The following is a 57,671-nucleotide window of genomic DNA, read 5'->3' as shown; positions in this document are numbered from 1 at the left end:
ACAATATACAATCGTATTAATAAACGTGTTGACATCATGATAGCCGAAGGACAGCTTGAGGAAGCAAAATCTCTTATAGACAAGCAACATCTTAACGCTTTAAATACTGTTGGTTATAAAGAACTCTTTAATTATTTTAAAGGCGAATGGACACTTGATTTTGCTATTGCAGAAATGAAAAAAAACTCACGTCGTTTTGCTAAACGCCAGTTAACTTGGTTTAAGCGTAATGAAAACACCTTGTGGTTTGATTACAAAACAAATGTTACTGAAATACTTACTACCTTAGAAAGTAAATTTGAATAAGCTTTAGATAAACTAATATTATATTAGTAGTGATTACACTTTTTCTGAAAGATAAAACTATTCAACTCTTTAGGTTAATTTATAGATTTAAACTAAAAAGCTACTGCAAATGCAGTAGCTTTTTTTATATTATATAGTCTTAAAAACTATTCTGGGTTTACAACTAATCTAAAGCCTTCACCGTGAATATTTAGTATTTCGACTTTATCATCAACTTTTAAATACTTACGTAATTTTGCAATGTAAACATCCATACTTCTTGACGTAAAGTAATTATCGTCTCTCCATATTTTTGTTAATGCTAATTCTCTTGGCATTAAATCGTTTTCATGTAAAGCTAATAAACGTAATAACTCGTTTTCTTTTGGCGATAACTTAGTAGCCTCTCCTCCTTTATAAGTAAGAAATCTTAATTTAGAATTTAAATCGAAATTACCTATTTTAAATTCAAACTGCTTACTATCTGCAACTGTATCTGTTGCCTTTCTAGTCATAATTGCTTTAATTTTCATTAAAAGCACTTCACTATCAAAAGGTTTGTTAAGATAATCGTCTGCCCCTACTTTATATCCTTTAAGTACATCTTCTTTCATTGCTTTTGCAGTAAGAAAGATAATTGGCACTTCGGCATTTTTCTCTCTAATCTCTTTGGCTAAAGTGAAACCATCTTTATAAGGCATCATAACATCTAGGATACAAAGATCATAATCGTCTTTTTTAAACTTTTCGAAGCCTTCCATACCATTTTTAGCATGAACAACCTCGTAGTCATTCATCATTAAATAATCTTTTAAAACTGTTCCAAAGTTTGGATCGTCTTCTACTAATAATATTTTCTTTTCTTGTTCGTCCATAATGTTATGATATTAACGGAAGTTTTATCGTGAAAACACTTCCTTTTCCTTTTTCACTTGTTACTGATATATGACCACTATGGTCTTCTACAATTCTTTTTACATAAGATAAGCCTAATCCATGGCCTTTTACGTTATGTATATTTCCTGTGTGTTCTCTATAAAATTTTTCAAAAACACGTTTTACAGCGGCTTTACTCATTCCGCTACCTTCGTCTTTTATACTTACTAGTATGTTATTTCCAACATTTACTGTTTCTACAGTAATTTTTGGAGCATCTGGTGAGTATTTAATTGCATTGTCTAATATGTTAACTAAAACATTAATAAAATGCGTCTCGTTAGCTAATACAGAAGACTTACTTGCCTTAAGTTCTGTTTCTATATGTCCTTGTCTATCTTCTACTATTAACTCTACATGAGATATAGCGTCTTCTATTAAGTCGTGTAAACTAGTACCTTCCTTACTAATGTTTAATTCGTTTTTTTCTAGTTTAGATATTCTAAGTACGTTTTCTACTTGTGCATGCATACGTTTGTTTTCTTCTCGTATCATACCTAAGTAACGCTTTACTTTTTCTTTATCGTTTATTATTTTAGGATTTTTAATCGAATCTAAAGCCAAGTTTATTGTTGCTATTGGCGTTTTAAATTCGTGCGTCATATTATTAATAAAATCTGTTTTTATTTCTGCTATTTGACGTTGCCTCATTATTTGTGTTAATGCTGTAACAAAAGCAATAAGTATAATAGATGTAAATAAAATAGATAAGCCCAACATACCTATTACAGAAGACCATATAAATTTATTACTATCGGGAAAATTGACTAATAAACGGTAGTTGTAATTTCCATTGTCTTCAGAAAAAATAGGAACCTGCATTGTTGCTTGATCTTCCAATTCAAAATCTTCTGTCTGTATTTTTGTTGCCAAATCGTTACTATAAATAGCAAACTCATAATCAATATTAATATCATATTGATGTAGTTTAAGCTCTAGCTGTCTGTTTAGCTTTTCTTTGGTAGTACGTTGATGTATTGGTGTTCTATAAGCAAAATCACGGTAATAATCATCTATTAATATTTTATCAGTCATACCATAATTAGCAAAAACCTCATTATTACTAACTTTACCGTCTATTTCGTTTGTTTTAAAAACCTTTGTTTGCTTTTTACTAATAATTTTTTTTATACTAATAGTATCTAAACCGATGTCAAAGAGCGCAGGAGATAATTTGTAGTTTTCTTCTAATATTCCATAACTATAAACAAACGTTTCGTTTATAGCGTCGTTTTCTTGTTTAACATAAAGATTACGTATTGCTGTAGTATCTTTAATAATATTGACGTCTTTAATCACTAAAGGTCTTAACTTATTAACATAGTCTCTAAACTCCTCAGTTTCAATATCTTTAGCAACCCTACTTAAGGCTTGTTTAACATTAAAATTAAAGTTTTCTTCCTTATTGCTAATAGAATTAGAAATGTAATAGCTCTGCACAAATATAATACCTATCAAAGACAGGCTCATTAGGATAACTAGTACAAAAAACACTTTTTTACTCATCCATTCAAAATTAATATTTTAACATTTAGTAAGCCTTGCTTTTAACCTTACATTAACAAAAATGTTAAATCCTTAATCTTATATACTTTTTTTTAAGAGTTTATTATGTATTTTCAAAACCTCAGCTTTTGTGTTTTCGAGATTAGTATTTACTATTACAAAGTCCGATAAGCGAACCTTTACATCATCTTGCCATTGGTTAGCAATAATTGCTTTCACCTTTTCAATACTCGCGTTATCACGTTTTAGTACACGATCTATTCGAGTTTTCTCAGGTGCAGTAACTGTAATAATATAATCGTAGTTTTTGTAACTTCCGTTTTCAAAAAGAATAGCAGCTTCTTTTATAACGTATGGTGCCTTTTGTTTATTTTTCCATTTAATAAAATGCTTACCTACTTTTGGGTGTACAATAGCATTCATTTTTTTTAATAAACTTTTATCATTAAAAATAGCTTTTGCTATATAAGGCCTATTTAACTCATTATCTTTATAAGCAACTTCTCCAAAAAGCGCTATTAGTTTTCTCTTAAGAACTTTAGAGGTATTCATTAGTTTTTTAGCTTCATCATCGGCTATATATATTGGTATTCCTAAAGTTTCAAAAGCTTTAGCAACTGTAGTTTTACCACTACCTATTCCACCTGTAAGTCCTACTGTTATCATTCTGAAATTATATACTCTATTTTTTGTTCGTGTAAACGAGAGGTTTTAATTGTTGTTGGCGCTTTTACTAATTTAGGTGTTAAGTACGAATACTTACTATTATGTTCGTTAAAATCGCAAACCACTTCAAAATCATTAATATCAATTGTATTATATATTTCTAAACTTGTATAATATGATAAGTTTATAGTTTTAGGAAAATAGTTAACCTTAACATTTTTTGGAACATTAATTATATTTACTGGTAAACTAAGAGTGCCTTCAGTAAATTTTTCTACATTAACATTAACAGTAACTGTATTAGTTTTTACTTTAATTTGAGAATTTTTAGTCTCTGAGATTAAAGCCAACTGCGTACTAAAAGGTTTGAAAACCTCTTTTCTATTTAGCACTTCTGTTTCAATTTTATCAATTTTTGAAAGTAAAGATTCTGGACCGATTATTTTTACCGAATCTGGTACCGTAACTATAGTATTTAAAACATTATAACCAGGGCTATAACTAATATTTAAATTAGGTTTAACAGGTATCATTTTTACCGCATTGATATCTACTTTAAATAAAAGAGTATCTGGATTAATTGTTTTTACAACAACGTCTTTATTAAACTGACTATTAATTCCTGCAAAACCTCGAGATAGAGACCAAACATATAGAGAATCGGCTTTTTTAACTTCATTATTAAAATCGATTCCTATGGATGGTGTTTTTAGATAATATCTCATCCATTCAAAACCATCTGCGGTCATTGTAAAGTTTAATTTATTAGTAGAATCGTTAAGTACAATCATTTCGTCTGGAATGTTTTTTAACTCTACCTTAAACTCAACTGTATTTGTATAACTAGCAGAAAGTCTAGCAAGCACTAAAATAAAAAATGCAAGTAAAAAAAAGATAAGAAACACATTAAGCCTCCTACTTTTTACAACGTTTTTTAATTTACTTATTACTATTGACATTATTTAGATTTAAAAAATAGATTTGGAAATTGCTTTTCCGGATTTCGGTTTAAAAAACCAATATAAAATGTGCTTTTTAAGAATCCAATACCATATCCAAAAAATTGAATTGTTATTGCTATTAAAGATTGAAAGGCTACTGTAATATTTTTAGTTTGAATTACAGCTAAACTAAATGCTAACATATAATATCCTAATATAAGATATATTGGAAGCATAATATTAAAAGAAGCTAATATTATTGAAAGTATAATCCCTAAAACAAATACTGTAGGAAACCAATATGTGACTTTTTTTGTTGAAGGATGCCATTTGTTAAGAATAGGCCTTACCATTCCAAATTTATTAACTTGTGTATAAAACTTAGACCACGAGATTCTTCTTTTATGATAGACATAAGCGGTTTCAAAAAAAGCTGTTTTAAAACCTAAATTCCATAAACGTATAGATAAATCTGGATCTTCTCCCGGATGTATGCGCCCAAAACCTTTTGTAGATTCAAATGCTTTTTTAGATAAACCCATATTAAAACTCCTAGGCTGAAATTTATCTACACTATTTTTATTACCTCTAATACCTCCAGTAGTGATAAACGAAGTCATACTAAAATTTATAGCCTTTTGCAAGTTTGAGAATGTAGCATGTGCCGCATCTGGACCTCCAAAACAATCTACGTAATTAGCTTTAAGATTATTTACTACTTGATTCAAGTATTCTTTAGGCAAAATACAATCGCTATCTAAAATAATAAAATAATTACCTTTTGCTTTTTGCATACCGAAATTTCTAGAATCCCCAGGTCCTGAATTTTCTTTAAAATAGTATGATATATTTAATTGCGAATTATAATTATTTACAATTTTATCTGAGGGATCTGTAGAGCCATCCTCAACAATAACAATTTCAAATTCTGTTGTAGTTTCTAGCTTAGCAAAGCTTTGTAAGAGCTCTTCTATTTCGTTAGGACGATTATAAACAGGAATAATAAATGATAATGATAATTGCATAACACAAATGTACAGTAATACAATAAAAAAAGCCACTCTAAAAAGAGTGGCTTTCAAAATATTTATGTTGTACTAATTTTTAGTAAAACATATAATAAGTAATTATTAGTTTTTAATAACTCTTACTGTTTCTACTGTTGTTCCTACAGTTACTTTTACAAAGTAAGCTCCAGATTGTAAGTTAGACATATCGATAGCTTTAGATACTGCATTTGGAGCAGATTTAATAACTTCTTGACCTAACATATTAAATATAGATACATTGTTAATCGCTTGTTGTGCGTTTAATGTTAATGTATTATTCACTGGGTTTGGATAGTAAGAGAATAATGATACTCTATTAAAATCTTCTACATCTAAACTTGTTGCTAATACAGCTGTATCTGGAGAACTAATGTCTATAGCAAAAGGTCCTTCAGCGTTATCTGTAGTTCCACTATAATGACCAACATTTACCCAATACTGAGTATCTGCTTCGGCTACAAAAGAAACGCTTTCGTCTCCATCTGATCCTCCTCCATCAGCATTATCAACACATGTAAAAGTTCCACAACCTCCAGATAAAACAGTTATTTCTGGATCCCAACCTACTACTGCAGTAACATCTACATTAATAGTACCAGCAATAGCAACTTCAAAAGTATACCATACACCATCATTTGCAGATCCACATCCTGTAATAAATCCATCATTATTTGTTGCTCCAAAAGCATCTTGCATGTCTCCATTATTAAAACCAGCTATAAAAGTAGCATCTACACAAGCATCGTTAGCAGGAGGCAATGGTGCAGGGAAAACACATAAATCGAAATCTACATAACCTGTAGAAGATGAACTTCTTACATTAATAGAATAAACATTACCGGCAACCGTTGAAATTATTAGATTTGCTGTGTTAAAACAACTAGTACTATTACCTATTTGTGTAAGAGATCCACAATCTCCTTCGTAAGCAGTAACATAAGTTGATATAAAACTGCTAGACTCAAAAGTTTCAGTTACACCAACAACATAGTCACCATCTGTTGGAGACGTAAAACTGTACCAAACATCTCTTCCTGAAGTACTACAACTATCTGAACTAATAGCTGCACCACTTGTTGTTCCAGATACACTTTCATTACAAGTTCCATCTGTAGAATCAAGTATTGGTAATGCATCTACACAAGTATCGTTAGCAGGAGGCAATGGTGCAGGATAAACACATAAATCAAAATCTACATATCCTGTAGAAGATGAACTTCTTACATTAATAGAATAAACATTACCTGCAACTGTTGAGATTATTAAATCTGCAGTATTAAAACAACTAGTACTATTACCTATTTGTGTAAGAGATCCACAATCTCCTTCGTAAGCAGTAACATAAGTTGATGAAAAACTAGAATCAAAAGTTTCTGTAGCACCAATAATATAGTCACCATCTACTGTAGAAGTAAAGCTATACCAAACATCTCTTCCTGAAGTACTACAACTATCTGAGCTAATAGATGCATTATTTGTTGTTCCAGAAACACTTTCGTTACAAGTTCCATCTTCAGATGCAACTATAGGTAATGAACTTGAACAATCATTGTTAGAAGGAGGACAAGTATTTGTAAAACTCCCTAAACTTAAATCGCAAACAGTATCAGATCCATGCTCTATAACTAATGATACTGCTGTACCATCTGCAAAAGGACCAACAGTAATTAAACCTACTGCAGTTATTGGTGTTGTTGTAGTACCATCGAATATAGCAGGAGTTCCACTACCTAAATCTGTAACATCAACATCGACAGAAAATTGTGCATTTGCACAATCTGTTACAAGTGTAGCTGTTGCTACAGGAGCTGTACATGAAACTGCAATAATATTAACATCTACATCCATAGTTACACCATAAGTTGAACTATTACAAGGATTTGTTGCATTTGAATTAGTGTCATCAGTTACTATACGCATTCTGTGATTTCCTAAAGTAGCAGTCGTTGGCATTAAAAAAGATGCGTCTAAAATATCAGTTCCTGTATTAGAATCTGGAGATTCTCCAGTATATAGTAATTCAGAATCATCAAAAGTAAAGTTATCATTAAAATCAATCCAAATATTAGTTCCATAGGTATAATTAGTCATAAATGTTATTACAACATTAGCATTTACACCTTGTCCTAAATCTATTGGTGTTCCTGTAAAATCTTCATAAGTAATGTCTCCTCCACTTACGAAATCTGTTGTTCCTACTTGTAAATTACCTATCCCATCGTTATCATTACTAGATGGTATTGAATCACAGTAACATCCAGTAGAAAAACTCGTAAATGAACCTTCAGTACATCCTGAAGAAGTTCCTGCACTATTTACTGCATTTACAGTATAATAATAAGTAGTAGCTATTGTTGACACAAAATCGTAAGTAAGAACAGAACCTACATCTACACTATCTGCAATATCTGTAGCTCCAGCACTTGTTCCAACAGAAACTGTATAAGAATCTGCTCCTGTAATTGCAGTCCAAGATAAATTAGAATCAAAATTACCACATGCAGCATCTGGAGTTCCTGTAACTACAGGGCACTCAGGTATATCTACAGTCGTGAAAGATACTTCTGTACAACCAGTTGAATCTCCATTAGCATTGTAAGGTACAATTGTTGCAAAGTAAGTTGTGCCTGCTATTAATGTAACAGCATATGTTAAATCTGCACCAACATCAACTGCATTAGCTATATCATTAGCTCCTGTAGAAGTACCCAAGGTTACTTTGTACCCATCAGGAGAACCTGTTGCTGCAGACCATGCAAGACCTGCATTTAAATCTGCATTCATTTCTCCATCAACGGGAGTAGTAAGCGCAGCATCGCAATTAGGTGGTAATGAAGCTGTTAATCCTCCAAAAACAGTGTTTGCATAATACGCTCCTACTCCTGTAGCAGTTGGAGGACTAGCTGGATCTGGATTAGTACTATCGCTACGGTAGTATATACTTCTATTTTCAGCAGTATCAGTTTTCTGCCAATTAATAGTACAATCCCAACCTGTTTGATTTTCATCAATAGCTACAATTAAATTGTCAGTATTATTATAAGCAAAAGGAGTATCAAATGTAATGGTCATCCAATTACCAGCTTCTGGGTAAGTAACTGTTCCTGTATATACTTCAGTTAAACTACTAGCTTCTTCCCAATCTGCTGTATCTGCAAATTCTGTTTTTGTCGAATGTCCCATAGATATAGTCCAATCTGTACTTTCATCATTTGTTGCTGGTACAGAAGACACATAAAAAGCAACAGATGTAATATTTCCGACTGAATTAATTTCTGCTTGTGGATATAGTTGTTGAGAATAAGTGTATCCGAAACAACTAACAATTGGCACGTTTGACTGTGTTCCGGTACCAGAACCAACAGTAATTTGAGCATTAGCTTGATACGAAAATGCCATAAGCATTAGACCAAGGAATAAAGTAATTTTTTTCATATTTAGGTTTTTTGGTAATTATTAATTTTCTAAAATATTGTTTTTTTAACAATTAAACACTAAAAACAACAACAAACCGTCAATATGCTTCCATATACCGTTTAAACACTATTTCGTGATTAAGATTCGGTATGGGTTTTATTATCCTTTTTAATAAAACATTTAAAGAAAAATATGACACTTTTATATAACAAGACTCTACCTATACTATCTTATCTTTTATAAAACCTATTTTTAAAACTTAGTTAATTCAGTCCTTATATTATTTAGTTTTTAAGACTTAAAAATAATACAATAACATCTCTACTCTCATTATATAGATTAAAGAACAGATAATTTTTAAGTAAAAAAGCCACTCAAAAGAGTGGCTTTCAATACATATGTTTTACTAATCTTTAGTAAAAGATTATATAAGTATTTATTAGTTTTTAATAATTCTTACAGTTTCTACACTTGTTCCAACTGTTACTTGCACAAAGTAAGCTCCAGATTGTAAGTTAGACATATCTAAGGTTTTAGTTACTGCATTTGGTACATTTCTAAGAACTTGTTGACCTAACATATTAAATACAGATACATTAGTAATCGCTTGTTGTGCGTTTAATGTTAATGTATTATTTACTGGGTTTGGATAATAAGAAAATATTGATTTAGCATCAAAACCTGCAGTAGATAAAGATCCTTCTTGCAATGTAATCTCTATTGGTCCTGCTACTTTAGCTGTACCACTGTTATAAGCTCTTACAATATAAGTTACTCCACTTGTTAAAGCAGAAGTATTTTCTCCAGTTGCTAGACAAGCGACCTCTGAAGCAGCAGTACAATCTGCGTAAACCATTAAATGATCTGCCGTTGTTGTAAATGAAGCTCCTTCTGTAGCCATAGCTGCAGTTGCCGTAAATGAATACCATATATCCTGATCTGCACCTGCTGCTCCACAAGAACTTGCTGCTACACCAGAATCTGTAGCATAAGTAGTATCTCCAGAAACCATAGTACCAACAGTTAATACATCAGCATTTGCACATTCATCATTAGATGGAGCAGAAGGTAATATACTAAAACCTCCTACATGAAAATCATAATCTTCAGAATCATTTACACTACCATCACTTGCCCATAAAGCAAATTGAATATTACCGCTAACCGCCGACAAATCTTCTTCATACTCAGTACCTGTAACGGCTGGTTGGTTACTAGCATTCCAAGTTGTAATATTTGTCCAGGTAACTCCAGCATCTACAGACTGTAAAAGCTGTACTTGATCATCACTACCCATAGTATCCGTATTAGAAGCTATACTTGTACCTGAATATTTATAATCAGTCAAAGCAACATTGATTACCAAGCTATGAGATAAACCTACTGGAATATTATAAATTGGAGACATTAACCATTCTCTATCATCATCATCATATAAATTAATTACATTACTATTAATTACATTACCAGATCCATCTGTATATGCTCTTCCTGATTTCCAATCTGAAGTTGTTCCTGTTGGTCCATCTACTACTTCTCCAGCTCCAGCTTCAGTCCAACAAGTTGGTGGATTTGAAGAAAAGTCTGTTGTTGAAGGGAAGATAGTTACACTACCACATAAAGTTGTAAAAGATACAGGTCCTTGAACTGCAGTAGTTGCTACTCCGCATTGACCAGTTACATAAACATCATAATCTGTATTGCTTAATAATCCATTAGCAGTATCCATACCACCTGTTGCAGAAGCATTTGTATAAATTGGAGTATCAGAATTTGCTGCACTATCACCATCAAGATAAACTTCTACTAGTGCCGAATCATTTGCAAACCCAGCTGTCCAAGAAATATCCATACTAGTATCAGTTATGTTAGAAACAGAAACTCCGCTAACCTCAATACATGATGCTATAGTAGAAAAACTATAAGGTCCGACCCAATCACTTAAATCTCCGCCACCACAATCTGCTTTAACATAAAAATCGTAAGCAGTAGAAGGCATTAAACCTGTTAACGTTTCTGGGTTATTTGAAGTACTAGAAATTATTGTTCCAGAACCTTGAGTAAAACCATCAATCCCCCATTCTAAATTCCAAGTAGTTTCTATACCTTCAGCAGTCCAACCTAATTTGGCAGAGACATCTGTAATTTCTGTAGCAACTCCCGCGCTTGGGTTAGGACAAGTAGGAGCATAAGCAGATACTTGAAAATTAATTTGAGCATTACCTCCATATTCAAAAACACGAATGTAAATTGTTTGTCCTGCCAATGTAATATTATCTAATTCGATTAAAGAATAAGCTCCATCAAGACTGTCATCATCATCACATTCTAATGCCGTAAAAGCACCACAAGACCCAGTGTAAACTTGCATTCCAGAATCTCCACCATCACCAGCTGGATCTCCATTAACTTCTATACTCAATTTTCCATGAGCTGGTACAACTGCTGTATACCATAAATCTCCTCCATATCCACTTGTATCTACTGGGTCATAAGAAGAACAACTTGGTAAAGGTGTTTCTCCAGAGCCAGTTGCTAAAAGATTAGATTGTCCTATCAGTGCATTATCTGTAAAAATCTCACCTACAATTAAAGCTGTAGCATTTGAACAATCGTTATTACTTGGTGTACTTCCCGTTGTAAAGTTATACTCGGTACAACTAGTAGCATTGCCAACAACATTATAAGGTACTATGCTTACATAATATGTAGTTGCTTCTACCAAGCCAATAAGTGTATAAGTAGTAACATCACCTACATCTGTAGTTGTTAAAACCTCAGAACCTCCACTTGTTGTTCCTACAGTTAAATTATAACCAGTAGGCACCCCTGTTGCAGCACTCCAAGATATATCTCCAGAAAGAGATACGTTTATAGCTCCATTAGAAGGGCTTGTTAAAACTACATCACAGTTTGGAGGATCAGTTACAACTTGATTTGCAATAAAATTATCTATATAAAAATAGTAATCACCACTAGCCCATACATTAGATATTCTAAGTTTAACATCTCCACCATTTGGCAAAGAAGCAGCAGGAACAATAGCCGATACATTTACACAAGTTGTGGCAACAACATGATTAGAATCATCGATAAGTAATATGGTAGACCAATTTGTGCCATCATCTGTAGAATATTGTAATTCAGCAGTTCCCCAACCAGCAGAAGTAGCAACAGTGGGCGTTCCATAAGCAAACTCCATAATTTTGTAATCAAAAGAAACAGTTAAATCAGTTGCATTAGACAAAGCTATCTGATTAGGTGTAGTTAAATTTCCAGTTGCACTAGCAGAGTATATATTATCTCTTTCAGATTTTCCGGCACAAGAACTACTTGTTGTATTTGAATAAGTATTAGTCCAACCGGAAGGTGCACCAGCGTCAAAGTTTTCATTAATAATAACCTGTGAAAAGGTGAAAACAAATGAAAACATCATTAAAAATAATAATGTAATTTTCTTCATAATTAGATTGTTTTTTGTTAATAGATTTCTGAAAATATTAATAAAAACACATGTTTTACCTAATAAATGTGTTAAATCGTTTATATGCGTGTTTACTCCGTTAAAAGGTTAATAATTTGTTAATTTACTTCTCAAAATATTTACTATCAAGCAAAAAAAAAAACCATGCATATAAGTATGCATGGTTTTAAATTCTATTAAATAATAAATACTTAGAACTTATTCCTTTAATTTTTCTCCTTCTACAAAAGCTTCCATTACAGCATCACTTACTCCCATATTACTAAATCCACCATCATTGTAAAGGTTTTGTAATGTTACACGCTTTGTTAAATCACTAAATAAAGTTACGGTGTAATTTGCACAATCCATTGCCGTAGCATTTCCTAAAGGCGACATTTTTTCGGCATAAGCTATAAAACCATCAAATCCTTTAACGCCACTTCCTGCGGTTGTAGGTGTTGGGGATTGAGAAATAGTGTTTACTCTTACCTTTTTATCTCTACCAAAGAAATAACCAAAACTGCGTGCTACACTTTCTAAATAGGCTTTATTATCTGCCATATCGTTATAGTCTGGAAAAACACGTTGTGCGGCCATGTATGTTAAAGCAACAATACTTCCCCACTCGTTCATTGCGTCTTTCTTGTAAAGTGTTTGCATGACTTTATGAAAAGACATTGCAGAAACGTCTGTTCCTTTTTGTGTCCAAGCGTAATTTTGATCTGTATACGATTTGCCTTTTCTTACATTTATAGACATACCTATAGAATGTAAAACGAAATCTATTTTACCTCCAAGAATCTCCATAGATTTCTCTATAAGATTTTGAATATCTTCTTCGCTAGTTGCATCTGCAGGAATAATTTGAGAACCTGTCATTTTTGCAAGCTCATCAATTTGCCCCATTCTCATTGCAACAGGTGCATTGGTAAGTACAAATGTTCCTCCTTCTTCATTTACACGAATAGCAGTTTTCCAAGCAATAGAATTTTCATCTAGCGCTCCAAATATGATTCCTCTTTTTCCTTTTAGTAAATTATATGACATACTATTATTTGTTTAGTTGTTTGTTGATTAGTTGTGTTTATAGCTCAAAGATAACATAAAAAAACATTTGATTTTATGTGTTAAATTCCGCCTTTACAATCTTAAATAGCACCTTAATTTAAAAGTTCTTTAGCATGAGCTAAAGCAGAATTAGAAACTTCTATCCCTCCCAGCATTTGTGCTATTTCTACTATTCGTTCATCGTGATTAAGCTCTACAAGATTAGTTGTTGTAACCTCGTTTACATCTTCTTTATAAACCTTAAAATGCGTATGCCCTTTGGCGGCAATTTGCGGTAAATGTGTAATACTAAACACTTGCATTGTTGTGCTCATTCCTGCCATTATATCTGCCATTTTATTCGATATTTCTCCAGACACTCCTGTATCTATTTCATCGAACATAATAGTTGGCAACTTAATGTATTGTGTAAGAATAGATTTTATTGCTAGCATTATACGAGATAATTCTCCCCCAGAAGCTGCCTTTTTTAAAGCTTTAAAATCGCCTCCTTTATTTGCAGAAAACAAAAATGCCAATTCATCTTTACCATTAGCATAGTAAACATCGGAAACTGTTAGTTCTATATTAAATTGTGCATTTGGCATTCCTAATTGAGCCAAAATAGCCTCTAACTTCTTCTTTAAAGATGGTATTGCTTTTTTTCTTTTATTATGAATAACTAAAGCAACAGCATCTAACTCTTGTTTTATTTTTAGAATTTCAGCTTTCTTTTTATCGATATCTTCCTCAACATTTAGTGTTGCTAAAACTTTATCAGACAGTTCTGTTTCAATAGCAATTAATTCTTCGATTGAATTTACCACATGTTTTTGAAACATGTTATTAATTGTTGCCAATCTACTATTTACTTCTGCTAGCCTATTCGGATCTGCTTCTAACTCGTCTTGAAATGTTTCTAGTTCACTAAATACATCGTCTAATTCTATTAAACTACTATTTGCTCTATTATAAAGGTCTTCGTATTTATTAGAAAAACCAGACAACTGTTTTAGTGTGTTTTTTAGCTCGGTTAAGTTAGATAAAACGCCTGTTTGCTCATCGCTTAATAACTGATTTGAAGCTGTTAGCTTTTCTTGAATAGCATCAATATTACTTAATGTTTCAAGTTCTTCTTCTAAAGTATCTAACTCACCTGTTTTTAGCTTGGCTTCGGTTAATTCATTTAACAAAAAAGAATTGTAGTCGTGCTCTTTTATTGCTTCCGTTTGAAAAACAACAAGTTGATCGAGTTCTTTATTTAGTTTTTTATATTCTAATCTTTTATCTGAATACTTACTAATTTCATCTTGCGTATTTGCTAAAGCATCGATAACCTGAAATTGAAAAGCATCGTCTACCAACTGAAGCGTTTCGTTTTGCGAATGAATATCTATTAATCGTGATCCTAAAAGTTGTAAACTAGAAAGTTTTACTGGAGAATCGTTTACAAAAGCTCTAGACTTACCACTAGGTAAAATCTCACGTCTAATAATAGTATGAGGCTCGAAATCTATGTCTTCTGCTTTAAATAATTTTTCTAATTTATAATTTGTAACATCAAAATTAGCTTCAATAATACATTTGGTTTCTTTATCACGAAGGCTAGTTAAGTCTGCTCGTTTTCCAAGAATTAAAGATAAGCCGCCTAAAAGAATAGATTTACCAGCTCCAGTTTCTCCTGTAATTATGGTAAATCCATTATTGAAATCGACTTGTAAATGGTCGATTAATGCGTAGTTTTTAATAGATAACGAAGTTAGCATAAGAGTTTAAGATTAGGCTTTTAAAAATTGCTACTTACTTATTTTGTAACGAAGGTAATAAAGAAACTTAAAACTTAATATTTCTCCATTTACTAGCGTGTGTTGGTGCTACTCTATTTAACAAATCTATTAAAGTAGTAACATCTACACTTGGTCCTGAAGAAAAAATTTGTTCAATCTCTTCGGCTTTAGCATCGAAAAACACTCTTGTAAGATAAGAATTTGGTCTATTGGCATTCATTTTTCTAAAGTATGCTAGAGATAAAGCAATTTCGTTTTTAGCGTCTTTATCATTAGTACTCATAATGTCCATACCTTTTCTGTGGTAATTGTACATTACTGTTCTAAAATCGCTAAATGTAGGTGATAAAATATTGTCGATAAGTGCAAACTTACTTTGCAATCCATCTTCTAATTTCCAGCCTTTAAAATTTTCTTGTTGAGAGTAGTTTACAATACGCTGTGCTTGTTTAAAATAAGGGTCACCACCTTCTTTAGAAAAAGATTCGGCATCTAAACCTAATACCATATTAATATGAAATGCTAATACAGAAATTAAGTTAGATTCGTATTGGTTTTCATTATATGTTAAATTCTGAAACTCTAAGTAATTAAAAGAAAAGTCCTTATCGTTTACATTATAAACAGGTGTTGTATAAGTAGAACCAAATACTGGTCTAGACGACTGTACTTGAACGGAAGCTTCAAAATTCTCTCCACTTTGTCCAGTAACGTTAATTACAATATTACAATCTATACGTTCTTGAGGCTTAAATTTTCTTTTAGTCCACTGTGTTTTATTTACAAACTCTGTTAATTGTTTTTCTAACGTTTTATAAATTTGAAGATTCTCGTTACCAGTTAACTGCGCATTCACAACTACATTACAATTAAGCTCTTGAGAAAAGCCAAAACTTGTTGCAAAAAAGACTAAAAGTATAAGTAGATTACGCATTTAATTTTTGTGTTATAACACTTAAAATATCTATTGCTACTTCTGCTTTAGACTTTAATTGATAAGCGTTTATGTTGTTCTTATTGTCTATAATAGTTACTTTGTTAGTATCGGTTTTAAAACCTGCACCTTTATCTCTTAACGAATTTAAAACAATTAAGTCTAAATTCTTCTTTTTAAGTTTTCCTTTTGCATATTCCAACTCATTGTCTGTTTCTAAAGCAAAACCAACTAACAATTGATTTGTTTTTATAGCTCCTAAAGATGCTAAAATGTCTTTAGTTTTCTCTAGCTCTAATGTTAACGTTTCACCTTTCTTTTTTATTTTACTAGTAGAGATTTCTTTTGGTCTATAATCTGCTACTGCTGCAGAAAGTATAGCAACATCTACCGTTTTAAAAAACTGATGAGCTGCATCGTACATATCTTGAGCACTAAAAACAGGAATAATTTGTATAAGGCTATGTTTTACTTTTTGATGTGTTGGCCCAGTAATTAATATAACTTCAGCACCTAAATTAGCAGCTGCCTTAGCAATTTCAAAACCCATTTTACCGCTAGAATGATTACCTATAAATCTTACAGGATCTAAAGCTTCGTAAGTTGGACCAGCTGTAATAAGCACTTTCTGACCTTTTAAAGGTAAGTTTTTAAGAATATCCGCTTCTATAAAAGCAACTATATCTTCAGGTTCTGCAAGACGACCTTGTCCGACAAGACCGCTAGCTAATTCTCCAGAGGTTGAAGGAATTATAATATTCCCAAAACTTTCTAATTTAGAAAATGTGCTTGTTGTAGAGGGATGAATGTACATATCTAAATCCATTGCAGGCGCAAAATAAACAGGACATTTAGCAGATAAATATGTTGCTAACAACAAATTATCGCAAGTACCATTTGCCATTTTAGACAATGTATTTGCAGTGGCTGGAGCAACTAGAAAATAGTCTGCCCATAAACCTAACTCTACGTGATTGTTCCATTCTGCATTCTCATCGTCTTCATTATAAAACGAAGAATGCACAGGATTTTTAGATAGTGTGGAAAGTGTAAGAGGTGTTACAAAGTCTTTAGAAGCAGGCGTCATTACAACTTTTACGTTTGCACCTGCTTTTATAAACACTCTTACTAATGTCGCTGTTTTATAAGCAGCAATACCAGCACTTATGCCTAAAAGTATATTTTTGCCACTTAAAATAGACATAGTAATTAGTCTTGGTTTTCTTCTGTACTTCTATGGTACACTTTATCGTCTAACCACTCTTTAACTGCTAAAGCATGTGGCTTAGGTAGTTTTTCGTAGAATTTAGACACTTCTATTTGCTCTTTGTTTTCAAAGATTTCTTCTAAAGAATCGTTATAAGTTGCAAATTCCTCCAACTTCTCGATTAATTCTTTTTTAATTTCAGAATTAATTTGATCTGCTCTTTTTGCAATTATTGAAATTGCTTCGTAGATGTTTTCTGTTGGTGCATCAACTTTATTTCTATCGTAAGTTGTTGTACTTAAAGGAGCATCGATTTTTTTTAAATCCATAGTTGTTATATTAACTTTTTGTATTGTACTGTTCTAATTGTTTTAAAGCATCTTCATACTTTTCTGTTGCATCTTCTAAATACTCTGAAGTTGCATACGTTTTTTTAAACGTGTTATAGTTTGCTATTGCTGCTTCTAAACGCGCTTTCTTTTTATACTCAACACTTTTTGTCCCTAGTTGATAAGCCGAATCGAATTTAATGTATAAGGCTTCCTCACGAAGTGAAGACCCAGGAAAATCGATTACAAAATTATCTATTGAAGAAATTGAAGCTTTGTAGTCTAAAATTCTATTGTATTGCTTTGCTGTTTCGAAAGCCTTTTTTTCTAGTTTAAAACTTAATTCTTTTACTAGAGCATTAACTTCGGTTGCGTTTTCAGATTCTGGATATACATTAATGTATTCCTGCAATTTTTGTAACGCTGTGAATGTATCTTCCTGATCTTTAGAAAAAACAGGCGAAAGTTCATAATAACTTTTAGCTGCTTTAAAAAGAGCTTCTTCTTTTTTAGAACTCTTTGGGTATGCCGAAGCAAAACGCTCAAAATGATAACCTGCAACAAAATAATCCTCCATTTGGTATGAAGCATCAGCATTTAAATACATTAGCCTTTCTGCCTGTGGCTTACCTCTATATTGAGGAATGGCTTGCTCGAATAAACGATTAGCTTTAGAAAACTTTCCGGCATCGTAAAGCGTTTCTCCAACTTTATATTTTGTAGCTGCGTCTTCAGACTTTAAAGCCTTTTGATATTCGTTACAAGATGTAAAAGTTAAAGCTAGAATTAGTATATAAAATATGTTTTTCATCAGGTCTTTTTAATGTTTTTTCATCTGTTTTAATGCAATTTGCTAGTGCTTCTAACATAGATTTTTAAACAAGATGCAAAAATACGCTATTAATATGGATTTTAAAAATATAATTTCATTGCTAAAATAAGAGTTGAAATTAAGCTACCACACGCTTTTAAGTATTATTTAACGATTATAACTTATTTATTAAAATTTGATAAATAGTTTTTAATTTTCTCTTTTAATTCATCAGTTGCAACAACAAGAGGCAAACGCACAGTATCATTACATAATTCTAAAGCTTGCAAAACAGCTTTAATTCCTGCTGGATTATTTTCAGAAAAAATAAGACTTGTTATCTCCATTAAATCAAAATGAATTTTATAAGCCTCCTTTGCTTCTCCTGCTCTTCCTAGCGCTATCATTTTAGAAAATGCTTTTGGTAAAGCTTGACCAATTACAGATATTACACCATCTCCTCCAGCTAAAGCAACACTTAAAGCTAAATCATCGTCTCCAGAAATCACTCCGAAACCTTCAGGTTTATCTTTTAATAAATTTAAATATTGCGCTACATTGTTTCCAGCCTCCTTTACTGCTACAATATTTTCGAAATCATTTGCCAATCTCAACGTTGTTTCTGGCGACATGTTAGATGCTGTTCTTCCTGGAACATTATACAAGATAATTGGCACAGGACATGCATTTGAAACTGCTTTAAAATGTTGATAAATTCCTTCTTGAGTTGGCTTACTATAATATGGAGATACTGATAGAATTCCTGCAAATTGAGACAAATCTGTACCTTCAATTTCTTTAACAACCTCAACAGTATTATTCCCTCCAATTCCTAAAACTAAAGGTAATCGTCCTTTATTAGCTTTACTAATTATTGCAATAACATCTAACTTCTCTTGCTTTGTAATGGTTACGCTTTCTCCTGTTGTACCGCATATAACAATATAATTTGTACCATTATCAATATTGAATTCTACAATATTAGCTAAAGCTTCTTCATCTATACTACCATTAGTTTTAAATGGTGTTACTATTGCTATTCCTGTTCCTAAAAAAGGGTTTTTCATTTTATCTATATTTTATTTAGAATATTGAGATATTTTTTTAATTCCGAAGTAAATGTTTTAAAATCATTTATTTCAGTTTTAATTATTAAATCGTTTATACGTTCATCTGTTTCTAAAATACCAACTTTAAATTTTGATTTTGATGCAACCGTTAACACTTTTAACGGTGTGGTATCATTTTTATAATAACTAATTAAAAGGTCGAATTTTGTATTTAAAAACTGCTTTAATGTCGCTTCTTTAATTGCGCCTCTCCACCCTAAATGCTTCATTGTATAAGTTGGACTAAATACGTCTTCTTCTTTTTCAATTTGAGATTTGAAAGCAATTATTTCTATATTTTCTTTCTTAATATTTAATACTTCGGCTAAACCATTAAAAATAGGAACATTAATTAGCTCCTCGGCATTAAATAGAACTCCAATACGTTTAACTTTAGTATTAGATGGCGAAATAACTCTATTTTTTGACTGAGAATCAATATAGTTTTTATTAGATTTTTCTTTAAATCCTTTTAAAATCATTTATCTTTATGCTTTGTACAAAAGTAGGAAAACCAACTAAATGTTTTCTAAAAAAATCTAAGTATTACAAATGAAAAAATACCACTTACTAATTTCTATTTGCTTTCTAATATGCATATTCTCTTGTAAGCAAGAGCCGCTTGTACTTTCTAAAATTGAAGGTAAGCAAATTGGCATAAAAGATAGCTTAGAAATAGACCAAGATTATGATGCTATAATTGCTCCATACAGAGATAGGCTAACAGATGACATGAATGCAGTACTATCTTATGCACCGGAAACCTACAACAAATCTGATGGACACTTAAATACAGCTATTGGAAATTTAATGGCTGATATTGTTTTTAAAGAAGGTGATTATGTTTTTAATAAAAGAACAAATAAACACATTGATGCTGTTATATTAAATCATGGCGGTATTCGCTCTATAATTTCCAAAGGAGATATAACTACAGAAACTGCTTTTCAAGTGATGCCTTTTGAAAACAGCATCGTTGTTATTGCTTTAAAAGGCCAACAAATAGATAGTATGATGCAGTATTTAAGCCAAGCAAAAAGAGCGCATCCTGTACAAGGTATAAAACTTACTTTGGACAGAGACTATAAAATTTCTGAAGCTTTAATTAGTGGAAAACCAATTATTAAAGACAAAACATATTATGTAGCAACTAATGACTATTTATACGATGGTGGAGATGGTATGCGTTTTTTTAAACCTAATGACTCTATTTACCATATAGATTATAAAATTAGAAATGCTATGATTGACTACTTTAAAAAAGTAGACACTATAAACCCAAAGATTGATAACAGATTTACCCAAACCAAATAATAGAAATGAAACGTAGAACATTTATACAACAATCATCAGCAGCAACAGCCCTGGTTACTCTTGGCGGATTTGGGTTTCAATCTTGTAATGCATCTGTAAAAACTAAAAAAATCACCATACTACATACTAACGATGTACATAGTCACATTGATCCATTTGGTCCCGATGATGCTAGAAATGCAAACCAAGGTGGAGTTGCAAGACGTGCTAGTTTAGTGGAGTCTATTAGAAACGAGAATCCAAACACTTTACTATTAGATGCTGGAGACATTTTTCAAGGCACACCATATTTTAATTATTACGGTGGTGAACTCGAGTTTAAACTTATGTCTAAAATGAAATATGATGCAGCAACTATTGGTAATCATGATTTCGACAATGGTATAGATGGTTTATACGCACAATTACCACATGCTAGTTTTCAGTTTTTATCTGCCAATTACGATTTTAAAAATACTGTAATGGATACACATGTTAAGTCATATCAAGTATTTGTAAAAGATGGTTTAAAAATTGGTGTTTTTGGAGTTGGAATTAAACTAGATGGTTTAGTTAACAAAAACATGTACAAAGAAACAAACTACCTAGATCCTATTGAGATAGCTACAGATATGTCTAGAATTCTTAAGGAGGAAGAACAGTGCGACCTTATTATATGTTTATCTCATTTAGGTTACTACTACTCTAAAAGCCCAAGTAAAATATGTGACCTTACTCTTGCGAAATCTACAAAGAATATAGACTTAATTATAGGAGGACATACGCATACTTTTTTACCAAAACCAACTGTTGCACAAAACAGCGAAGGTAAAAATGTACTAGTAAACCAAGTAGGTTGTTATGGCATAAATTTAGGGAAAATTGATTTTTATTTTGATGCCGAAAAAAACAAAACAGCAGATGGAACTTCTATAATAGTGTAATACAAAGTTTAATTTTTCGACCAAGGTTATAATTATTCACTTTTTATAACCAAAATCAAAAATTATGAAAACCAAAATACTTTTAGGATTACGAATTATTATAGCTCTTATTTTAATACAAACGCTACGTTTTAAATTTACTGGTCATCCAGACAGTATTTATATTTTTGAACAGGTTGGCATGGAACCTTATGGACGTATCGGTATAGGTATATTAGAGCTTATTGCCGGCATCTTGCTACTAATACCTAAAACAGTATGGATTGGTGCCTCTTTAACAATTGGCGTTATTGGAGGCGCACTATTTATGCATTTAACCAAATTAGGTATAGCAGTTAATGAAGATGGAGGTATTTTATTTTTTACAGCACTTACAACCTTTATACTCGCTTCTATTGTTTTATTTTACTACAAGAGAGACATTCCATTTTTTAAATAAAACTTTATAGAATATATTAATTTCAGAGACTATGTACTCGTAAATTAGATAAAATCTTGTTATTAAAAATACTACATAGGCTACATTTAAAGTATACTCTGAAGACACAATATAAACACTAGCAAACAAAAGGATTAATCCTTTTGTTTGCTATATATAGATGAGCAAATTCACGCAGCCAAAAATTCGCCCAATATTACTAATATTGGGCAAAGCATAAACATCTAGAACATTATAGATTTTATACTGCATAGAAAGCTCTAAAAATTAAAACATTGCAAAGTGCTTATTTAATGTTTTGAATGCTTCAAAAACACAAATAAACCAAGAGCAATAGAATAAATACTTTAGAAAATTAAATAGTACTTCTAAATTAAAAAGCACGTCTAGCAGAAAATAGCGATAAACAAACTCTTTATTAAACGCAGATTAATAATTTTTAGGTGATTACCTTATGTAAAAAAAGCTAAGCTAAGTATCCTCTTTTAACGTCTACAAACGAATGGAAAAATAACATAATTATTCCACAAATAAATAATACTGAAGAAGTATAGCTTATACTAATATCATCTACAATATAGTAATAACCTATTAAAATTAATTCTGAAAACGCTATCATAACGCAAGAAATAAATAGCAAAAGATACTTTTTATTTGCATTTTGAATATAGTTTAAAAAAGAAAAAGACAAAACGATAATAACCATCAAACTATAAAAGAACTCTACAGCTTGCACTAATTCAATAAAATTAGATTCAAAATTTATAGGGTTAATGATATTGATTAGAACATAAACCATATATAAATCTAGTGTAAGTAAGACAAAAAACTCCAATAGGTACTTTTTTAATACTAACCTAAAACTAAAGCTTTTAGTAATGTAGAGTATTAAAAAAAGATAAGCCAATATATATGCGACATTACAAACATAATAAGACCAGTTCGACTCTTCTCTAAAATCTAAAATATTAGCAATATCACCTATTGTATAAATTACAAAAAAGGCCGTTAAAAATTTGTCTTTATTTTTATTAAAAAACAAATACACTAAAGATGTTAAAGGTACTACAGATAACTCTAATGTAGAAGATAGCACTTCCAAATCAAAATAATCTAAAGCTATTACAACAGTAAAAATAGCAATTGCTGCTAGGATTAAAAAAAGAGGTCTAGACATTAAACATTCAAGGGATTATCAACTTCCCAAAATAACAACTTCCAAGTTTAGGAAACAAATATTTATAATGGATAAATGAAAAAACATTTACTCGTATTCAATTTAAAAGCCTAAAACACAAATACAAGCCTATTTCAACATATCTAAAAACTCAGTTTCAGAAAGCAAAGGCACATTTAATTTCTCTGCTTTTTCCTTTTTACTTGGTCCCATTTTATCTCCTGCAACTACAAAATCTGTTTTAGAAGAAATAGAACTTACATTCTTCCCACCATTGTCTTCAATTAGTTTTTTTAGTTCTGTTCTAGAAACTTGAGTAAATACACCAGAAACCACAAAAGCTTTTCCTTCAAGTCTATTTGTTTGGTTTGCTAACTTATCTGCTGAAATCTCCAACTGAACACCACAATCTTTTAAACGCTGAATAGCATTTACATTGTCTTCCGAAGCAAAAAAAGCAACAACACTTTGGGCTATTTTAATTCCTATTTCATCTACTTTTTCTAAATCTTCAATTGAAGCACTCGCTAAAGCATCTATACTTTTGTAATGCTTAGCTAACTTTTTAGCAACAGTTTCACCAACAAAACGGATACCTATTCCAAAAAGTACACGCTCGAACGGTATTTGCTTTGAAGCCTCGATACCATTTATCAAGTTATCTGCGCTTTTTTCTGCCATACGTTCTAAAGGCATCACTTGCTCTTTAGTTAGCGTATACAAATCTGCATAATTAGTAATAAGCTTTTCTGTTACTAAAAGCGCTACAGTTTCACCACCTAAACCTTCAATATCCATAGCTTTTCTAGAAATGTAATGCTGAATTCTCCCAACAACCTGTGGGTGGCATCCATTATAATTCGGACAAAAATGTTTAGCCTCACCTTCCAATCTCTCTAAAGGTGTTTGGCATTCTGGACATTCGGTAATGTATTGTGTTGGTTGAGAATCTAACGGTCTTTCAGATAAATCTACAGCTATAATTTTAGGTATAATTTCTCCTCCTTTTTCTACAAAAACAGTATCATTTATTCTAATATCTAATTTTTCAATCTGATCTGCATTATGTAAAGAAGCACGCTTTACAATAGTTCCTGCTAACTCTACAGGTTCTAAATTAGCAACTGGAGTAATAGCTCCTGTTCTTCCTACTTGATAGGTGATTTCTTTTAACACTGTAGACACCTGCTCCGCCTTAAACTTGTAAGCCATTGCCCAACGTGGCGCTTTAGAGGTGTAACCTAATTCTTCTTGCTGGTATAAATTATTCACCTTTACTACTACTCCATCAGTTTCGTAAGGTAAATCGTGTCTTGCTTTATCCCAATGGTTTATAAATTTAAAAACTTCTTCTATAGAATGGCATAATTGTGCTTCATTTGGCACTTTAAATCCCATTTGTCTAGCTTTTTCTAAACCTTCAAATTGATCTTGAACACCTAAATTCTCACCAGTTAAATTGTATAATAAACATTCTAAAGGCCTTTTAGCAACCTCAGCACTGTCTTGCAGCTTTAAACTTCCCGACGCTGTATTTCTTGGATTTTTATAAGGCTCTTCGTCATTAGCAACGCGCTCTTCATTCATTTTAATAAAACCATCAAAAGGCAAAACAATTTCGCCACGAATATCAAATTTCGCAGGATAATCGCCTTTTAATTGTAAAGGCACAGATTTAATAGTTTTAATATTTGCTGTAACCTCATCACCTTGAAAACCATCTCCACGAGTTACTGCTCGTAATAAATTACCGTTTTCGTAGGTTAAACTTATTGATGCACCATCGTATTTTAATTCGCAAGTATAACTAACATCACCATCAATCATTTTTTTAACCCTAGTTTCCCAGTCTTGCAAATCTTCTAGAGAATAAGAATTATCTAAAGAATACATTCTATGATTATGCACAATGGTATTAAAATTCTTGGTCACTTCTCCTCCAACACGTAAAGTTGGTGAATTTGCATCGTAAAACTCTGGATGCGCTTCTTCTAAAGCTTGAAGTTCTTTTAATTTTATATCGAAATCGTAATCGCTAATGGTTGCATTATCTAAAATGTAATAATTATGATTATGTTCTCTTAACTCAACACGAAGTGCTTCAATTTTAGTCTTAATATTATCCACTACTTTATTCTTTTAATTTAATTTTTAAATATTGAGGATTCTTGACCTCACTTCCATTCCAAATATTCTGATTTACAATCTCTATTGCAAATTCTGTATTCGAAATCCACTTCATTTCTTTTTGATAGGTTTTTAACCAATGCACAAAATAAAACGCATTTTCTAAAACAATGCTTTTATCTTCATTTATTTTATAAATTTCAATAAAAAACTGTTCTTCGTAAACATCGAATGCAAAAGAAATAATCTTTTTCTTATCTAATGAAACATATGGATAATCTGCAAACGAATACGTTTCCTTGCCTGTACTTCTATCTACAAAACTATAAAAAGCATCTTCTGCCTTTGGATACACATGATGCATTAAATATTGATTTAAAAAATTAATATCTCCATAGTAATCATGTGTAGAATTATTATAACCTACTTTACTTTTATAGACAATGACACTATCTTTAATTGGTAGCGTGATGTCTTCAGTTTTATCTTCGTTATCTTTTATTAGAACTGAAGGATTACTAGTTAAAAACGTATTCTCAATCGTTTTTAATGCATTAAAACTCGCTTTAGAAATCAATTCGAAATCTAAATACTCTTTTAGACATTCTATATCTGCTTCTTTTATATTATATCTGGTAGCTTCTGTAAGTTTAGAACCAACACAAATTTGATCTTCATAAATAACAACATCTTCTAAATCTCCTAAAAAGCCTTCAAACACATACCGTTTTAAAACTGTTCCTCCATCTCTCCATTTTACAATTGCCCAACGTCCTTTTACTGTTCTTTCTTCGTCTTCAACCTCAATAACCTCATCTGTATAACCTATAATATTAACTAAATCGCCATTATTATACTTACCATCTATAGTTCCGTTTTCTTGCCTAATATTTAATCCATTTCTTGATATTACATATTTATTCGCAATTGGTTTTTCGAAACGCACTGTATTATAATAGTCTCTAATAAGTCCGTAATAAGCACCATCTGTATAAACATTAGAATAGATTGAAAAATAGTCGTTAAACACTAAAAATGCAGAGTAATGTATTGGATCTCGACTCACTCTTGCTTTGGGAGATAAGCGATCTACATAAATAGTATCATTAGGTTTTACAATACCAATAATTCGCTTGTTAGTAGCTGTTATTTTGTAAGTTGATTGTAAAGAATCTATTACTTTGGAAGAGTACAACCCAAAATCTGAATCCAACTCATTAATCCCTTCTTCATCTTTTAATATTTCGAATTCTTTGTCAGACGGTCTTGTAAAAACAATATGCTTTCCAGTGACAAAAATGGTGTCTTTAGGTATAGACGAAAAATCGTGATTTTTTTCAGGAATTGCATTATCCTTTTTTGTTTTTTCAGTAACTTCAATAGGTTGCAACTGCTCCTTTTTCTGTTTTTTATAACTCAGAAAAAAGCAAACGAATACGATAATAAAACCAAACTTAGACATAACTTATAACTTAGAAACATCTAGCCATTCTGGCGCAGGTAAAGGCACATGATTATTCATTTTTTCTAACAAACCATCAATAGTATTATCTACAACAACAGCATCTAAATTTTCTTGTTTCAAAAAGCCTTTTTCTACCATTGTTTTAAATTGAGAAATTAACCCATTGTAATAACCGCTAGTATTTAGAATACCAATAGGCTTGGTATGTAAACCTAATTGTCCCCAAGTTGAGATTTCGAAAAACTCATCCATAGTACCAAAACCACCAGGAATAACTATAAAACCATCGCTTTTTTCGTATAACTTTACTTTACGATCGTGCATGTTATTAGTTACAATTAATTCTGTTAAGCCTTCACTTACAATTTCTTTTGTTTTTAAAAAATCTGGAATAACCCCAACAACCTTTCCGTTGTTTTCAAGTGCTCCATTAGCAACCGTTCCCATAATACCAATTTTAGCTGCACCATAAACTAAAGTTATGTTTTGTTGCGCTAATGTTTTACCTAAAGCATAAGCTTCAGAAATAATTGTATTATCATTTCCCATGCTTGCGCCACAAAATACTGCTATGCTTTTCATTATTTATTTGCTTTTATCATTCGGTCTTTACCAAATAAGTCTTTAATTATCTCTACATTCTTAAACCCAAAAGTCTCAACTAAAACTTTCGTTTCTGGTCCTAAATACTCGTTAATTTCGAAGAATAATTGTCCGTTGTCTTTCAATCTATCAACAGCAAATTCAGTAATTGCGTTATAAAATACTAACGGATTGTCATCTTCTACAAACAATGCTAAATGTGGTTCGTTGTTTAATACATTGTTTTGTATTTCGGCTTTTTCAAGATTACGTACGTATGGCGGATTAGACACGATTGCATCAAATTTTAAATCTTGAAATAACGGTTCCCATTCTGGTTTATCTAAAATACTGCCTTCTATAAAATTGACTTCTACTTTATTTAAAGCTGCGTTTTCTGTTGCTTTTTTTATCGCTTTCGCGGAAACATCCATGGCATAAACCTGTGCATTACCCATATTTTTAGCCAACGAGATAGCAATACAACCACTTCCTGTACCAATATCTAAAATTGAAGGTTTTTCGTTTTTACTTCGCTCTGAATGACAATCGATAATTAATTCCACCAACTCTTCCGTTTCGGGTCTTGGAATTAAAGTATTCTCATCTACTTTAAACGGTAAACCATAAAATTCTGTTTCGCCTAAAATGTATTGAATGGGTTTTTCATTTTTTAAAGCTTCTAAAGCATCAAAAATAGGTTGTTGCTCTTCTTTTGTAATAGACAAATCCCTATCCAAAGCTAATGCAAAACGTGTAATATTATAAAATGCATCTGTACACAGAAAGAAGAAACTAGTCACTTCTTCTTTACCGTAGATTGCATCTAAGGTTTCATGAAATATATTCTCTAAGTCTTTTATTAACACAATCTCTGTTTATTCTTTTCTTAATTTATAAATCTTTTACCATCCAAATACCACAACTAAAATGTCCTGTTTCTCCCAAAGGCGCCTTTAAATGTTTAAAACCGTTAGTTTCGTATATATGAATAGCTTCTTTTAACTCTGGAATTGTTTCTAAATAACATTGCTTAAAACCTAAAGCCTTCGCTTTTTCTAAACATTTTAAAAACATCTTTTTACCATAACCTTTACCACGAATTTTCGACGAAAAATACATTTTCTGAATTTCGCATACATCGTCCTCCATTCCATTTAAAGGTTTTAAACCTCCTCCACCTTCTACAACACCATTTAAAGCAAGCACAAAATATGCTTCTCTTGTTTCACTATAAGATTCAAACATTTTAGGTGTTTCGCTATCTGCATATGCAGTACCAACTAATGGTAGCTTATACTCAATAAAAACAGCACGTATAACGCTTTCAATCTTAGCATTATCTTCCGCTTTAATTTCTCTTATTACAATATTATTATTACTCACGTTATTATAGTATTTTTACGCCTCAATTAAAGGTTGAAGATACAGTAATACCAAACAAATTAAAAAATTTCAAGATGAAGAAACTCATAATCTTATTAACAATTACAGTTTGTTTTTTAAGTTGTTCGATTAAAGAAAAACCGGAATTTTTACGTGTAGAAAATATTGAAGTTGCTGATTCTAATTCAGAATTTATAATACTAACTGCTGATGCTTTTTTTAACAATCCTAATAGCGTTGGTGGAAAATTAGAAACTGAAGGGATTACCATTACCGTAAACGATATCGAGGTAGCAACCGTATCTTCTAAAGAGTTCGATGTGCCTTCTAAAAAAGAATTTTCTATTCCATTATCGGCAAATATTCCAACTAACAAATTATTAAACCTCAATAACCTTAGTAGTGTTTTAAGTAGTATGCTTAACAAATCTATGAAAGTGCAATATAAAGGAGTGATTAAATATAAAGTCTTTGGTTTTTCGCATAAATACGATGTGGATGAAATTGAAGACGTAAAGATTAAATTATAGCATTGACTACGCACCAAACATACATGCAACGCGCAATACAAATTGCGAATAACGGATTAGGCACAACACGTCCAAACCCAATGGTTGGCGCAGTAATAGTGTATAACAATAATATTATTGGAGAAGGTTTTACTTGTAAATATGGTGGTAATCATGCCGAAGTTAATGCTATTAAGTCCGTTACAGATAAATCGCTTTTAGCAAAAAGCACTATTTATGTTACGCTTGAACCTTGCTCTCATTATGGTAAAACACCGCCTTGTAGCGATTTAATACTGCATCATAAAATACCAAATGTAGTTATTGGCTGTGTAGATGACAATCCACAAGTTGCAGGAAAAGGCATAAAAAAACTAATGGAAGCTGGTTGCAATGTTACCATTGGTGTTTTAGAAAAAGAATGCAAAGAGCATCACAAACGCTTTTTTACATTTCATAACAAAAAACGTCCTTACATTATATTAAAATGGGCAGAAACAAACGATGGTTTTATTGCTCCTACTACTAGAGACGAACAAAAACCAGTTTGGATAACTAATCAATTATCCAGACAATTAGTCCATAAATGGAGAGCAGAAGAGCAAGCTATTTTGGTTGGCACAAATACTGTTTTACAAGATAATCCTAGTTTAACTGTTCGAGATTGGACTGGCAACAACCCAATACGTGTGGTTTTAGATAAAAACGAAGAACTACCAAAAAATCTTTCTGTATTTAATTCTGAAGCTGAAACTATTATTCTAAAAGAAGACACTGCTAAAAGTATTTGCGATACGTTGTTTACAAACAATATCAACTCTATTATTATTGAAGGTGGCTCTAAAACACTTCAGCTTTTTATAGATGAAGGACTTTGGGATGAAGCAAGACTATTTAAAGGGAATATAGAATTTAAAACTGGTGTTAAAGCTCCTATATTTTCTGGAACTTTAATTACTGAAGAAAAAATATTAGAAGACACATTACGAATTTATAAAAATAGCGATCAGTTAGAGTGATTCTTTTTTTTTGATCAGAATTGTATCGAGAATCTCTTTAAAAACTTCTTTGTTCATTTTCTCAGGCTTTAAAAAAATTATTCAAAGCGACTTAAAACTAATTATGATAAAAACAATAATATTCGATTTCGGAGACGTATTCATAAACCTTGATAAAGAAGGTGCAATGACAAATGCTTTAGAATTATTCGAAATGGATGAACTTTCTGAAGATTTAATAGCAATAAACGCGCTTTACGAGCAAGGTCTATTGTCTACAGATGAATTTATAGATTTCTATCGTGAAAACTTCCCGAAATTATCGAAACAAGAAATTATTGAGGCTTGGAATTTTATAATCTGCGATTTCCCTCCAAAACGTTTAGCATTTATAGAACAATTAGCAAAGGACGAAAAATACAATCTTATTTTATTGAGTAACACAAACGAGCTACATATAGATTGTATAAAAGAGCACATTTCATTTTATGATGATTTTAAAGCAGCTTTTAATAAGTTTTATTTGTCTCATGAAATAATGCTAAGAAAACCAAACGCAGATATTTTTGAATTTGTTTTAAAAGAAAACAAGCTCAAAGCTGAAGACTGCCTTTTTATAGACGATACTTTAGAAAATACAGAAGCAGCAGCAAAACTTGGTATCAATGTTTGGAATAACGATCCGAAAGAAGAAGACATTGTAGACTTATTCACCATTAAAAGTGATCTTTTTTGATATACTTATTACTTAGCATCCTTGCCTCTACTCTTATATTTGTAATTTTTACATTATTAGGGAAGTACAAAATCAATACACTTCAAACTATTGTTGTAAATTATTTTACAGCATTTACTACCGGCATCTTAAGTTCTACAGAAACCATTAGCTTTAATGAAGTTATTAACAAAGATTGGTTTTATGGCACCATATTTTTAGGTTTTCTTTTTATCTCTATTTTTAATATCATGGCATTAACAGCACAACGTAACGGATTATCGGTTGCTTCTGTTGCTAGTAAAATGAGTGTTGTAATTCCCATCATTTTTGGAATATATGCGTATAACGAAAGTTTAACCATATTAAAAACCATAGGCATTTTATTAGCATTGTTTGCAGTCTATTTAACTTCTTTAAAAGCCAAAACAGGCAAAGTAGATCTTAAAAATTTATGGCTTCCTATTTTACTGTTCTTTGGCTCTGGCACTATTGATACCACAATAAAATACATTGAAACATCATACGTATCGGAAAATGGTATTCCAATATTTTCGGCCACTATATTTGCTATTGCCGGTATTATAGGTATCGTTATTCTTTCCGCGAAAGCGATAACAGGAAAATTAAAATTCGATTACAGAAGTATTTTTGGCGGCATTATTTTAGGTATTGTAAATTACTACTCCATATACATGCTCTTAAAAGCATTGCAAGTGGATAGTTTTGAAAGTTCAAGCATATTTACCATTAACAATGTAGCCATAGTAATGCTTTCTACAATACTTGGTCTTTTATTTTTTAAAGAAAAATTAAGCCTTAAAAACTGGTTTGGAATTGCAATTGCTATTTTCTCAATTGTATTAGTAACTTTAGCATAATGGAAGAAAACGTAAACGACACTTATAAAACGATTTTAAAACCATCGGAAGAGGTGCTTTTTAAGGATAAAAACTCCAAGTTTTACAATTATGCTTTTCCGCTTATAAGCGAGGACAATGTAAAAGAATGTCTTGAAGATTTAAAAAAACGACATCCAAAAGCAGGACATTTTTGTTATGCATACCAGATTGGCAAAGAAAAAAGTAGTATAATATATAGAGCTAACGATGACGGAGAGCCTAATAATAGTGCCGGAATGCCTATTTACGGACAAATACAATCGTTTAACGTTACAAATATACTAATAGTTGTTGTACGCTATTTTGGAGGCGTAAAATTAGGTGTTGGCGGCTTAATTAATGCATACAAAACAGGAGCTCAATTAGCTTTAGAAGCTTCTAAAATAAAAGAGCTCACTATTAATATAGATTTTCTAATAAAGTTCGAATACGAATTAATGAACAAAGTGATGCGCGTTATTAAAGAAAAGAACTTAAACATCACTAATCAAAAACTAGAATTGGATTGCGAGATTACAATTTCTGTTAGAAAAAAAGACGCAGAAAGTATCTTCGAAATTTTCGAATCTATATATAAGGTTAAAATAAAAAAGTTAGACAGTTAACTTTTAAATTACTTTTCTAAAGCTTCTAAAAAATATTTTGGAGGTCGTGTTGGTCTATTTGTTTTTAAATCAACAAATACTAAAACCACATTTGCTGTCGATAAAATTTCACCAAGATTATTAGTAATTTCAAAATCAAATTCAGCCTTTACAGTGGGCTCCTTTTTAAGCATAGTTTTAACCGTAATTACGTCGTCATATTTTATAGATTTCTTATATTTTACACTTAGTGACGCGACAGGAAGACCCACTCCAGATTCTTCCATTTTCTTGTAAGAAACACCTAATTTCCGCAACCACTCAATACGAGCTATTTCTAGATATAATGCGTAGTTTCCATGATGAACGACACCCATCTGATCGGTTTCTGCATAACGTACTCTAATATCAATTTTATCTGACTTCATCTCTATAAATGTGAATTATTTTTTGTAGTTTCGTTTGAGTTGTCAGTATGAGGAAAAAAAACTAAACATTCAATAGTAAATGATTTTTTTTTTAAGTTTTTTGTTCACATATTTGCCACGCACAAAACAGATGATATAAGTTCCAAAAACTTGTCTGTAATTAACTAACAAAAAACACAAAATTTTAACAATGAGTATAACTGCGCAATCGGTATGGAATAACTGTCTCAATTTTATAAAAGACAATATTCAACCTCAAGCATATAAAACTTGGTTCGAACCGATCATGGCAGTGAAGCTTACAGATAATGCTTTAAGTGTTCAGGTGCCCAGTAAATTCTTTTACGAGTGGCTAGAAGAACATTATGTTAAAATTTTAAAAGTAGCACTTACAAAAGAATTAGGGGAAACTGCCAAGCTTGTTTACATTATTAAAATGGAAAACACTTATGGTAATAAACAACCTTTTACAGAGAAAATACCAAGTTCTAATCGTTCGGCGGTTAAATCTCAAGATGTAGATGTGCCTTTAAAAAATAGAGATAGAGAATTACGTAATCCATTTGTTATTCCTGGAATTCGTAATGTAAAAATAGAATCTCAACTTAATCCTAACTACAATTTTGATAATTTTCTAGAAGGTGACTCTAACCGTTTAGCACGTAGTGCAGGTTTAGCTGTTTCGGCAAAGCCAGGTGGAACGTCTTTTAACCCGTTATTAATATTTGGTGGTGTTGGATTAGGAAAAACACATTTGGCACACGCTATTGGTGTTGATATTAAAGATAAATATCCTGAAAAAACAGTTTTATATATTTCTGCTGAAAAATTCACTCAACAATATATAGATTCTGTTAAGAAGAACAATAGAAACGATTTCATTCACTTTTACCAATTAATAGATGTACTAGTTATTGATGATGTACAGTTCTTATCTGGAAAATCTGGAACACAGGATGTATTCTTTCATATTTTCAATCATTTACATCAAAATGGGAAGCAAGTTATTTTAACAAGTGACAAAGCTCCTGTAGATATGCAAGATATAGAGCAACGTTTATTATCTCGTTTTAAATGGGGATTAAGTGCGGAACTTCAAACTCCAGATTTTGAAACGCGTGTTTCTATATTAAAAAACAAATTATATCGTGATGGTGTAGAAATGCCTGATGATATTATTGAGTATGTTGCAAAGCATATTAAATCTAATATTCGTGAACTTGAAGGTGCAATTATATCTTTAATAGCACAATCGTCTTTCAATAAAAAAGAGATTAATATTGAGCTAGCTAAGCAAGTAGTCGAAAAGTTTGTTAAGAACACAAAACGCGAAGTTTCTATAGATTATATACAAAAAGTGGTATCGGATTATTTCCAAATGGATGTAGATACACTTCAATCTAAAACTAGAAAACGCCATATTGTACAAGCGAGACAATTAGCTATGTTTTTTGCTAAGAAATTAACGAAAGCATCTTTAGCAAGTATTGGTTCTCAAATTGGAAAACGTGATCATGCTACTGTATTACATGCTTGTAAAACGGTTGACAACTTATCTTCTACAGATAAGCAATTTAGAAAGTACGTTGAAGATTTGACAAAAAAACTGTCTGTCTAAAAAATAGCCTAAATTATGATTAGAATTTTAATGGTTTGCCTCGGAAACATCTGTCGCTCACCACTAGCTCATGGTATTTTAGATTCTAAACTTAATACTGAACATTTTGAGGTAGATTCTGCTGGTACAAGCAATTATCATATAGGTAGTTTACCAGACAAACGCTCTATTGCTGTAGCAAGAAAAAACAACTTAGACATCACAAACCAACGTGGTAGACAATTTATAATTGAAGATTTTGAAACGTATGATTATATATACGTAATGGATAAGTCTAACTTTGAAAATGTTATAAAAATGGCTCGTAATGTAGAAGACATTGCTAAAGTGAAGCTTATTTTAAACGAAAGCCATCCAGATAAAAATCTAGAAGTTCCAGACCCTTATTACGGTGGTGATTCTGGTTTTGATGATGTTTTTAATATGCTAGACAAAGCCTGCACAATTATAACACAAAGACTTAAAGACAAATAACCAAGTTATTATACTGTATTAACTTAGTTGTAAATTACCAATTATTATTACTTGATAATATGAACGATTCTTACGGAAAACTATATCTTATTCCAACAACTTTAGGTGACACAGATCCTCTAAACGTTTTACCAATAACGGTAAAAAACACAATAGAACAAGTAGATATTTTTATTGTTGAAAACGAAAAAACGGCAAGACGCGATATTAAGAAAATTTGTCCCAGTAAAGAACAGTCGAGTTTAACACTCTTTCCTTTAAACAAGTTTACAGATATTAGTGAACTACCAACCTATTTAGATCCATGTAAAAAAGGTTTAAATGTAGGTTTACTTTCTGAAGCAGGTTGTCCTGGAGTTGCAGATCCTGGTGCAGATATTGTAAAGCTTGCTCATGAGAATGATATTAAAGTAGTTCCATTAGTAGGACCATCTTCTATATTAATGGCAATGATGAGTTCTGGAATGAATGGTCAAAGCTTTGCTTTTAATGGATACCTACCTATAGATAAAAGCGAACGTAAGCAGGAAATTAAACGTTTAGAGCGTTTATCTTTTGAACAAAATCAATCTCAATCATTTATTGAAACACCTTATAGAAACAATAAGTTTTTAGAAGACTTGTGTAATACCTTAAATGGTAATACAGATATTTGTGTGGCTTGCGATATTACATTGCCTTCAGAATATATTAAAACAATGTCTGCAAACGATTGGAAAAAAAATAACGTCGACCTTCATAAAAGACCAACGTTATTTATTATTCATAAAAGTTAAATCAAAATTATTAACTAAGCGTTAATAGAGACCTTTGCTTTTTTATTTGCTTTAATTCTTGACGTATCGTAACCTTGAAAGCGTTTCATATAATTTTTAATAGACGTTCCATAAGCATCTTCGAAACCATTAGAACCGTAACTTCTTAAGTATTTTTTCACTCCTCCTGGACCAGCAAGGTGTGCTGCTGCTAATATCCCAGATTCTGTTACTACTATTCCATTAATACGTACTCCAACAAAGCGCTTAATATCTCTTCTTAACACCCATTTATTACGTTCTGCATTTGCTACAAATGCTTTTTCTTGTAACTCTGGAGTGTTTAAAAAGTGTTTAGTGTCATTAATACCAATGAGTTCTAAAGTACTTCTACCAAATTGGTATTTTCCTAAATACCCTAAAGTATTAACTCTAAAATAATCGTTTTGAGATTCTTTAAAACCTAACTCTTCTTTAAAACCAGTGAAAGATTTTCCTAACTCTGGAGAAAAAGCGTTTTTATACCTAAGAGAAGATACACTTACGGTTTCTGCCTGAACTATTGTGTTATCCACATCTGGAGTTTCAATAGTTTTGTCTTCTAACAAAGCATAATCTTTGCTATTAGAATTATTAGATAGCGACACTACAATTAAAATACATATTGTAAGCACTAAGGGAACTAACTTTGCAATATTTTTTTTACTCATAATCATTTGATTTCTTAAAAACAGCTATTAAACAAATAGCGTGCCTAAAATTTCGAGTGCAAATGTACAACCTTTTTTTGAATACTGAAAATCAACCGATTAACACCGTTTAAAAGTAGACAGAGTGGAACTTCACACCATTTTTACCATTAAATTCTACAGTAGGAAATGGCACCTTTATACTGTTAAAAACGCTGAAAATTGATTTTAAGAGCTCAGAGTCCGTTTTTATTTTTGTTAAATCTACATCTAAGCTTAAATAAAGTTGGCGTTGCCTATTTTGATTAATTAGCATATTATTAACAATAAGACCCTCATTTCCAGATAACATACCTTCTCCTCCATAACCGATAGCAACATTTAACCATTCTGGTATTTTACTGTTTTTAAAAAAGGAATGTACGTTAGCTGAAAGCCAATAAGTTTGACCATTATAATCTTTTAAAGCTTCTTCTAGCAAGCCATTACCTAATTTATCTGGTCTTTGTGTAGCATATTGAGTTCTATGAAAAGAATATTTCATGACAATACGTTGTTCTTCCCAAAGTAATTCTTGACCAATATATAAACCTGCACCTGCTGTATTTGCAGTGAAATCGCCCCAACTAAATCCCCATTCACTAGAGAAACCATCTAAAACCTCAACAGCTGTAAGAAACGAGAAACCCAATGTTGCACCATATAATAATTGATCTTTTTGGCTTACACCACTCCAACGTAAAGTTTGAACTCCAAACTTACCTAATTGATACGATGAGAACACATGACCAAATTTATCCATTTGAAGCCATTCGTTATTATCATCTATAGTATGAAACTTAGAACGTTCGTAATCTGCATACCACAACTGATTTAAACCCAAAAGCGTTAAACCTCCAATTGCAACTTCAGAAAAAACGACTATGTTTCTCCTTTTTACATTTAAAGTATCGCTTGGTTTAAAGAAATTATTATGCTGCGCAAACAAAGATAGTGAGGCGTTGAAAAAAAACAGATATAGTAGAAACCGCTTCACAATTACCTATTAACACCTTGTTTATTTATCCAACGCACATACTCTTGTCTATTCGCATTATGTTGTGATAATGTTTTAGCAAACTTATGGTAACCAAAGTTTTTAACGTTAGCAACAAAGTAATAGTAATTGTGCTTTTCTTCGTTTAAAACAGCATCTATTGCAGAAACGTCTGGCATAAAAATAGGTCCTGGTGGTATACCTCCATATTTGTAAGTATTGTATTTAGAATCGGTTTCTAAATCCTTATAAAGAACACGTTTTATAACTCGGTTAAAATCTCCAGATTCCTTTTTAACAGCATAAATAACTGTTGGATCTGCTTGTAGCGGCATCCCTTTTCTAATTCTATTTAAGTATACTCCTGCTACTCTTGGGCGCTCGTCTACCTTTGCTGTTTCTTTATGTACAATGGCTGCAAGTGCAATAACATCGATGGGTGACAAGTTTAGTTTTTCTGCTTTAGCTAATCGGCTTTTATTCCAAAAACGATTGTATTCTTTTAGCATTTTGTCTCTAAAACCATTAGCCGAAGTATTCCAGTACACCTCATAACTATTAGGAATATACATTGCTAAAGCTGTTTCTTTTGTAAATCCGTTTTTATTTAAAAACTCAGGGTTTGTCATAGATTTTAATAAACTTAAACTATCTGCTTCTATTTGAAAAGCAATACGTCCTGCTAAATCTTCAATACGTTCTTGGTTATTAAATGCTATTTTTAAAGGTATATTTTTACTTCTAATAGAGTTAATAATATCATTATTACTCATATCCTTTTTTACAACAAAGCGACCTGCTTTAATATTTGTACTGTATTTTTTTCGATCTGCAAGCGCATCAAACTTATCGATATCCTTTAATAAAGGCACTAACTGTTCTCTTACATCTGCATATTTAGCATTTGTAGGCACATAAACGTAAGCCTCTTCATTATTAAAAGCTGTATTTGGTTTTAACATTGCTCCATATATATAGTAAGCAAAGTAAGCTGCAACTGCTAAACCGATGATAGCAATTGCTACAAGTATTTTTTTAATGTACATTATTAATAAGTTGGTATGAGTATTCGTTAGTATATTTTCCGTTTTGGAAGTTCCAATCTTTTTTTAGTCCTATTCTGGTGAAACCTTGATTTTCAAAAAGCTTAATGCTAGCTTCATTAGTTTCAGAGATATTACAATATAGTTGATGCAAATCTAAATGTAAAAAACAATAGTTAGATAATAATGCTAATGCTTCTTTACCATATCCTTTTGCTCTATTTTTAGTATTATAAATTAAAATACCTATTCCTGCTCTACGATTTTTAATATCGAAATCGAACACATCTATTAAACCAATAGCAGTGTTGTTATAGTCTGAAATCAATAAACGTAACTGTTTAACCTCGTAGATGTCTTTATGCGAATGTTCTAAATATTCTTTAATTAAAAAGCGAGAATAAGGTGTTACTGTACTACTAAGTTCCCAAATAGATTCGTCGTTTTCAATAGTATGAATAAACTCTAAATCTTCGGGCTCTAAAGCACGTAAATATATTTGTTCTCCTTTTAATGTTACCATGACATTTCACCTTTAAAAACTAAAGTTGCAGGACCCTGAAGCCAGATATTTTTATAACCATTTTCAGCTTTATTAAAAGAAATTTTTAATGTTCCTCCTTCTACATTTAAAGTCACTTCTTCAGTATTTGTTTTCCCTACTTTGTGCATTGCTAAGGCTACTGCTGTAACTCCTGTTCCACAAGATAAAGTTTCATCTTCTACTCCTCTTTCGTAAGTTCTAACTGCAAATGTGTTATCATCTAGTTGTTCTACAAAATTAACATTGGTACCTTCTTGATTATAAGGAGCGCCGTAACGTATTTTTGAGCCTTCAGTTTTAACATTAAACTCCTTAATATTATCTACTAAAGCAACGTGATGTGGAGAACCTGTATTTAAAAAGGTATGCTTATCGAAAACTTCAATAGTATTAACATCTTGCATTTTAAGTTTTACAAACCCATTTTTAATGGTTGCTTCGTGTAAACCATCAATAGCATTAAATGTTGTTTCTTTATTTATAATGTTTAGCATTTCCGCGAAAGCGACAATACAACGCCCACCATTTCCACACATAGTACTTTGGTTTCCATCGGCATTAAAATACACCATTTTAAAGTCTACATTTGGATCGTTTTCTAATAATATTAAACCGTCTGCTCCTACTCCAAAACGTCTATCGCATAAATGTGCAATTAGCTTGGTGTTATTCTTATTAAAAAGTTCTTGTCTATTATCAATAAAAACGAAGTCGTTTCCTGTGCCTTGGTATTTATAAAAAGTATGTGTCATTAAGTAGTATTTACTACGACAAATATAGTGTATTGAAAATTTATTTGTGTTGTTAATGTCTCGTTAAAGTTGATTTTACCAAGCAATAAAAAATTTAATTTTATAGTTATACTTTAAATCCTTAACTAGAATTTCCTTTTTAGTCTAAGTATAAATCTAGCCTAAACAAGGAAAAAATAAAACAAATTTATATGAAAAAAATAGCAACGCTGGTTTTAGTCTCTATTTTAGGAGGAGCAATTACTCTAGGAGCATACAAAACCTTTCTTGAAAAAGAAGAACAAACAATTGTACAAACAGAACAAGTAACTCAGCCTACTTTTCAACCTGTAAACTACAGTGCATCTAATACAAATTTAGCTGCAATAGAAGGTATAGATTTTACAACTGCAGCCGAAAAAACATTAGACGCTGTGGTACACGTAAAAAGTGTTACTATTACTACTGCACAACCATCGATGCGCGATTTAATGTTAGGCCGTTTGCAGCAACGCGAACAATTAGGAACAGGAAGTGGTGTTATAATTTCGCCTGACGGTTACATTATTACTAATAATCATGTTATTGCAGCATCTAAAAAACTTAGTGTTACACTTAATGATAACAGAACTTTAGAAGCTACTATAATAGGTACAGATCCAAAAACTGATATCGCATTATTAAAAATTGAAAGTGATGAAGCTTTACCATACACAACCTTTGGAGATAGTGATACTGCAAAAATTGGTGAGTGGGTTTTAGCTGTTGGTAATCCTTTTAATTTAACTTCTACTGTTACAGCCGGAATTATTAGTGCTAAATCGAGAGATTTATCTGGAGATAGTCATCAATCTTTTATACAAACGGATGCTGCCGTAAATCCAGGGAATTCAGGTGGCGCATTGGTAAATACTAAAGGAGAACTTATTGGTATTAATACTGCCATTACATCGCAAACTGGATCTTACATTGGGTATTCATTTGCTGTACCAAGCAATATTGCAAAAAAAGTAATACAAGATATTATGGAATTTGGGAATGTGCAAAATGGTATTTTAGGTATACAAGGAGGCTCATTAAATAGTTATTATGCTGAAAAATTAAGTCTTAATGAAACAGAAGGTTTTTATATAGATGAAGTTATAGAAGATTCTGGAGCAGAAAAAGCAAATCTTAAAAGTGGTGATATTATTAAAAAAATCGATAATGTTGAAATAACAAAACTTTCAGATTTACGTGGATATTTAGATACAAAAAGACCTAACGATGTTATAACTGTATATTATTTAAGAAATGGTACACAACAACAAACTCAAGTTACCTTACTTAAAAGTAATACGTATGCTTTACCACATGTTGGCCTAATAAAAAATGCTAAACCTAAAGACTTAAGAAATTACAATGTTAAAAATGGTGTTAAAATAACTGAAATAAATGGAGGATATGCGCAACATTTTTCGAGAGAGGGCATTAAGAGTGGTGATATTATTACTAATATTAACGGCACTAAAGTAAACTCTATTGAAGACGTACAGGAAATAGTTAAAAACAGGGATTTAAATCAGCCTTTAAGTATAGAATTAGTGAATTCTAGCGGACAAACATTTAGGTATGGTTTAAGATAATACCACTTAAATATAAAAAAAAACAAAAGCACTTTAGTACATTTTAAAGTGCTTTTATTTTTTTATTAAAATTTCTTTACGAAAACGTTTGAATTCAATACTTTTGCAAAATAAAAATCAGTTAAACTGATAGTAATTTAACAACACACTAAACACTTAAACAAATGCCTGTTAAAGAAACCTACGAAAACGAATTAGCATACCAAGCCGACAGACGTCGTGCAACAGTAGAATTTATTAAAATTGTTAGCGACCTTTGGTACGATAGCTCTATAGAATTGGTGCTTTTTAGAAACCAATTAATAGACCGAAACGTGAGTCAGATTTTAAACCTACACGAATATGCAGGTGAATTTGTACAAAAGCCAATTTCAATTTTCGATTCTGTTGAAATAGCACAAGCTATTAAAACCTTAGATTTTCCACCTGCGAAATTAGACATCGGGAAATTAACTTACGAGTTTCATTTAGAAGACCAAAAACATACAAACGCAATTGCTTTTGTATCTAACAAATTAAAAGGTGCAGAACAATCTGAAGACATTACACCTAAAGATGTAGTGCTTTACGGTTTTGGACGTATTGGTCGTTTAGTTGCTCGCGAATTAATGACTAAAACAGGAAAAGGTAGCCAATTACGTTTACGTGCTATTGTAACGCGTGGTAAAAACGATATTACTGTTTTAGAAAAAAGAGCGTCTTTATTACGTAACGATTCTGTTCATGGAGATTTCTCTGGAACGGTTTCTGTAGATTTAGAAAACGAGTCTTTAATTATTAATGGTACAACGGTTCGTATCATTTCGGCAAATCAACCAGAAGATATAGACTACACAAAATATGGTATTAATAATGCTTTAATTATTGATAACACAGGTGTATTTAGAGACAAAGAAGCCTTAACACGTTTAAAAAATTCTCCAGGTGCAGATAAAGTTTTATTAACTGCTCCAGGAAAAGGAATTCCTAATATTGTACATGGTGTAAACCACCTAGAAAACAATCCAGACGAAATAGATATTTTCTCTGCCGCATCTTGTACAACAAATGCTATTACTCCTATTTTAAAAGCTGTCGAAGATACTTTTGGAGTAAAAAGTGGTCACTTAGAGACTATTCACGCTTATACTAACGATCAAAACTTAGTAGATAACTTCCATAGTAAATACAGACGTGGTCGTGCTGCAGCATTGAACATGGTAATTACAGAAACTGGTGCAGGTGCAGCTGTTTCTAAAGCTTTACCAAGTTTTGAAGGTAAATTAACATCTAATGCCATTAGAGTTCCTGTTCCTAATGGATCTTTAGCAATATTAAACTTAGAGCTAGAATCTGAAGCTAGTGTAGATAGTATGAATGCTACATTAAAAAAATATGCTTTAGAAGGTGATTTAGTAGAGCAAATTAAATACGAAATGAGCGATGAGCTAGTATCTAGTGATATTGTTGGTAGCTCTGCTCCTTCTATTTACGATAGTAAAGCAACTATTGTTAGAAAAGACGGTAAAAATGCAATACTATATGTTTGGTACGATAACGAATATGGTTATAGTCATCAAGTTATACGTTTAGCTAAGCATATTGCAAAAGTGAGACGTTATACATATTATTAATAGTCCAAACATACTATTTTAAACGTATATATAAAAGCTTCACAAAATGTGAGGCTTTTGTAGTATTATACAATTAAACTGAACAATATTTTCTACTTTCGCAGTAGGAAATAATCAACATTATAAAAATGAATTTTACTAAAGTTACTTTACTTCTATTATTAGCCTTTTTTTCAATACAAATTCAAGCGCAAACCGAAACTGAGGATGCAGATGATAAACTGTCTTTAGATGGTGGCTCGATAGAAAGTCAGTTCGACTATTTAACAAAAAAATCTAATGGTTGGAAAGACCAACGTGGACAGCGTTACGAAGTTATTAGAATACAATGGATAGAAAAAATCAAGTCTAACACTTTAGATTCTTTAAAAGCAGTACACAAAACGCTAAATGATACAAAGGCAGTTGTAATAAAACAAAACGACGAGATTTCTAAATTAAAAACAAATTTATCTTCTACTCAAGGTACATTAGACCAAACAAACACCGAAAAAGACAGTATGTCTCTATTTGGAATACAAATGAGTAAAGGTGGTTATAATGGTTTAATGTGGTCTATTATTGGTGGTTTATTAGCATTAGCTTTATTCTTTATGTATCGATTTAAAAACAGTAACGCTACAACTAAAGAAGCTAAAAAATCTTTAACAGAAACAGAAGAAGAGTTTGAAGAGCACAGACGTATTGCCTTAGAACGTGAGCAAAAAGTACGTAGACAATTACAAGACGAAATAAATAAGCATAAAAACTCTAATTAGTCTAAAAGGTAACTTTACACTTATTAAAGTTTAAAATATAAAATCTGTAACTTCCGTTACAGATTTTTTTTGTTTTAAAATGAAACTTATTATTTTAAATAAATATCAACTTTCAACCTTTAACTAATGATTTAAAATATAATGGAGATTGAAAAATTATGAGAAAATAATTTCAGCTTATTATTAGTAGTATCTAATGATAACGTTTCTAATGTATTTGAGTTTTGCTCGTTGTTGAATAATGATGACTGAATTAAATTAACAGATGTAGGACTCTTTTCTATTAATATAATTTCACCTAATCTACTAAATTCGTATCCAATAGATACATTAGGCACATTAATAAATTTTAACGTTACACTTAAGGATACAGACCAACAATAATCTTTTTCTTCAATTTCTTGCTTTGAAATTGATCCTATTGTCTCAATTTGAGGTTAAAATGATTCTGAATACATCCTTAAATTAAATTTAGTATTTGTAGCATATGTAGATGCTTTAATATTGGAATACCCAAACGACACTCCAAAACTTAAAAGAAGTTTAGCACGGTTAATATTTGCTATCAAAAAGTTTGATGTCGCACTAGCCATGATTGTAGAATTATTAAGTTCAGAAATCATTAAATAATTACCAGAAGCTTCTGTAGATATAGTATTTGGACCTATAACTTTAATAGAATTTATCGACCCAGTTTCATTAAGTTTATGTCTATTGTTCTTCTTATAAATTATACCTAAAGAAAATCTATTATTAAAATTATAATTAACACCAGCACCTATAAAGAATGTAGGTTTAATAGTTCTATGCTTAGAGTAATTAACAAGTTCATAATAGTCAAGGTTTGAGTTCATTTTAGAATCTAGTTTTAAACTATAATCACCATTTATTAATAACTGAGATATACCAGATTCAATTTTAAATTCAAAATTTGGTAAATAGTTATATTGATGAAAACTCTCAATATTATTTTGCGCTTTACTAAATAATGGCAATGTTATAATAGTTACAAAAATTAAAAAATAAGATAATTTCATTTTTATAAGATTGAGATTAATATTACATATTAGCAATAATTCTAAAAATTAATTTATGTTTGATACAAAAGCCCTTCGTATTTGAAGGGCTTTATTATAGTTAGCTCTAGAATCATATTATATAAAATACTTTAAAATATTAAATATCTATTGTTGAATTATTATCCTTATCAGGAAGATTATTACCACTAGAATCTTGTGCACCTGTATTTTCTGAAGGAGCATTATTAGAAAAAACAGAAGTTGTATTCCCTTGATCGTCTGTAAGTTGAAGAACAAGTATATAAGCAGAGGCATCTACCTGAACATTAGGGTATTGACCAGAAACCATCATATTTATATGTACTTTACCTTTAACTTTCTCTGAACTTGCCATCTCTTTAAATGATTCTTGAATCTCTTTTTTGTGAGTACTCGCATTAGATCTAAACCCAAGCCAAGCAAAAAAACCACTAACTCCACCGCTAATATTATATTCTTTAACCATTTTGTTGTACGTCTTAGAACTCTCCATTCTTTTCAATTCGAAAGAAAAACTTCCAACCATATTAGCATAAGCTCCAGAGCCAGATACAGATACTCCTACTCCAGATATCCTTCCTTTTTTTGTAGTAACTTTCCATCCTTCTGCACTTGTAGTTATTAAATTAGCTACTCTTAATTGGTGTTCATTAACATGTAATTCCATAATTTCTATTTTTATAAATTATTTTCCTACTCTATTCAAACTAGGCTTTTCAGATTTCGCCTTGTAATAAAAAAGGATAGCAGCTACTCAATCGAATCGTACTTCTCAATTACATTGTAAATATCTTATTATATTATATAGTTTATTAGAGTACAAGTACTGGTATTTTAAAAACAAGTATTTATACTTATCCTTTATATAACATATTATAGACTTCTCAAATTTGAAAAAACACATTATTAATTAGCTTGTATTATATAACACTATTTTAAATTCTAAAACCTACTTAAAAACAATTCCTATATCTTTGCATTCCTATATATATAGCATAATGAGAATAGACATAATTACCGTTTTACCAGAATTACTTAAAAGTCCTTTTGAAGCTTCAATTTTAAAACGCGCAATAGATGCCAATTTGGTTTCGGTACACTTTCACAACCTAAGAGATTACACTACAGATAATTATAAGTCTATAGACGACACTCAGTTTGGTGGTGGTGCAGGCATGGTAATGACTTGCGAGCCTATCGATAAATGTATTTCGGCCTTAAAAGCAGAACGCGATTATGATGAAGTTATATACATGACACCAGATGGAAGTACACTAAACCAGGGTATTGCAAACCATTTATCTTTAAAAGAAAACATAATTATACTTTGCGGTCATTATAAAGGTGTAGACCAACGTGTTCGTGATATGTTTGTTACTAAAGAAATATCTATTGGAGATTACGTTTTATCTGGAGGAGAACTTGGTGCTGCTGTTTTATGCGACGCTGTAATTAGATTAATACCAGGTGTTTTAGGTAACGAGACTTCTGCACTTACAGATAGCTTTCAAGACGGTTTATTAGCTCCACCTATTTACACAAAACCTAGAGATTATAAAGGATTTAAAGTTCCTGAGATTTTATTTAGCGGTCATGCTGCTAATATCGAAAAATGGAGAGAAGATGAAGCTTATAAAAGAACACAAGAACGCAGACCAGATTTATTGGAGGATTAATTCCTGTTTGAATACTAAAAATTGCCTGTAGGTCTAGTAGAATTGAATTTTAGCAACGTCGTATCACAAACCATCTAAAATATTTAAATGAACCGAGCACCTAAAATAGTAACGCTAGAAAACAAGAAACTAGTTGGGCAATCTATCGAAATGTCTTTGGTCGATAATAAAACATTCCAACTGTTTTCTGTGTTTATGCCACTAAAAAAGCATGTTCAAAATACTATAGGTACAGATATATACGAAGTATTAATATACAACTCAACATATCTTAAAAATTTTAAGCCTACAAACACATTCACAAAATGGGTAACTGTAGAAGTTAATGATTATAGTACTGTCACCGAAAAAATGAAAACTTTAGATTTAGAAAGTGGATTATATGCTGTTTTTAATTATAAAGGATTAGCTAAAGATTTTGGACAAATGATGTTATACATTTATACAGAATACTTACCAAAATCGAAATACCAATTGGATAGTAGGCCACATTTTAATGTTTTAGGAGAAAAAACAAAACGTAATAGTCCAGATTCTGAAGAAACAGTATGGATACCTATAAAACTAAAATAGTCTTTATGCGTTAAGGATTGAAAGGTTTGTTTAAGCTCTTTTTTGTTTTTCTCAAAAAAAGCGAGCCTTGAAAGCCTGACCAAGATCATGCTTTTTAACATGTCTTGGTAACGCCCACAATACAACTACTTATCCTACTTAAATAACTACTTTAATTTACTTTTATAAATTTGTTTTTGCTGTTTGGTATTTAAGTTTTAATAACTATATTTGCAGCCAATTTCGGGTTAACCTCTGGCGATATACGTGAATGTTGTTCTGAATCAATAATTAAAAAATAAATAAAGATGGAATCTTTAATTAAATTTGTACAAGACGAATTTGTACCAAAAAAAGACTTTGCAGAATTTTCAGCTGGTGATACAATTACTGTATACTACGAAATCCGTGAAGGTGAAAAAAGTAGAACTCAGTTTTTTAGAGGTGTAGTTTTACAAAGAAGAGGTACTGGAACATCAGAAACTTTTACTATTAGAAAAATGTCTGGAACAATTGGTGTAGAGCGTATCTTCCCAGTTAACTTACCTGCATTACAGAAGGTTGAAGTAAACAAAAGAGGTAAAGTTCGTAGAGCTAGAATCTTTTACTTTAGAGGTCTTACTGGTAAGAAAGCTAGAATTAAAGAAGCGAGAAGAAAATAATCTACTCCTTTTAAATATTATAAAAAAGATCATTATAGTACATTTTTTGATTATAAACAATTGTTAATAACCATTGTTTGTAACCGGTTGATAAATAGAATGTTAAAAATCGATTTGTTTTGAAATATTTTTATAATTTAGTAAAACAATTAATAACAATGTGAATTGGTTTCTGCTTAAATGCAGCATTTATAATTAATTGATTTTAAAACTTTGCTATTTAAATAGCTAATGAGTTTTAAAATAAAGCTTAAAATTTATTTTTAAGTTTTAATTGTTTTTTTGAGATTTGAAAAATTACAATATGTTTAGATAGATTGTAATTAGACAAATTGAAAGTTTCTTAAAAAGAATAGAGATCGAAAGTGAGTATTAAAAAAGAAACAAGACTTTAAAGTAATACAATTTGAAAATAATGTAAACAATTTAAAGTTTCAAGAAAAACAATTAACGGTGCGCTAGGTTTAACAAGTCAATACATTTTGAAAGTTAACCAAACGTATCATTGATTTAACAGATATTGAATTGAAAAGATGTAAAACTTAGGTTTTAGATTGAGTTAGTGAAAACTAAATAAATCAGTTGATGTTATCTCTAAAAAGCCATAACAACAATAGTTAAATCTATTATGTTATGGCTTTTGTTATTTAGTTAAACAGACTTCTAAACACCAAAGGCACATTTAATAGTGTTAGTAGAACTAGTTTCAACAAATGTTGGGATCTTTATAATTTAATCCTATTTTATCACATTTGTCATTCCTGCGAAGGCAGAAATCCAAAACATTATATTTAAAAAAACATACCTAACATAGTAAAAATGTCAAAAAAGAGTACTTTTATATAATGAATTTACCGTTTATAACAGACCAAAACTATAATAGCATAGACTACACAACAAACGGCTTACCCAAAGCAGAATACGATAATTGCACTTTTAAAAACTGTAATTTTAGTAACACCTATCTATCTGGGATCACTTTTCTAGAATGCGAATTTATAGATTGTAACTTTAGTTCTGTTAAGTTAGGAGAAACTGCTTTTAAAGATGTAATTTTTAGAGACTGTAAACTACTAGGTGCTCCGTTTAATGAGTGTAACTCATTTCTATTGGCCATGACATTTAATAATTGCCAATTAAACCTTTCTTCATTCTACAACTTAACACTAAAAAACACTCAGTTTAATAACTGTAAATTAGAAAAAACAGATTTTTCTAAAACCAATTTACAAAACTCAGTATTTAATAACTGTAACTTACATTTAACTGTTTTCGAAAACACAAATATTGAGAAAGTTGATTTTAGAACTTCATACAACTACTCTATTTCTCCCTCAAACAATAAAATAAAAGGTGCTAAATTTTCGAAAAATGAAATATTTGGGCTTCTAAAAGACTATAAAATTATAATTGAATAATTTTTACACCCAATAATTATTAATTTAATAAAATGAAAGACAGTTCGCTAAAGTCTTTTCAAATCCTTTAAAGTCGTAGACTTCTACCTTTAAAATGGCATTGAAATTTTGTATATTCGTAAACCGAAATTTTTTCGGAATTTTAAGAATTAAAACAACGTATTTATATGTCAACAACACCAAAAATCATTTATACAAAAACAGATGAAGCTCCTGCTTTAGCTACACGTTCTTTTTTACCAATTGTTGAAGCTTTTGTGAAATCTTCAGGAATTAATATAGAAACTAAAGATATTTCTTTAGCAGCTAGAATATTAGCAGTATTTCCAGATTTTTTAAATGATGACCAAAAGGTAACTGATGACTTGGCTTTCTTAGGTGAATTAGCAAAAAAACCTGAAGCTAACATTATAAAATTACCTAACGTTAGTGCTTCTCTACCGCAACTTAAAGCTGCTATAAAAGAACTTCAAGAGAAAGGTTTTAAAATACCTAATTACCCAGATGAAACTACTAATGATACTGAAAAAGAGATACAGTCTCGTTACGATAAAATTAAAGGTAGTGCTGTAAATCCAGTATTACGCGAAGGTAATAGTGATAGACGTGCACCAAAAGCAGTAAAAAATTACGCAAAAAAGAATCCGCATTCTATGGGAGCATGGTCTAAAGATTCAAAAACTCATGTTTCTACAATGACTGAGGGAGATTTTGCACATAATGAAAAATCTATAACTTTAGCTGAAGCAACAACTGTAAAAATTCAACATACAGATGCAAACGGAAAAACTACAGTTTTAAAAGACGATTTAGCATTGTTACAAGATGAAATTATTGATGCAACTGTAATGAGTAAAGCAGCATTAATTGATTTCTTAGAGGAACAAGTTGAAGATGCTTTAGATAAAGGTGTGTTATTTTCGTTACACATGAAAGCAACAATGATGAAAGTGAGTGATCCAATAATTTTTGGTCATGCTGTTCGTATTTTCTTTAAAGACTTATTTAAAAAACATGGAAAATCTTTCAAAAAAATTGGTGTCGATGTAAATAACGGATTTGGAAACTTATTAAGTAAATTAAAAGAGTTACCAGAAGATTTACGAGAAGAGATTAAAGAAGATATTCGTTACACATTAGAGCATAGCGTAGATTTAGCTATGGTTAATAGCGAAAGAGGTATTACTAATTTACATGTACCTAGTGATGTAATTATTGATGCTTCTATGCCAGCAATGATTCGTAACTCTGGACAAATGTGGAATGCAGATGGAAAATCTCAAGATACAAAAGCAGTAATTCCAGATAGTAGTTATGCAGGAATTTACACAGCAACTATCGATTTCTGTAAAGAAAATGGTGCTTTCGATCCTACAACAATGGGTACAGTTCCTAATGTAGGGTTAATGGCTCAAAAAGCAGAAGAGTATGGTTCTCATGATAAAACATTTGAAATCGCTTCTAACGGAAAAGTTGAAGTTATAAATGCTAAAGGAAAAGTTTTAATATCTCATGATGTTGAAGCTGGAGATATATGGAGAATGTGTCAAGCTAAAGATGCACCAATCCAGGATTGGGTAAAGTTAGCTGTAACTAGAGCAAGAGCATCTCAAACTCCTGCTGTTTTCTGGTTAGATAAAAATAGAGCTCACGATGCTCAATTAATTAAGAAAGTAAATACATACTTAAAAGATCATGATATTAACGGATTAGATATACGTATCCTTTCTCCTATCGACGCTACAATTTTTACTTGTAAAAGATTAAAAGAAGGAAAAGATACTATTTCTGTTTCTGGAAATGTATTACGTGATTATTTAACCGATTTATTTCCAATTCTTGAAGTTGGTACAAGTGCAAAAATGTTATCTATTGTTCCTTTAATGAACGGTGGTGGTTTATTTGAAACTGGTGCAGGTGGATCTGCTCCTAAACATGTGCAACAACTTTTAGAAGAAAACCATTTACGTTGGGATTCTTTAGGAGAATTTTTAGCACTAGCTGTTTCTCTTGAACATTTTAGTATAGTAAACAATAATCCTAAAGCTAAAATCATTGGAGATGCTTTAGATAATGCTACCGAGACTTTATTAGAAAATAAAAAAGGGCCTAGCCGTAAAGCTGGAGAGTTAGACAATAGAGGTTCTCATTTCTATTTAGCAATGTATTGGGCTCAAGAATTAGCAAACCAAACTGCAGATAGCGATTTGGCTAAAGAATTTGCTCCTATTGCAAAAGAATTAGAAGCTAACGAAGCTAAAATTGTAAGTGAACTAAACGATATACAAGGAAATCCTGTAAATATTGGTGGTTATTACGAACCAAAAGAAGATTTAATAAATGCTGCTATGCGCCCAAGTAAAACGCTTAATAGTATTATAAAATAATAACTTATTTATTGAAGTTTAAAAAGCTCCCATTAGGGAGCTTTTTTTATTTACAAAAAGAAATATTTAATTCAATAAAATTAAAAGAAACTACGTTAACTTAAAATAGATTAACATTAAAAAAAATATCTTTTACTACTTTTACAATAAATCAAATTACGATAAATGAATCAATCAAAATCGCTATTACTTATACTAATATGTTTAAGTAGTTTTTTTATTTCGGCGCAAGAAAAATTTACACTAAGCGGCGTTATTCAAGATCAAGGTACAAACGAAACTTTAATTGGTGTAAACATTCTTGTACCAGAATTAAACACAGGAACTACAACAAACGAATATGGTTTTTATTCAATAACATTACCCAAAGGCAATTACAAATTAGTAGTTAGCTACATTGGTTATACAGATAAAGTAGAAAATATTGTTCTTACACAAGACCTAAAAAAAAGTATACTTTTAAACGAAGCTACAGAAAGCTTAGAAGAAGTTATTATAACAGAAAACGTAGAAAAGCTTAGCATTAGAAAGCCACAAATGAGCGTTAATGCATTATCGTCATCAACTATAAAACAAATTCCTGTTGTACTTGGAGAAGCCGATGTTTTAAAAGCAATAACTTTATTACCTGGTGTTACCAATGCTGGAGAAGGATCTTCTGGCTTTAATGTTAGAGGTGGTGCAGCAGATCAAAACCTTATACTTTTAGACGAAGCTACAGTTTTTAACTCTTCACATCTATTTGGGTTATTCTCAGTATTTAATCCCGATGCCATAAAAGATTTAAAACTATATAAAGGTGGAATTCCTGCTCGTTATGGAGGACGCGTGTCGTCGGTTTTAGATATTTATCAAAAAGAAGGAAATAGTAAAAATTTTCATGTCAATGGAGGAATTGGTATAGTATCGAGCCGTTTACTTATAGAAGGCCCTTTAAAAAAAGATAAAGGTTCATTTCTGTTAGGTGGTAGAAGTTCTTATGCTCATTTATTTTTGCCATTATTCGATCTAGATAATGTTGCGTATTTCTACGATTTAAACACAAAATTAAGTTACAAGTTAAACGAAAATAACAACATTTACTTGTCTGGTTATTTTGGTCGAGATGTTTTTAATTTAGCTAATAGTTTCGAAAACACCTACGGTAACACTATCGTAAACTTTAGATGGAACCATTTATTTAATGATAAGCTGTTTTCTAACATGTCACTTATTTATTCAGATTACTACTACGGTCTAAATCTAGATTTTGTAGAATTTAAATGGAACTCTGGAATTCAAAATTTTAATTTCAAATACGATTTTAAACATTATATAAGTAATAACTTTAAATTACAATACGGTCTAAACAGTACATATTATAAATTCAATCCTGGAGAAATAGAGCCTTCTACTCCTACTTCCGGAATAAATGAACAGAAATTAATAGATAAATATGCTTTCGAAAATGCTATTTATCTTGATGCCGAACATAAAGTATTAGATAACTTAACACTTGCCTACGGATTAAGATTAAGTACATTTCAACGATTAGGCCAAAAAGAATTAAATATATATCAAAACAACCAAGCTGTAACTTTTAATAACGATTTCCAAATTTATGAAAGTGCAGATGCTATTGGTACAGAATCTGCAAGCCAAAGTAAAACAATAAAATCGTTTATAAATTTAGAACCTCGTTTCTCTGCTGCGTATCAATTTAATAGAAAAACTTCTGTAAAAGCAAGTTATAATCGCATGTCACAATATCTACATTTATTGTCTAATACAAGTTCTCCAACACCTTTAGACGTTTGGGCTCCTAGTGGAAAGTATATTAAACCACAACTTTTAGATCAATATGCGATTGGGTATTTTAAAAATTTACAAGATGGTGACTACTCTTTAGAAATTGAAAGTTATTATAAAGATGTAAAAAATAGAATCGATTATATAGATGGTGCAAATTTAATTGCAAACGATGCCATAGAAGGTGTTATACTAAACGGAAAAGCAAGAGCCTACGGATTAGAAGTATTGTTTAGAAAAAACGAAGGACGATTTAAAGGATGGGTTGCATATACAATCTCAAAATCAGAACAAAAAACAGAAGGAAGAACACCATTAGAAACAGGAATTAACAATGGAGATTGGTACAACACAGGTTACGATAAAACACACGATTTGTCAATTACAACAAGTTACAATCTAAGTAAAAAATGGGATCTTAATGCAAATTTCCTTTTTCAAACTGGTCAACCTACAACCTACCCAAACGGACAATATACTTATAACAATATTGTAATCCCTAATTATAGCGCAAGAAACTCAACACGATTACCAAGCTATCATCGTTTAGATTTTTCTGCAACATATACACCAAAACCAGAAAGAACAAAAGGTTGGCAAGGCTCATGGGTTTTTGGTCTTTATAATGCTTACAATAGACGTAATGCGGCTTCAATTTCTTTCGCTCAAAACGAAGATACAGGAAATAACGAAGCTACACGTTTATCTATTTTTGGAGCCGTACCATCTGTTTCTTATAACTTTAAATTTTAAAAAATGAAAAACTCAATATATATCTTATTTATAGTCTTCATCCTTTCATCTTGCCAAGATGTAATAGATATAGAAGTCCCAAATGCAGAACCTCGTTTAGTAATAGATGCCTCTTTAAGTTGGTTCGAAGGAACCTCCGGAACATATCAAACTATACAATTAACACTTTCTGCTCCCTTTTTTAATAACGAAATACCAGCCGCAACTGGTGCAAATATTTTTGTAACAGATCAAAGTAATACAGTCTATAATTTTATAGATACAAATTCCAATGGCATATACGAATGCTTTAACTTCAATCCTCAATTAAATCAAGAATACTCACTAACTGTTATTTATAACAACGAAACCTATTTTGGAGTAGAAACTTTAATGGCTATTACACCAATAGATTATATAGAGCAAAATAATGACGGTGGATTTTCAGGAGACGAAATCGAAATAAAAGCTTTTTATACAGATCCTACAGACGAAGAAAATTATTATTTTTTCGAATTTCAAGAAGAATATGAAAGTAATCCCAACCTACAAGTTTACGACGACGAATTCATAAACGGAAATCAAATTTTCGCCTTTTATTCTAACGAAGATACAGAAATAGGAAACGAATTAATGATTAGAAATTACGGTGTTTCACAGCAGTTCTATCAATTCATGACATTATTATTACAACAAACTTCAGACGGCGGTGGTGGACCTTTCGAAATACAACCTGCAACTGTACGTGGTAATTGTATAAACCAAACTAATCCTCAAAACTTTCCATTTGGATACTTTAAAGTATCGCAGGCTACAGAAGTTATGTATACTATTGAGTAGTAACATTTGAGCGTTACCAAAACATGTAAAAACATGTTTCAGTCGTGTCATTCGCTATATCTTTTTTTTGCATAAATGCAACAAAAAAAAGGATGCCGCTACTACCACTAACGCAAATACAGTACTAAAATTAAACACAATTATCGTATTTTTACAACTATGACATTTATAAAAACAACTGAAAAGGAATCTAATTACAATCATTTAGAAAAAATGAGCACTTTAGAGCTTTTAACAAACATAAATAAAGAAGATCAAACAGTACCATTAGCTGTAGAAAAAGCATTACCGCAAATTGAGCAGCTTGTTGAACAAATAGTTTTAAAGTTAGAAAATGGAGGGAGATTATTTTACATCGGTGCTGGAACAAGTGGTCGATTAGGTATTGTAGATGCTTCAGAGTGTCCTCCTACATTTGGTGTTCCACACGAAATGGTTGTTGGTTTAATCGCCGGTGGAGACATAGCCATTAGAAAAGCCGTAGAGTTTGCAGAAGATTCAACAAATCAAGGTTGGAAAGACCTACAAGATCATAACATAAATAAAAACGATGTTGTAGTTGGTATTGCAGCTTCCGGAACAACACCTTACGTAATCGAAGCGTTAAAAGAATGTAACAATAACAATATCATTACAGGATCTATTTCTTGTAATAGTCAAAGTCCATTGTCACATACATCAAAATTCCCAATCGATGTAGTTGTAGGTCCAGAATTTGTAACCGGAAGTTCTAGAATGAAAGCTGGTACAGCTCAAAAATTGGTGCTTAACATGCTTACAACCTCTAGTATGATCAAACTAGGAAAGGTAAAAGGTAATAAAATGCTAGACATGCAGCTCAGTAATAATAAACTAGTCAATAGAGGAGTAAAGATGATTATGTCAGAACTGAAAATTGACGAACAAGAAGCAAAGATGCTTTTAAAAGTAAATCACAATGTAAGAGCTTCAATAGATGCTTATAATTCTATAAAAAATGGAAACTAAAAAAACCGATAAAGATGTACTAACAAAAGGAATTAAAAAAATGGGAATATCCCTAGTACTAATGTTCCTTGGTCCATCATTTATATATATAGCTTTTAGTAATCAGGAAAAACCACTATATATTCCTTTATTAATAATTGGAATAATAGCATGCATATCTGCAATCTATTTTGCTTTCAAAGGCTTAAACACTATACTAGACAGTATGTTTAAGAGTAACAAGTAAAACTAGTTTTTAACCAAAACTACTTCTTTTTTAGGTGTTGTAGGATTGTATCCAAAATTACAATCTTCAAAAGTAATACTCAATCTATCAAGTATATAACCTATTATAGCATAATGGTGTATAGTATGACTATTTGCTTGAGCTAATAATGCAGAATAAGTATAATCAATCTCAATCTTTCCGCAACCTAAATCGTCAATAACAATTATAGAATGACCTAATTTATCTTCAACAGTTTGTAAGTTTTCAATAATTTTATTAAGATAATCACTCGCAGAATCACAGCAATTCTCTACCGTTAAATCTCTCTTTCTAGAAGTTAAATCAATCTTTCCTTCACTATTAAATTCTAACGAACAATAATAAAAATCAAATATATGTCTCAAGTGTGAGCCAATACTAGAATAGTATGGAGATACAGATGCATCACTAAGTTCCTCATTAGAAAGTTTTAATAATAGGTTTTTAGATTTTTGGAGAGTAACTAAAGAGGATTCAATAATGCTATTCATATTCACGAATTTAATTAGAATTAATTGATTAATAAAATTAATTCAATCATTAGTCAATAATTAACAGTAACCTTACAATATCCAATTTTATTTAATGATATAAATGTTCATAAAAAAACCATTATTAAATACCCATAAAATTTCATATTATTATTTATGGCGCGTTTTTATAAAAATAAAAACCATGCTATACACTATATCTTTTTTTTGCATAAGTGCAACAAAAAAAAGGATGCCGTTGCTATCATTCGCGCAAGACCTATCAACATAAGTCTGTAGTCTTAGACATTCGTTTTTATATGGTTTATGCTTCGTTTCAAAAAAAGTTTAAACAAAAAAAATCCTCAACAAATAAATGTTGAGGATTCTCTAAAAAAGGCGACGACCTACTCTCCCACGAATGTAGTACCATCGGCGCAAATAGGCTTAACTTCTCTGTTCGGAATGGTAAGAGGTGAGCCCTATCGCAATAATCACCTTAAATCTTTCGGTGTATGTAGTGATTTTAACATCATCTACTTAACCGTATAAAATAACATATTGAAAAAAGTACACTTTAAGTGTATTAAACATGAAAATCGTAATAATATCTATTGTACTTAGTAAAAAAACAGGCGTACAATAAGCCTATGGGTTATTAGTATCACTCGGCTATGACATTACTGCCTTTACACCTATGACCTATCAACGTAGTAATCTCCTACGACCCTTTAAAGAAATCTCATCTTGTGGTGGGTTTCGCGCTTATATGCTTTCAGCGCTTATCCCTTCCCAACGTAGCTACTCTGCAATGCTCCTGGCGGAACAACAGATACACCAGAGGTTAGTCCAACTCGGTCCTCTCGTACTAGAGTCAGATCCACTCAAATTTCTAACGCCACTGTAGATAGAGACCGAACTGTCTCACG

General features: G+C 31.2%; 54 protein-coding genes and 2 rRNA genes (1 of these 56 running past the window's edge). 24 read left to right on the top strand and 32 right to left on the bottom strand.

Features of this window, described 5'->3' with window-relative positions; genetic code table 11:
- On the top strand, nt 1-306 hold the 3' portion of the coding sequence (gene miaA, locus ASC41_RS10080; RefSeq protein ID WP_055436522.1) for a tRNA (adenosine(37)-N6)-dimethylallyltransferase MiaA. The gene continues 609 nt to the left of window position 1, outside the view; only the last 306 of its 915 coding nucleotides appear in the window; its start codon lies beyond the left edge, outside the window; its stop codon occupies nt 304-306.
- Nucleotides 307-452: 146 nt separating this feature from the next.
- Here the strand turns inward: miaA and ASC41_RS10075 are convergent, their stop codons facing one another.
- From ASC41_RS10075 to ASC41_RS10005, 15 genes are all read right to left on the bottom strand, one after another.
- Nucleotides 453-1,160: a response regulator transcription factor gene (locus ASC41_RS10075; protein WP_055436521.1), complete on the bottom strand. Its 708-nt coding sequence runs from the start codon at nt 1,158-1,160 to the stop codon at nt 453-455.
- A gap of 4 nt (nt 1,161-1,164) precedes the next feature.
- Nucleotides 1,165-2,691, bottom strand: coding sequence for a sensor histidine kinase (locus tag ASC41_RS10070; protein ID WP_055436520.1), 1,527 nt, complete (start codon nt 2,689-2,691; stop codon nt 1,165-1,167).
- 114 nt (nt 2,692-2,805) lie between these two features.
- Nucleotides 2,806-3,393, bottom strand: coding sequence for a dephospho-CoA kinase (gene coaE, locus ASC41_RS10065; protein WP_055436519.1), 588 nt, complete (start codon nt 3,391-3,393; stop codon nt 2,806-2,808).
- Complete coding sequence (locus tag ASC41_RS10060; RefSeq protein ID WP_055436518.1) at nt 3,390-4,352, bottom strand: CdaR family protein; 963 nt, start codon at nt 4,350-4,352, stop codon at nt 3,390-3,392. The genes coaE and ASC41_RS10060 overlap by 4 nt, the downstream gene beginning before the upstream one ends.
- Entirely contained in the window at nt 4,352-5,359 is a 1,008-nt protein-coding gene (locus tag ASC41_RS10055) for a glycosyltransferase family 2 protein (RefSeq protein ID WP_055436517.1), read from the bottom strand. Before ASC41_RS10055 ends, ASC41_RS10060 begins: the two co-directional genes overlap by 1 nt.
- A 105-nt stretch (nt 5,360-5,464) precedes the next feature.
- Nucleotides 5,465-8,818 carry a T9SS type A sorting domain-containing protein gene (locus ASC41_RS10050; RefSeq protein ID WP_055436516.1) on the bottom strand — a complete coding sequence of 1,118 codons (3,354 nt, stop codon included), beginning with the start codon at nt 8,816-8,818 and terminating at the stop codon, nt 5,465-5,467.
- Nucleotides 8,819-9,239: 421 nt separating this feature from the next.
- Nucleotides 9,240-12,263 carry a T9SS type A sorting domain-containing protein gene (locus ASC41_RS10045; RefSeq protein ID WP_055436515.1) on the bottom strand — a complete coding sequence of 1,008 codons (3,024 nt, stop codon included), beginning with the start codon at nt 12,261-12,263 and terminating at the stop codon, nt 9,240-9,242.
- A 219-nt stretch (nt 12,264-12,482) separates the two neighbouring features.
- Nucleotides 12,483-13,313, bottom strand: a complete 831-nt coding sequence (locus ASC41_RS10040) for an enoyl-ACP reductase FabI (RefSeq protein WP_055436514.1) — start codon at nt 13,311-13,313, stop codon at nt 12,483-12,485.
- A gap of 113 nt (nt 13,314-13,426) precedes the next feature.
- Entirely contained in the window at nt 13,427-15,079 is a 1,653-nt protein-coding gene (recN, locus tag ASC41_RS10035; RefSeq protein ID WP_055436513.1) for a DNA repair protein RecN, read from the bottom strand.
- Nucleotides 15,080-15,146: 67 nt separating this feature from the next.
- Nucleotides 15,147-16,034 (bottom strand): type IX secretion system protein PorD, encoded by an 888-nt coding sequence (gene porD, locus ASC41_RS10030; protein WP_055436512.1) that lies wholly within the window; start codon nt 16,032-16,034, stop codon nt 15,147-15,149.
- Nucleotides 16,027-17,238, bottom strand: a complete 1,212-nt coding sequence (gene coaBC / locus ASC41_RS10025; protein ID WP_055436511.1) for a bifunctional phosphopantothenoylcysteine decarboxylase/phosphopantothenate--cysteine ligase CoaBC — start codon at nt 17,236-17,238, stop codon at nt 16,027-16,029. Before coaBC ends, porD begins: the two co-directional genes overlap by 8 nt.
- Nucleotides 17,239-17,243: 5 nt before the next feature.
- Nucleotides 17,244-17,570 (bottom strand): DNA-directed RNA polymerase subunit omega, encoded by a 327-nt coding sequence (locus tag ASC41_RS10020; protein ID WP_055436510.1) that lies wholly within the window; start codon nt 17,568-17,570, stop codon nt 17,244-17,246.
- Between the two features lie 10 nt (nt 17,571-17,580).
- Nucleotides 17,581-18,381 carry an outer membrane protein assembly factor BamD gene (locus tag ASC41_RS10015; protein ID WP_055436509.1) on the bottom strand — a complete coding sequence of 267 codons (801 nt, stop codon included), beginning with the start codon at nt 18,379-18,381 and terminating at the stop codon, nt 17,581-17,583.
- Nucleotides 18,382-18,563: 182 nt separating this feature from the next.
- The gene (gene dapA / locus ASC41_RS10010; RefSeq protein WP_055436508.1) at nt 18,564-19,448 is read right to left on the bottom strand and encodes a 4-hydroxy-tetrahydrodipicolinate synthase; all 885 of its coding nucleotides are present in this window, start codon (nt 19,446-19,448) and stop codon (nt 18,564-18,566) included.
- 5 nt (nt 19,449-19,453) lie between these two features.
- The gene (locus ASC41_RS10005) at nt 19,454-19,972 is read right to left on the bottom strand and encodes a DUF6913 domain-containing protein (protein ID WP_055436507.1); all 519 of its coding nucleotides are present in this window, start codon (nt 19,970-19,972) and stop codon (nt 19,454-19,456) included.
- 70 nt (nt 19,973-20,042) lie between these two features.
- Between ASC41_RS10005 and ASC41_RS10000 the strand changes: the two genes are divergently transcribed.
- From ASC41_RS10000 to ASC41_RS09990, 3 genes are all read left to right on the top strand, one after another.
- The gene (locus tag ASC41_RS10000) at nt 20,043-20,804 is read left to right on the top strand and encodes a 5'-nucleotidase C-terminal domain-containing protein (protein WP_055436506.1); all 762 of its coding nucleotides are present in this window, start codon (nt 20,043-20,045) and stop codon (nt 20,802-20,804) included.
- A gap of 5 nt (nt 20,805-20,809) precedes the next feature.
- Nucleotides 20,810-21,727 carry a bifunctional metallophosphatase/5'-nucleotidase gene (locus ASC41_RS09995; protein ID WP_055436505.1) on the top strand — a complete coding sequence of 306 codons (918 nt, stop codon included), beginning with the start codon at nt 20,810-20,812 and terminating at the stop codon, nt 21,725-21,727.
- A gap of 64 nt (nt 21,728-21,791) precedes the next feature.
- Nucleotides 21,792-22,166: a DoxX family membrane protein gene (locus ASC41_RS09990; RefSeq protein ID WP_055436504.1), complete on the top strand. Its 375-nt coding sequence runs from the start codon at nt 21,792-21,794 to the stop codon at nt 22,164-22,166.
- A gap of 466 nt (nt 22,167-22,632) precedes the next feature.
- On the opposite strand, the gene ASC41_RS09985 is transcribed toward ASC41_RS09990, so the two are convergent.
- From ASC41_RS09985 to ASC41_RS09960, 6 genes are all read right to left on the bottom strand, one after another.
- Complete coding sequence (locus ASC41_RS09985) at nt 22,633-23,343, bottom strand: hypothetical protein (protein ID WP_055436503.1); 711 nt, start codon at nt 23,341-23,343, stop codon at nt 22,633-22,635.
- Between the two features lie 129 nt (nt 23,344-23,472).
- Nucleotides 23,473-25,470, bottom strand: coding sequence for an NAD-dependent DNA ligase LigA (ligA, locus tag ASC41_RS09980; RefSeq protein WP_055436502.1), 1,998 nt, complete (start codon nt 25,468-25,470; stop codon nt 23,473-23,475).
- Between the two features lie 4 nt (nt 25,471-25,474).
- Complete coding sequence (locus ASC41_RS09975; protein WP_055436501.1) at nt 25,475-26,860, bottom strand: hypothetical protein; 1,386 nt, start codon at nt 26,858-26,860, stop codon at nt 25,475-25,477.
- A 75-nt stretch (nt 26,861-26,935) separates the two neighbouring features.
- The gene (locus tag ASC41_RS16990; protein ID WP_055436500.1) at nt 26,936-27,517 is read right to left on the bottom strand and encodes an LOG family protein; all 582 of its coding nucleotides are present in this window, start codon (nt 27,515-27,517) and stop codon (nt 26,936-26,938) included.
- Nucleotides 27,517-28,386, bottom strand: coding sequence for a peptide chain release factor N(5)-glutamine methyltransferase (gene prmC / locus ASC41_RS16985; protein ID WP_055436499.1), 870 nt, complete (start codon nt 28,384-28,386; stop codon nt 27,517-27,519). Before prmC ends, ASC41_RS16990 begins: the two co-directional genes overlap by 1 nt.
- Before the next feature lie 25 nt (nt 28,387-28,411).
- Nucleotides 28,412-28,903 (bottom strand): GNAT family N-acetyltransferase, encoded by a 492-nt coding sequence (locus tag ASC41_RS09960; RefSeq protein ID WP_055436498.1) that lies wholly within the window; start codon nt 28,901-28,903, stop codon nt 28,412-28,414.
- A gap of 74 nt (nt 28,904-28,977) precedes the next feature.
- On the opposite strand from ASC41_RS09960, the gene ASC41_RS09955 reads away from it, so the two are divergent.
- The 5 genes from ASC41_RS09955 to ASC41_RS09935 all read left to right on the top strand — a co-directional run bounded on the left by ASC41_RS09955 (nt 28,978) and on the right by ASC41_RS09935 (nt 32,632).
- A complete protein-coding gene (locus ASC41_RS09955; protein ID WP_055436497.1) occupies nt 28,978-29,433 on the top strand; it encodes an LEA type 2 family protein in 456 nt (151 codons plus the stop codon).
- Nucleotides 29,434-29,435: 2 nt separating this feature from the next.
- Nucleotides 29,436-30,431 carry a bifunctional diaminohydroxyphosphoribosylaminopyrimidine deaminase/5-amino-6-(5-phosphoribosylamino)uracil reductase RibD gene (gene ribD, locus ASC41_RS09950; RefSeq protein ID WP_262494963.1) on the top strand — a complete coding sequence of 332 codons (996 nt, stop codon included), beginning with the start codon at nt 29,436-29,438 and terminating at the stop codon, nt 30,429-30,431.
- Nucleotides 30,432-30,534: 103 nt separating this feature from the next.
- The gene (locus ASC41_RS09945; RefSeq protein ID WP_055436495.1) at nt 30,535-31,146 is read left to right on the top strand and encodes an HAD family hydrolase; all 612 of its coding nucleotides are present in this window, start codon (nt 30,535-30,537) and stop codon (nt 31,144-31,146) included.
- Nucleotides 31,143-32,006, top strand: a complete 864-nt coding sequence (locus tag ASC41_RS09940) for an EamA family transporter (RefSeq protein WP_055436494.1) — start codon at nt 31,143-31,145, stop codon at nt 32,004-32,006. The genes ASC41_RS09945 and ASC41_RS09940 overlap by 4 nt, the downstream gene beginning before the upstream one ends.
- Nucleotides 32,006-32,632: an IMPACT family protein gene (locus ASC41_RS09935; protein ID WP_055436493.1), complete on the top strand. Its 627-nt coding sequence runs from the start codon at nt 32,006-32,008 to the stop codon at nt 32,630-32,632. The genes ASC41_RS09940 and ASC41_RS09935 overlap by 1 nt, the downstream gene beginning before the upstream one ends.
- An 8-nt stretch (nt 32,633-32,640) precedes the next feature.
- On the opposite strand, the gene ASC41_RS09930 is transcribed toward ASC41_RS09935, so the two are convergent.
- A complete protein-coding gene (locus ASC41_RS09930) occupies nt 32,641-33,039 on the bottom strand; it encodes an acyl-CoA thioesterase (protein WP_055436492.1) in 399 nt (132 codons plus the stop codon).
- 190 nt (nt 33,040-33,229) lie between these two features.
- Between ASC41_RS09930 and dnaA the strand changes: the two genes are divergently transcribed.
- From dnaA to ASC41_RS09915, 3 genes are read left to right on the top strand one after another with little or no spacing between them, the layout of a single operon-like run.
- Entirely contained in the window at nt 33,230-34,657 is a 1,428-nt protein-coding gene (dnaA, locus tag ASC41_RS09925; RefSeq protein WP_055436491.1) for a chromosomal replication initiator protein DnaA, read from the top strand.
- Nucleotides 34,658-34,672: 15 nt separating this feature from the next.
- Nucleotides 34,673-35,131 (top strand): low molecular weight protein-tyrosine-phosphatase, encoded by a 459-nt coding sequence (locus tag ASC41_RS09920; protein WP_055436490.1) that lies wholly within the window; start codon nt 34,673-34,675, stop codon nt 35,129-35,131.
- Nucleotides 35,132-35,190: 59 nt separating this feature from the next.
- Nucleotides 35,191-35,907, top strand: coding sequence for an SAM-dependent methyltransferase (locus tag ASC41_RS09915; RefSeq protein ID WP_055436489.1), 717 nt, complete (start codon nt 35,191-35,193; stop codon nt 35,905-35,907).
- Between the two features lie 14 nt (nt 35,908-35,921).
- On the opposite strand, the gene ASC41_RS09910 is transcribed toward ASC41_RS09915, so the two are convergent.
- From ASC41_RS09910 to dapF, 5 genes are all read right to left on the bottom strand, one after another.
- Nucleotides 35,922-36,596 (bottom strand): hypothetical protein, encoded by a 675-nt coding sequence (locus ASC41_RS09910; protein ID WP_055436488.1) that lies wholly within the window; start codon nt 36,594-36,596, stop codon nt 35,922-35,924.
- Nucleotides 36,597-36,705: 109 nt separating this feature from the next.
- On the bottom strand, nt 36,706-37,563 hold the full coding sequence (locus tag ASC41_RS09905) for a DUF2279 domain-containing protein (RefSeq protein WP_241489651.1): 858 nt from the start codon (nt 37,561-37,563) through the stop codon (nt 36,706-36,708).
- Nucleotides 37,564-37,613: 50 nt separating this feature from the next.
- On the bottom strand, nt 37,614-38,657 hold the full coding sequence (gene mltG / locus ASC41_RS09900) for an endolytic transglycosylase MltG (protein ID WP_055436486.1): 1,044 nt from the start codon (nt 38,655-38,657) through the stop codon (nt 37,614-37,616).
- Nucleotides 38,647-39,177, bottom strand: coding sequence for a GNAT family N-acetyltransferase (locus tag ASC41_RS09895; RefSeq protein ID WP_055436485.1), 531 nt, complete (start codon nt 39,175-39,177; stop codon nt 38,647-38,649). The genes mltG and ASC41_RS09895 overlap by 11 nt, the downstream gene beginning before the upstream one ends.
- Nucleotides 39,171-39,950: a diaminopimelate epimerase gene (dapF, locus tag ASC41_RS09890; RefSeq protein ID WP_055436484.1), complete on the bottom strand. Its 780-nt coding sequence runs from the start codon at nt 39,948-39,950 to the stop codon at nt 39,171-39,173. Before dapF ends, ASC41_RS09895 begins: the two co-directional genes overlap by 7 nt.
- Before the next feature lie 191 nt (nt 39,951-40,141).
- Here dapF and ASC41_RS09885 point away from each other — a divergent pair, with 191 nt between their 5' ends.
- The 3 genes from ASC41_RS09885 (at nt 40,142) to ASC41_RS09875 (ending at nt 43,925) form a co-directional block, all read left to right on the top strand.
- Nucleotides 40,142-41,554, top strand: coding sequence for a trypsin-like peptidase domain-containing protein (locus ASC41_RS09885; RefSeq protein ID WP_055436483.1), 1,413 nt, complete (start codon nt 40,142-40,144; stop codon nt 41,552-41,554).
- Nucleotides 41,555-41,718: 164 nt separating this feature from the next.
- Nucleotides 41,719-43,167 carry a glyceraldehyde-3-phosphate dehydrogenase gene (locus ASC41_RS09880; protein ID WP_055436482.1) on the top strand — a complete coding sequence of 483 codons (1,449 nt, stop codon included), beginning with the start codon at nt 41,719-41,721 and terminating at the stop codon, nt 43,165-43,167.
- A 128-nt stretch (nt 43,168-43,295) separates the two neighbouring features.
- Nucleotides 43,296-43,925 (top strand): hypothetical protein, encoded by a 630-nt coding sequence (locus tag ASC41_RS09875; RefSeq protein WP_055436481.1) that lies wholly within the window; start codon nt 43,296-43,298, stop codon nt 43,923-43,925.
- 437 nt (nt 43,926-44,362) lie between these two features.
- On the opposite strand, the gene ASC41_RS09870 is transcribed toward ASC41_RS09875, so the two are convergent.
- Together ASC41_RS09870 and ASC41_RS09865 are read right to left on the bottom strand one after the other, a co-directional pair.
- A complete protein-coding gene (locus ASC41_RS09870) occupies nt 44,363-44,962 on the bottom strand; it encodes a hypothetical protein (protein ID WP_055436480.1) in 600 nt (199 codons plus the stop codon).
- 139 nt (nt 44,963-45,101) lie between these two features.
- Nucleotides 45,102-45,650, bottom strand: a complete 549-nt coding sequence (locus ASC41_RS09865) for a hypothetical protein (RefSeq protein ID WP_055436479.1) — start codon at nt 45,648-45,650, stop codon at nt 45,102-45,104.
- Between the two features lie 331 nt (nt 45,651-45,981).
- Here ASC41_RS09865 and trmD point away from each other — a divergent pair, with 331 nt between their 5' ends.
- The 9 genes from trmD (at nt 45,982) to ASC41_RS17150 (ending at nt 56,251) form a co-directional block, all read left to right on the top strand.
- Nucleotides 45,982-46,659, top strand: a complete 678-nt coding sequence (trmD, locus tag ASC41_RS09860) for a tRNA (guanosine(37)-N1)-methyltransferase TrmD (protein WP_055436478.1) — start codon at nt 45,982-45,984, stop codon at nt 46,657-46,659.
- Nucleotides 46,660-46,746: 87 nt separating this feature from the next.
- Entirely contained in the window at nt 46,747-47,232 is a 486-nt protein-coding gene (locus ASC41_RS09855) for a GyrI-like domain-containing protein (RefSeq protein WP_055436477.1), read from the top strand.
- A gap of 287 nt (nt 47,233-47,519) precedes the next feature.
- Nucleotides 47,520-47,873, top strand: coding sequence for a 50S ribosomal protein L19 (gene rplS, locus ASC41_RS09850; protein WP_055436476.1), 354 nt, complete (start codon nt 47,520-47,522; stop codon nt 47,871-47,873).
- Nucleotides 47,874-48,718: 845 nt separating this feature from the next.
- Entirely contained in the window at nt 48,719-49,291 is a 573-nt protein-coding gene (locus tag ASC41_RS09845; protein WP_055436475.1) for a pentapeptide repeat-containing protein, read from the top strand.
- 167 nt (nt 49,292-49,458) lie between these two features.
- A complete protein-coding gene (locus ASC41_RS09840; RefSeq protein ID WP_055436474.1) occupies nt 49,459-51,678 on the top strand; it encodes an NADP-dependent isocitrate dehydrogenase in 2,220 nt (739 codons plus the stop codon).
- Nucleotides 51,679-51,843: 165 nt separating this feature from the next.
- Nucleotides 51,844-54,219, top strand: coding sequence for a TonB-dependent receptor (locus ASC41_RS09835; RefSeq protein WP_055436473.1), 2,376 nt, complete (start codon nt 51,844-51,846; stop codon nt 54,217-54,219).
- A gap of 3 nt (nt 54,220-54,222) precedes the next feature.
- The gene (locus ASC41_RS09830) at nt 54,223-55,038 is read left to right on the top strand and encodes a DUF4249 domain-containing protein (RefSeq protein ID WP_055436472.1); all 816 of its coding nucleotides are present in this window, start codon (nt 54,223-54,225) and stop codon (nt 55,036-55,038) included.
- Between the two features lie 159 nt (nt 55,039-55,197).
- Nucleotides 55,198-56,025: an N-acetylmuramic acid 6-phosphate etherase gene (murQ, locus tag ASC41_RS09825; protein WP_055436471.1), complete on the top strand. Its 828-nt coding sequence runs from the start codon at nt 55,198-55,200 to the stop codon at nt 56,023-56,025.
- A complete protein-coding gene (locus tag ASC41_RS17150) occupies nt 56,015-56,251 on the top strand; it encodes a DUF6095 family protein (RefSeq protein ID WP_055436470.1) in 237 nt (78 codons plus the stop codon). The genes murQ and ASC41_RS17150 overlap by 11 nt, the downstream gene beginning before the upstream one ends.
- 2 nt (nt 56,252-56,253) lie before the next feature.
- On the opposite strand, the gene ASC41_RS09815 is transcribed toward ASC41_RS17150, so the two are convergent.
- The 3 genes from ASC41_RS09815 to ASC41_RS09805 all read right to left on the bottom strand — a co-directional run.
- Complete coding sequence (locus ASC41_RS09815; protein ID WP_055436469.1) at nt 56,254-56,763, bottom strand: hypothetical protein; 510 nt, start codon at nt 56,761-56,763, stop codon at nt 56,254-56,256.
- A gap of 373 nt (nt 56,764-57,136) precedes the next feature.
- A 5S ribosomal RNA gene (rrf, locus tag ASC41_RS09810) occupies nt 57,137-57,244 on the bottom strand.
- Nucleotides 57,245-57,380: 136 nt separating this feature from the next.
- Nucleotides 57,381-57,671 (bottom strand): 23S ribosomal RNA (locus ASC41_RS09805); the annotation flags it as partial.

It is taken from the genome of Lacinutrix algicola, assembly GCF_001418085.1.
Classification (GTDB): domain Bacteria; phylum Bacteroidota; class Bacteroidia; order Flavobacteriales; family Flavobacteriaceae; genus Lacinutrix; species Lacinutrix algicola.
The sequence above is the reverse complement of the archived record's forward strand: the minus strand, read 5'-3'. Positions and strand labels throughout refer to the sequence as shown.

Bases quoted from the DNA above. Each gene is read 5' to 3' on its own strand.
- ASC41_RS10075 (WP_055436521.1), bottom strand. From the start codon at position 1,160: ATGGACGAACAAGAAAAGAAAATATTATTAGTAGAAGACGATCCAAAC.
- ASC41_RS10070 (WP_055436520.1), bottom strand. From the start codon at position 2,691: ATGAGCCTGTCTTTGATAGGTATTATATTTGTGCAGAGCTATTACATT.
- coaE (WP_055436519.1), bottom strand. From the start codon at position 3,393: ATGATAACAGTAGGACTTACAGGTGGAATAGGTAGTGGTAAAACTACA.
- ASC41_RS10060 (WP_055436518.1), bottom strand. From the start codon at position 4,352: ATGTCAATAGTAATAAGTAAATTAAAAAACGTTGTAAAAAGTAGGAGG.
- ASC41_RS10055 (WP_055436517.1), bottom strand. From the start codon at position 5,359: ATGCAATTATCATTATCATTTATTATTCCTGTTTATAATCGTCCTAAC.
- ASC41_RS10050 (WP_055436516.1), bottom strand. From the start codon at position 8,818: ATGAAAAAAATTACTTTATTCCTTGGTCTAATGCTTATGGCATTTTCG.
- ASC41_RS10045 (WP_055436515.1), bottom strand. From the start codon at position 12,263: ATGAAGAAAATTACATTATTATTTTTAATGATGTTTTCATTTGTTTTC.
- ASC41_RS10040 (WP_055436514.1), bottom strand. From the start codon at position 13,313: ATGTCATATAATTTACTAAAAGGAAAAAGAGGAATCATATTTGGAGCG.
- recN (WP_055436513.1), bottom strand. From the start codon at position 15,079: ATGCTAACTTCGTTATCTATTAAAAACTACGCATTAATCGACCATTTA.
- porD (WP_055436512.1), bottom strand. From the start codon at position 16,034: ATGCGTAATCTACTTATACTTTTAGTCTTTTTTGCAACAAGTTTTGGC.
- coaBC (WP_055436511.1), bottom strand. From the start codon at position 17,238: ATGTCTATTTTAAGTGGCAAAAATATACTTTTAGGCATAAGTGCTGGT.
- ASC41_RS10020 (WP_055436510.1), bottom strand. From the start codon at position 17,570: ATGGATTTAAAAAAAATCGATGCTCCTTTAAGTACAACAACTTACGAT.
- ASC41_RS10015 (WP_055436509.1), bottom strand. From the start codon at position 18,381: ATGAAAAACATATTTTATATACTAATTCTAGCTTTAACTTTTACATCT.
- dapA (WP_055436508.1), bottom strand. From the start codon at position 19,448: ATGAAAAACCCTTTTTTAGGAACAGGAATAGCAATAGTAACACCATTT.
- ASC41_RS10005 (WP_055436507.1), bottom strand. From the start codon at position 19,972: ATGATTTTAAAAGGATTTAAAGAAAAATCTAATAAAAACTATATTGAT.
- ASC41_RS10000 (WP_055436506.1), top strand. From the start codon at position 20,043: ATGAAAAAATACCACTTACTAATTTCTATTTGCTTTCTAATATGCATA.
- ASC41_RS09995 (WP_055436505.1), top strand. From the start codon at position 20,810: ATGAAACGTAGAACATTTATACAACAATCATCAGCAGCAACAGCCCTG.
- ASC41_RS09990 (WP_055436504.1), top strand. From the start codon at position 21,792: ATGAAAACCAAAATACTTTTAGGATTACGAATTATTATAGCTCTTATT.
- ASC41_RS09985 (WP_055436503.1), bottom strand. From the start codon at position 23,343: ATGTCTAGACCTCTTTTTTTAATCCTAGCAGCAATTGCTATTTTTACT.
- ASC41_RS16990 (WP_055436500.1), bottom strand. From the start codon at position 27,517: ATGAAAAGCATAGCAGTATTTTGTGGCGCAAGCATGGGAAATGATAAT.
- ASC41_RS09955 (WP_055436497.1), top strand. From the start codon at position 28,978: ATGAAGAAACTCATAATCTTATTAACAATTACAGTTTGTTTTTTAAGT.
- ASC41_RS09945 (WP_055436495.1), top strand. From the start codon at position 30,535: ATGATAAAAACAATAATATTCGATTTCGGAGACGTATTCATAAACCTT.
- ASC41_RS09935 (WP_055436493.1), top strand. From the start codon at position 32,006: ATGGAAGAAAACGTAAACGACACTTATAAAACGATTTTAAAACCATCG.
- ASC41_RS09930 (WP_055436492.1), bottom strand. From the start codon at position 33,039: ATGAAGTCAGATAAAATTGATATTAGAGTACGTTATGCAGAAACCGAT.
- dnaA (WP_055436491.1), top strand. From the start codon at position 33,230: ATGAGTATAACTGCGCAATCGGTATGGAATAACTGTCTCAATTTTATA.
- ASC41_RS09920 (WP_055436490.1), top strand. From the start codon at position 34,673: ATGATTAGAATTTTAATGGTTTGCCTCGGAAACATCTGTCGCTCACCA.
- ASC41_RS09915 (WP_055436489.1), top strand. From the start codon at position 35,191: ATGAACGATTCTTACGGAAAACTATATCTTATTCCAACAACTTTAGGT.
- ASC41_RS09910 (WP_055436488.1), bottom strand. From the start codon at position 36,596: ATGAGTAAAAAAAATATTGCAAAGTTAGTTCCCTTAGTGCTTACAATA.
- mltG (WP_055436486.1), bottom strand. From the start codon at position 38,657: ATGTACATTAAAAAAATACTTGTAGCAATTGCTATCATCGGTTTAGCA.
- ASC41_RS09895 (WP_055436485.1), bottom strand. From the start codon at position 39,177: ATGGTAACATTAAAAGGAGAACAAATATATTTACGTGCTTTAGAGCCC.
- dapF (WP_055436484.1), bottom strand. From the start codon at position 39,950: ATGACACATACTTTTTATAAATACCAAGGCACAGGAAACGACTTCGTT.
- ASC41_RS09885 (WP_055436483.1), top strand. From the start codon at position 40,142: ATGAAAAAAATAGCAACGCTGGTTTTAGTCTCTATTTTAGGAGGAGCA.
- ASC41_RS09880 (WP_055436482.1), top strand. From the start codon at position 41,719: ATGCCTGTTAAAGAAACCTACGAAAACGAATTAGCATACCAAGCCGAC.
- ASC41_RS09875 (WP_055436481.1), top strand. From the start codon at position 43,296: ATGAATTTTACTAAAGTTACTTTACTTCTATTATTAGCCTTTTTTTCA.
- ASC41_RS09870 (WP_055436480.1), bottom strand. From the start codon at position 44,962: ATGAAATTATCTTATTTTTTAATTTTTGTAACTATTATAACATTGCCA.
- ASC41_RS09865 (WP_055436479.1), bottom strand. From the start codon at position 45,650: ATGGAATTACATGTTAATGAACACCAATTAAGAGTAGCTAATTTAATA.
- trmD (WP_055436478.1), top strand. From the start codon at position 45,982: ATGAGAATAGACATAATTACCGTTTTACCAGAATTACTTAAAAGTCCT.
- ASC41_RS09855 (WP_055436477.1), top strand. From the start codon at position 46,747: ATGAACCGAGCACCTAAAATAGTAACGCTAGAAAACAAGAAACTAGTT.
- rplS (WP_055436476.1), top strand. From the start codon at position 47,520: ATGGAATCTTTAATTAAATTTGTACAAGACGAATTTGTACCAAAAAAA.
- ASC41_RS09845 (WP_055436475.1), top strand. From the start codon at position 48,719: ATGAATTTACCGTTTATAACAGACCAAAACTATAATAGCATAGACTAC.
- ASC41_RS09840 (WP_055436474.1), top strand. From the start codon at position 49,459: ATGTCAACAACACCAAAAATCATTTATACAAAAACAGATGAAGCTCCT.
- ASC41_RS09835 (WP_055436473.1), top strand. From the start codon at position 51,844: ATGAATCAATCAAAATCGCTATTACTTATACTAATATGTTTAAGTAGT.
- ASC41_RS09830 (WP_055436472.1), top strand. From the start codon at position 54,223: ATGAAAAACTCAATATATATCTTATTTATAGTCTTCATCCTTTCATCT.
- murQ (WP_055436471.1), top strand. From the start codon at position 55,198: ATGACATTTATAAAAACAACTGAAAAGGAATCTAATTACAATCATTTA.
- ASC41_RS17150 (WP_055436470.1), top strand. From the start codon at position 56,015: ATGGAAACTAAAAAAACCGATAAAGATGTACTAACAAAAGGAATTAAA.
- ASC41_RS09815 (WP_055436469.1), bottom strand. From the start codon at position 56,763: ATGAATAGCATTATTGAATCCTCTTTAGTTACTCTCCAAAAATCTAAA.